The sequence below is a fragment of the Jatrophihabitans sp. sgz311053 genome, assembly GCF_056135305.1.
Window position 1 is genome coordinate 1,868,382 of the sequence record NZ_JBWAXP010000002.1, and the last position, 48,068, is coordinate 1,916,449.

Sequence of the window (48,068 nt, forward strand, 5' to 3'; positions counted from 1 at the left end):
GGACGTTCATGTGAATGCGCTCTCCCCGGTGATCGCCCGTCCGACGATCAGAGTGTTGATCTCGCGCGTGCCCTCGTAGGAGTAGAGGGCCTCGGCGTCGTTGAAGCGCCGGGCGAGGCCGTACTCGAGCAGGATGCCATTGCCACCCATGAGCTCCCTGGCGGCCGCCGCGCTCTCCCTCAGCTTGATCGTGCAGAGCGCCTTGGCCAGCGCGCCCTGCTCGTCGACGAAGCTCCCCTCGTCCTGCAGCTGAGCGCTGCGGACCGCGACCCCCATGGCGGCGGTGAGGTTGCCGAGGATGTCGGCGAGGTGCTTCTGCACCAGCTGGAAGCCGCCGATCGGACGCCCGAACTGGACGCGGTCCTTGGCGTACTGGACCGCCACCTCGTAGATGCCGGTCATGACACCCACTGCACTCCAGGCCACACTGCCGCGGGTGCTGCGCAGCACCGTGTTGGTGTCGTCGAAGGAGTTGGCCCGCTGCAACCGGTTGGCCTCGGGGATGCGGACCTCGGTGAAGGTGAGGTCGGCGTTCTGCGTGCCCCGCAGCGCCAGTTTGTTCTCCATCTTGGTGGCGGCGAAGCCCGGCATCTCCTTCTCGACGACGAAGCCCTTGACCTGGTCGTCGGCGACGTCGCGCGCCCACACCACGATGAGGTCGGCGAAGGTGCCGTTGCCGATCCAGCGCTTGGCGCCGTCGAGGATCCAGTCGTCCCCGTCACGGCGGACGGTCGTCTCCAGGCCGCCGGCCACATCGGAACCCCCGTGCGGCTCGGTGAGGGCGAAGGCGCCGACGAGATCGAGTCGGCGCATCGCGGGCAGCCAGCGCTCCCGCTGCTCGTCGCTGCCGCAGTGGAAGATGCTGCCCATCGCGAGCCCGCTGTGGACGCCGTAGAAGGTCGCGAAGGAGGCGTCGATGCGGGCCAGCTCCAGCGCGATGAACCCGGACAGCAGCCGTCGGCGGGCGGGACGGTCGGGCAGGTCGAGACCCACGCCCATGATGTCGAGCTCGGCCAGCGTGCCGATCAGCTCGTACGGGAACTCCGCGCGTGCCCAGTAGTCGTCGGCGATCGGGTCAACGTTGGTCTCGAGCCAGTCCCGCAGCTCGTGCAGGGTCTTGGTCTCGTCGTCGGTCAGCAGACCGCGGTAGCCGAAGAAGTCCGGGTCGATGTCGGCGCGCGCGCCGGGCACGGGGTCGCTCATGGACCCTCTATACCCGTCCGAATCAGGATCAGACGTTGAAGCCCAGTGCCCGCAGCTGCTCGCGGCCGTCCTCGGTGATCTTGTCCGGACCCCACGGCGGCATCCAGACCCAGTTGATCTTCACCTCGGTGGCGAGCGGCTTGGGACCGCCGGTGAGCGCGGAGTGCGCCTGGTCCTCGATGACGTCGGTGAGCGGGCAGGCCGCGGACGTCAGCGTCATGTCCAGCGTGATCGTGGTGCCGGAATCGGCGGTGGCGACGTCCACGTCGTAGAGCAGGCCCAGGTCGACGACGTTGATGCCGAGCTCGGGGTCGACGACGTCGCGCATGGCCTCGTCGATCTCGTCGCGGGAGGGAACCGCGGTCGCGGTCTCGGTCATGACGTGCTCTCCTCTGTGGTCCAGCCGGCCTCGGCCACGGCGCTCTTCATCGCCATCCAGCCGAGCAGTGCGCACTTCACGCGTGCGGGGTACTTCGAGACACCCTCGAAGGCGACAGCGTCCTCCAGCTCGTCGGCCTCGGCCTCGGTCAGCTCGGCCTGGCCGCGCGACTGCATCAGCTCGAGGAACTTCCGCTCGAGACCGAGGGCGTCGGTGACGGGCTTGCCCGCGACGAGGCCGCTCATGACCGATGTCGAAGCCTGGCTGATGGAGCAGCCCTCGCCGTCCCAGCCGAGGTCGGCGATGGCGCCGTCGACGACCTTGACGCGCAGCGTCACCTCGTCACCGCAGGTCGGGTTGACGTGGTGCACCTCGGCGTCGAAGGACTCCGGCAGGGCTTTGTGCTGCGGGTGCTTGTAGTGGTCCAGGATGATCTCCTGGTACATGCTCTCCAGTTGCGGCGCAGTCACGCGAACATCTCCTTGACCTTCTCGATCCCGGCCACCAGGGCGTCGACCTCGTCGGTGGTGCTGTACACCCCGAAGGACGCTCGCGTGGTCGCCGGTATTCCGTAGCGGACGCAGACGGGGCGGGCGCAGTGGTGTCCGGCACGGACGGCAATGCCCTCCTCGTCCAGCAGCTGTGCCACGTCGTGCGGGTGGACGCCGGTGACGGTGAAGGCGATCGTGGCACCGCGCGATTCGGGGGTGTTCGGCCCGACGACGGTGACGCCGTCGACGGCGTTGAGCTTGTCCAGCGCGTAGGTGACCAGCTCGTGCTCGTGCTGCGCGACGGCCGCCATGCCCAGCTCGCTGATCCAGTCGATGGCGGCGCCCAGCCCGACCGCCTCGGCGATCATCGGGGTCCCGGCCTCGAAGCGGTGCGGCGGTGCGGCATAGGTCGTCCCCGCCATGTCGACGGTCTCGATCATCTCGCCGCCGCCGAGGAAGGGCGGCATAGCGGCGAGCAGGTCGTAGCGTCCCCAGAGCACGCCCACGCCGGTCGGGCCGTAGAGCTTGTGGCCGGTGAAGGCCAGGAAGTCGACGTCCAGCGCCTGCACGTCCACCGGGATGTGCGGCGCGGACTGCGAGGCGTCGAGCACGGTCAGGGCACCGACCTGCTTGGCCCGCGCCACGATCCGCTCGACATCGTTGATGGTGCCGAGGGCGTTGGACTGGTGTACGAACGCGACGATCTTGGCGCGCTCGGTGATCGTCTGCTCGATGTCCTGCAGCCGGCCCTCGTCGTCGATGCGGATCCACGTGAAGGTCGCACCGGTGCGCTGCGCCAGTAGCTGCCACGGCACCAGATTGCTGTGGTGCTCCATCTCGGTCACGACGATCTCGTCGCCGGGGCCGAGGCGGAAGCGCTCGGCACCGGGGAACGTCGTCGCGTTGGACAGCGAGTAGGCGATGAGGTTCAACGCCTCGGACGAGTTCTTGGTGAAGATCACCTCGTCGCGGCGGGGCGCGTTGAGGAACCGCGCGACCTTGTCACGCGCGTCCTCGAAGGCCGTCGTCGCCTCGGAGCCGAGGGTGTGGACCGCGCGGGCGACATTGGCGTTGTGCTGCGCGTAGTGCGTCGTCATCGCGTCGAGCACCTGCTGCGGCTTCTGCGCGGTGTTGGCGCTGTCGAGGTACACCAACGGCTTGCCGTGAACCTCGCGCGACAGGATCGGGAAGTCCTTGCGGACGGCCTCGACGTCGATGCTCATCTGGTGTCCTTCTGCTTTTGGCGGCCTGGCTTGGGATACCAAGTCAGGCCGCCAAAACCGATGTGGTGGGTCAGGCGCTGGCGGTCTCGGGGACGCCGAAGCGCGCGTAGCCCTCGTTCTCGAGCACGTCGGCGAGCTCCTTGCCGCCGGACTCGACGATCTTGCCGTCGAAGAAGACGTGCACGAAGTCGGGCTCGATGTAGCGCAGGATGCGGGTGTAGTGGGTGATCAGCAGCGTGCCGATGCCCTGGTTCTCGCGGACCCGGTTCACGCCCTGGCTGACGACGCGCAGGGCGTCGACGTCCAGGCCGGAGTCGGTCTCGTCCAGGATGGCGATCTTGGGCTTGAGCAGTTCCAGCTGCAGGATCTCGTGGCGCTTCTTCTCGCCGCCGGAGAAGCCCTCGTTGACGCTGCGGTCGGCGAATGCCTTGTCCATCTCGAGCTCGGCCATCGCCCCCGAGACCTCCTTGACCCAAGTGCGCAGCTTCGGCGCCTCACCGCGGGTGGCGGTGGCCGCGGTCCGCAGGAAGTTCGACACCGAGACACCGGGGACCTCGACGGGGTACTGCATCGCGAGGAAGAGCCCGGCGCGGGCGCGCTCGTCGACGGACATCGCCAGGACGTCCTCGCCGTCGAGGGTCACCGAGCCACCGGTGACGGTGTACTTGGGGTGACCGGCGATGGAGTAGGCCAGCGTGGACTTGCCCGACCCGTTCGGCCCCATGATCGCGTGGGTCTGCCCCGAACTCACCGACAGATCGACGCCCTTGAGGATCTGGGTGTCGGTGTCGGTGACCTTGACGTGCAGGTCCTTGATCTCCAGCGTTGCCATCAGTTCTCGTTCTCGCTCTCGTTGTCGTCCGTGCTCGGCGCGAAGCCGAGGCGGGCCTCGATCGCGCTCATCAGCTGCTGCTGCAGGTCCGGGACGCCGATCCGGTCGATGACGTCGGCGAAGAATCCGCGGACGACCAGGCGGCGCGCCTCCTCGTCCGGGATGCCGCGCGACTGCAGATAGAACAGCTGCAGGTCGTCGAAGCGTCCGGTGGCACTCGCGTGGCCGGCACCGACGATGTCGCCGGTCTCGATCTCCAGGTTCGGCACCGAGTCGGCGCGGGCCCCGTCGGAGAGCAGCAGGTTGCGGTTCATCTCGTAGGTGTCTGTGGCCTTCGCCTCCGGCCGGATGCGGACGTCGCCGATCCAGACCGTGCGAGCCGAGTCGCCCAGCAGCGCGTTCTTGTACAGCACATCCGAGCTGCAGTTCGGCTGCGAGTGGTCCACCAGCAGCCGCGTCTCGAAGTGCTGGTCGTCGCCGGCGAAGCTGACGCCGAGGAGCTCGGCCCGGCCACCGGGTGCGGCGAAGCGGACCGTCGGCACGAGCCGGACCACCGACCCGCCGAGGGTGATGTTGTGGTGCCGGAACTTGGCGTCACGCCCCACCGCGGCGGTGTGCGCGCTGAGGTGGATCGTGCCGGGCTCCCAGTCCTGGATCGTCACGACCGTCAGCTGGGCGCCGTCGTCCACGACGAACTCGACGTTGGCGGCGTCGCCCGTCTGGCCGGTGTGCCGGAAGACGACAGTCGACTCGCTGAAGCGTCCGGCGTGGACGATGACGTGCCCGTAGTTGCGGCCGGGCGCGCCCTTGACGTCCACGACGACCGGACGGTCGGGGCGGGCGTCGGCGGCGATGTCGATGAGCAGAACGTCCTGCACATTGGCCATCGCCAGCGCGGCGACCCGGTCCGCGGGCTGGGCGGCCCGACCGAAGAGCTCGTGCGTGCGGTCCACGATCGACTGGGTGACACCGTCCGGGGCGTCCACCGTGACCTGTTCGCTGCCGTCCGGAGCGAACGGGACGAAGAAGTCACGCACGCGGGTGAGCGGGGTGAACCGCCAGTCCTCCTGATGCGTGCTCGGCTCGGAGAAGGCCTCCGGGTCGCGCGAGGTGAAACGCTCGGCCGGCGATCCGGTCGGCTTCAGTACTGCGGTCACTAGCCGACCGCTCCTTCCATCTGCAGTTCGATCAGGCGGTTGAGCTCGAGCGCGTACTCCATCGGCAGCTCGCGGGCGATCGGCTCGACGAAGCCGCGCACCACCATGGCCATGGCCTCGTCCTCGGAGAGACCCCGGCTCATCAGGTAGAAGAGCTGGTCCTCGCTGACCTTGGAGACCGTCGCCTCGTGACCCATCGAGACGTCGTCCTCACGGACGTCGACGTAGGGGTAGGTGTCCGAGCGGCTGATGTCGTCGACCAGCAGCGCGTCGCACTTCACGGTCGAGGCCGAGTGGTGAGCGCCCTTGTTGACCTGCACCAGACCGCGGTAGGACGTCCGGCCGCCGCCACGCGCCACCGACTTGCTGATGATGGTCGAGGAGGTGTGCGGCGCCAGGTGCAGCATCTTCGCGCCGGCGTCCTGGTGCTGGCCCTCGCCCGCGAACGCGATCGAGAGCACCTCGCCCTTGGCGTGCTCGCCGGTCATCCAGACGGCCGGGTACTTCATCGTGACCTTGGAGCCGATGTTGCCGTCGACCCACTCCATGGTGGCGCCGGCCTCGGCCTTGGCCCGCTTGGTGACCAGGTTGTAGACGTTGTTCGACCAGTTCTGGATCGTCGTGTAGCGGCACCGGCCACCCTTCTTCACGATGATCTCGACGACGGCCGAGTGCAGCGAGTCCGACTTGTAGATCGGCGCGGTGCAACCCTCGACGTAGTGCACGTAGGCGTCCTCGTCGACGATGATCAGCGTCCGCTCGAACTGACCCATGTTCTCGGTGTTGATCCGGAAGTAGGCCTGCAGCGGGATCTCGACGTGCACGCCCTTCGGCACGTAGATGAACGAACCGCCGGACCACACCGCCGTGTTCAGCGCGGAGAACTTGTTGTCACCGGACGGGATGACGGTGCCGAAGTACTCCTCGAAGAGCTCGGGGTGCTCCTTCAGCGCGGTGTCGGTGTCCATGAAGATGACGCCCTGGCGCTCGAGTTCCTCGTTGATCTGGTGGTAGACCACCTCGGACTCGTACTGCGCCGCGACACCGGCGACGAGGCGCTGCTTCTCCGCCTCGGGGATGCCGAGCTTGTCGTAGGTGTTCTTGATGTCCTCGGGCAGGTCGTCCCAGCTGGCGGCCTGCTTCTCCGTCGAGCGGACGAAGTACTTGATGTTGTCGAAGTCGATCTCCGACAGGTCCGAGCCCCAGTTGGGCATCGGCTTCTTGTCGAAGATGGCGAGCGCCTTGAGCCGGCGCTGCAGCATCCATTCCGGCTCGCTCTTCTTGGCCGAGATGTCCCGGACGACCGCCTCGGAGAGGCCGCGCTGCGCGCTCGCGCCGGCGATGTCGCTGTCGGCCCAGCCGTAGCCGTAACGGCCGAGCTGGTCGATCTGCTCGTCCTGGGTGAGCGTGCGCTCGGGGGCTGTGGTCATGAAGCGGTCCTCCCGGAATGGGTGGGTGTTTCGGTGAGCGGTACATGGGTCGTGCAGACGCCGTCGCCGTGAGCGATCGTCGCCAAGCGTTGGACGTACGTGCCGAGGACGGCCTCGAAGGCCCGGGTCTCGGCCTCGCACAGCTGCGGGAACTCGGCGGCGACGTGCGCCACCGGACAGTGGTGCTGACAGATCTGAACGCCCGACGCCCCACCGGGTGTTCCCACCGTCTGGGTCGTCGAAGCGTAGCCGTGAGTCGAGAGCGCGCCGGCCAGGGCGTCCGCGCGCTGGGTGACCGGCGCGGCGCCGTCCACGTCGTCGGCCAGCTGCGCGGCCAGGGTCCGGGCGCGGTGCTCGGCGAAGCCGGTGACCGCCTGATCCCCACCGGTCTCGCGCAGATAGCGCAGTGCGGTGTTGGCGAGGTCGTCGTAACCGTGCGGGAAGGCGGCGCGGCCGGCGTCGGTGAGCGCGTAGGTGCGGGCCGGACGGCCCCGTCCCCGGTTGGCGTTGGGGCGCGGCTCGCGCTCGACGAGCAGGCCGTCGGCGACGAGGGCGTCGAGGTGGCGACGGATCGCCGCCGCGGACAGTCCCAGGCGGCAGGCCAGGTCGGCGGCCGACTGCGGCCCGCGCTCCAGGATCGACCGGGCGACGGCGTCGCGGGTGCCGGCGGCACCGTCGAGAACGTCCGTCTTGATTTTCACAACACCAGTATGACGTATTTGCCACGGCGTCGCACCGAAGGCATGCCTGGGTGGTCGCGGTCACGTCGCACCCCGTCGCCGGCGGCCCGGTAGTTTCAGCAGCCGTGCTGTACCGGAGCCTCGAACTCACCCTCGCGCCGGCATTGCGCGGCATCTACCGGCCGCATGTGACCGGTGAGCACCACGTCCCGCGCGAGGGTGGCGTCATCGTGGCGGCCAACCACGTCTCCTTCGCCGACGAGGTCTTCACCCCGCTCGCGGCCCGGCGGCAGATCTTCTACTTCGCCAAGGCCGAGTACTTCACCACGCCGGGTCTGCGCGGTCGCGCCATGGCCGCTTTCTTCAACGGCCTCGGTCAGGTCCCGGTGGAGCGCGGCGACCTCCGCTCGGCCGCCGCCGTCATCGACATCGGCGTCGAGGTGCTCGCCTCGGGCAAGGCCCTCGGCATCTATCCCGAGGGCACCCGCTCCCCGGACGGTCGGCTGCACAAGTTCCGGACCGGGGTGGCGCGCCTCGCCCTGCGCAGCGGCGCCCCGGTGCTGCCGGTCGGCATCGTCGGCACGCCGGACGTCCAACCCGTGGACAGCAACCGCTGGCACCGGGCACCGCGCGGGCACGTCCAGGTCCACTTCGGCGAGCTGCTGCGCTTCGGCCACCTCGCCGAGCAGGAACGCAGTGCCCGGGTGCTGCGTCAGGTCACCGACGAGATCCGGGTCGCCATCCAGGGGCTCTCGGGGCAGGAGTACGTCGACACCTACGGCTCGAACGTCAAGGCTGCGGAGTAGCTGCGTCCTGCAGTCCCCGCCGCAGTTCCCGCCCGATCACCTCCGCCCCGCGCCCCGCCGAGTGGTCGATTTCGACGCCCAGTGGTCGCGGGCGGGCCGACCACTCGCACCCGAATTCGACCACTCGGCAGGCGGGCGGGCGGTGGTCACGGTCGCGTCCCGGGTCACGACCGGACGGGCGCGGCGCGACGGCGCGGGATCCGTTCCTAGACTGACGGGGTGACTGCCGCCGTCGAGATCGTCGATCTCGTCAAGAGCTACGGCGCGACACACGCCGTGGCCGGCCTGTCGCTGACCGTCGAGGCCGGCTCGGTGCTCGCCCTGCTCGGCCCCAACGGCGCCGGCAAGACCACGACCATCGAGATCTGCGAAGGCTTCCGCCAAGCCGACGCGGGCACCGTCCGTGTCCTCGGCCGCGACCCGGTCGCCGACGCCGCCGCACTCAAGCCCCGGGTCGGCGTGATGCTGCAGGAAGGCATCGGCGGCTACACCGGTGCCGGCGCGCTGGAGCTGCTCACCCTCTTCGCCTCCTACGCCCTGCACCCGCACCGTCCCGCCGAGCTCCTTTCGGTCGTCGGTCTCGGCGACGCCGCGCGGACGCCGGTCAAGCGGCTCTCCGGTGGGCAGCAGCAGCGCCTCTCGCTGGCGCTGGCGCTGGTGGGACGTCCCGAGCTGGTCTTCCTCGACGAGCCCACCGCCGGCATGGACCCGCAGTCGCGACGCGGCACCTGGGAGCTGATCGACACGCTGCGCCGCGACGGCGTGAGCGTCGTGCTCACCACCCACTTCCTGGACGAGGCCGAGCAACTGGCCGACGACGTCGTCGTGATGGACGGCGGCCGCGTCGTCGCGCAGGGCTCGCCGGCGGAGCTGACCCGCTCCGGGGCAGAGGGGCAGATCCGGTTCCGCGCCGTCGCCGGCCTGCCGCTGCCCGACCTGCTGGCTCAGCTGCCGGCCGGCAGCAACGCCGTCGAACCCGTACCGGGCCAGTACCTCGTCACCGCCGAGGTGACGCCGCAGCTGCTCGCCACCCTCACCGCCTGGTGCGCCTCGCAGCAGGTCATGGCCGACGACCTGCACGTCGAGAAGCGCACCCTCGAGGACGTCTTCCTCGACCTCACCGGACGGGAGCTGCGGGCATGAACCCGGCCACCACCACGGCGCCGTCCTACGCGCCCGCGCCGGGGGCAGCCTCCCGGCGTCGCATGCTCGCCGCGCAGACGGGCATCGAGTTCAAGCTGCTGCTGCGCAACGGCGAGCAGGTGGGGCTGACGCTGCTCATCCCGCTGCTGCTGCTCTTCTTCTTCAACCTGCCGCTGCTCTACTCCCTCGGCGTGCAGCGGCGCATCGATTACGTCGTGCCGAGCATCATCGCGCTGGCGGTGATGTCCGCCGCCTTCACCGGCCTGGCCATCGGCACCGGTTTCGAGCGCAAGTACGCCGTCCTGAAACGCCTCGGCGCCACCGCACTGCCCCGCTCGGTGCTCATCGGCGGCAAGACCTTGTCGGTGCTACTGCTCGAAGTGGTTCAGATCGTGCTCATCTGCGGGGTGGGCTTCGCCCTGGCCTGGCAGCCACACGGCGATCCCCTCTTCGCGGCGGCGCTGGTCATCATGGGGACGCTGGCCTTCGGCGGGCTCGGCCTGCTGGTGGCGGGGACCCTCAAAGCCGAGGTGACGCTGGCGGCGGCGAACCTGATCTGGCTGGTGCTGCTCTTCGCCGGTGGCATCGCCATCCCGCTCGACCGTTTCGGCTCGGTCGCGCAGAACGTGCTGCAGTACCTGCCGTCGGCCGCGCTCTCCGACGGGCTGCACCAGGTCTTCGAGGGCGGCCACGGCTACCCGCTGCGCGACGTCGTCACCCTCACCGTCTGGGCCGCCGTCGCGCTGCCGGCCGCCGCCCGGTGGTTCCGATGGGAGTGATGACCGAGCCGGTGGCCGAGCCCACGGGACGGCTGCGCCGGCGTCCCACGGCAACACTGCTGCGGCGCCTCGCGGTGGCGTCGGTGGTGTCGAACGTCGTCATCGTCGTCACCGGCGGTGCGGTGCGGCTGTCGGACTCCGGCCTCGGCTGCCCGACCTGGCCGCGCTGCACCGACGATCGGCTCACCGTCACCTCGGCGTCGTCGATCCACGGCTTCGTGGAGTTCGGCAACCGGCTGCTGACCTTCGTCCTCGTCGCGATCGCGCTCGCCACTTGGGTCGTGGCCATGCTGCGACGGACCGAACGGCGCCTGGCCACCGTCGCCGCCCTGGGCATCCCCGCCCAGGCCGTGCTCGGCGGGATCACCGTGCTGACCCACCTCAACCCGTGGCTGGTGGCGTCGCACTTCCTGCTCTCGATGGTGATCATCGCGATCACATTCCTGCTGTGGTGGCGGGTACGCGCCGACCCTCCGGTGGCCGAGCCCACCGGCCGGCTGCTGGCCCGGCTCACCGCCGCGGCAGCCGCGATCACGCTCGTCATCGGCACCGTCGTCACCGGCAGCGGACCACACGCCGGCGATGTCACCGACGGTCGGGTACGCCGCACCGGCCTCAACCCGGCGTCGATGTCGCAGCTGCACGCCGATGCCGTGATGGTCCTGATCGGACTCTCCGTCGGCCTGGTGATCCTCGTCCACGTGGTGACGGCGGGGGCGGCGCTGCGACGGGCGGCCTGGCTGCTGCTGGCCGTCGAGCTCGCGCAGGGCGTCGTCGGCTACACCCAGTACTTCCTGCACCTGCCCGAGCTGCTGGTCGGGGTGCACATGCTGGGGGCCTGCCTGGTGTGGCTCGCTGCCCTCAACGTCCTCTTCGCCAGCGACAACCGTGCGGCACCGGCGAGGCTCAGAACAGCTGGCTGAGCGTGTGGATCGCCAGACCGGCGAGCGCACCCACCACCGTGCCGTTGATGCGGATGAACTGCAGGTCACGACCCACCTGCAACTCCAAACGTCGGCTGGTCTCCTCGGTGTCCCAGCGGGCGACCGTCGTCGAGATGACGTCGGTCAGGTCCTCGGCGTAGTGCGAGGCGACGTGCCCGGCAAGCCGGCTCAGCGCGCTGTTGACGCGCTCGCGGACGTTCTCGTCGTCGCGCAGCACCTCGCCGGCGCGGACCGTGAGCGACACCGCCGAGCGGCGCAGGTCCGAGTCGGGGTCGTTGGTCTCGTTGAGCAGGAGCGCCTTCATCGAGTCCCAGAGCTGGTTGAGGTACTCGTGGATGCGCGGGTGGTCCAGCAGCTGGTCACGCGCCGCCTCCACCTTGGCGATCCGCTCGGGGTCGTGGCGGAGCTGGTCGGCGAGATCGCGCAGCTGGGTGTCGAAGCCCTTGCGCAGCTGGTGCTCGTCCTGGTCGATGACGTCGGCGAGGAAGGACTGCGACCACTTGAAGCCGGTGTTGAAGAGCTGCTCGTCGACGAAGGACGGCAGCCAGGACTCCTGGTCCACCCGGCGCCGGAACTCGTCGCGGTTGGTGTCGAGGAAGCGGCGACTGCCGCGCAGGAAGAGGGTGAGCGCCGCCTGATGCTGACCGGCATCGCAGATGGCCTCGAGGACGCGCCCGAGCAGCGGGGCGATGTCGAGTTCGCGGAGTCGCTTGTCGGCGAAGGCGGCGACGGCGGTCCGGATCTGGTCGTCGCGCAGCACGGTGGCCATGCCGCTGATCGCGTTGCTGAGTTCCTCGCCCAGGCGCTCGGCGTGCTCGGTGTCGGCCAGCCAGTCCCCCACCCGCTCCGGCACCTTCGCGGCGGAGACGCGCTCGGCGACGACCTCGGTGGTGAGGAAGTATTCCTGGACGAAGCCGGCCAGGCCTTCGCCGATCTGATCCTTCTTGCGCGGGATGATCGCGGTGTGCGGGATGGGCAACCGCAGCGGATGCCGGAACAGCGCGGTGACGGCGAACCAGTCGGCCAGCCCGCCCACCATGGAGGCCTCGGCGGTCGCCTCGACATAACCCCAGAAGCCGGTGCCGTCGGTGAGGAGGCGGCAGAGCACGTAGACGACCGCGGCCACGATCAGCAGGCTGACCGCCACCCGCTTCATCTTGCGCAGGGCGTCGATGCGCTCCTGCTTCACCTCGGGCATCGCCACGGCGCCCGGCGTCTGCGTCCCCGCCGGCTCCGGTGGTGCAGCGACCCGGCGCGGCCTGCCGGGGCCCGGCGCCGGTCGCGTCCCGCGGCCGGTCTCGGTGGTGCTCACGCGCGCGCCGCGATCGCGGCGGCGAAGCGGTCGGCAGCCCCGTCGGCGTACCCGAGGAAGAGCGACGGCTCGGTGAGCTCGAGTTCGGTCACCACCGGGCCACCGCCGGTGGGCAGCAGGTCGACGCGCGCATAGAGCGGTTCACGACCGAATCGTTCCCTCACGAACTCCACTGCACGCGCTCCCACGGCGAGTTCGTCGTCACCCGGTTGCCGGGTGGTGATGTTCTCCGGCACGAACAGGGACGCACCGGAGACCGGGTGGGCGGCGTCGGCGGTGAGCATCGGCCCCTTGCGGATCGCATGGCTGAAGCTGCCCGCGGCATACAGCAGCGCGGTCTCCCCGGCGGTGTCGACGCCGTCGAGAAATGGCTGGACGAGGGCGGTGCGACCAGCGGCCTGGAGCGCCGCCGCATGCGCCAGCGCGGCGGCATCGGCGTCGGGGGTGCCGACAGCGAAGCGCCCCGCCCCACGCGAACCGGCACCGACCGACGGCTTGATCACGACTTCGGCGACCTCCGAGGGCAGCGCGACCCGCTCCCCCGGCGCGAAGAACTGCGACGGGACGGTCGGGACGCCCGCGGCCGCGAGATCGCCGAGATAGACCTTGTCGGTGTTCCACGCGACGATTTCGGCGGGATTGCTGAGCCGCGGCACCGTCTGCGTCCAGGCGAGGAACTGCGGCAGTGCCGCGTGGTAGTCCCACGTCGAGCGGAGCACGACCGCGGTCTCGTCCCAGCGTTCGTCCGGGTCGGACCAGACCGCCCAGCGGGCCGTCACGCCCGCGGCGGCGAGGGCGGCCACCAGGTGGGCGTCGTCGGGGTCGCCCTGCGGCAGGTCGGCGCAGGTCGCGAGCAGGACGGACGCGCGGTGGTCGGGCATGACAGCGATCCTAGGGAAGTGCTCCCCGCCGGCCCTGCGCGCGCGACGCCGACCGGCGTGTGACGATCGGGACTCGACCCCTGCATTCCGGAGAGTGACCCGATGGCCGACGCCGGCTGGTATCCCGACGCGCACGACCCCCAGTCGCAGCACTACTTCGACGGCACCCGGTGGACGGGCCACCGCCGTCCCTATCCCGTCTCACCGGCCGAAGAGACGGTGCGGCGCGGCGACCTCGGCCCGGCCGCGAGCGGGAGCCGGGAGGTCCCGCCGCAGGGACATGGAGAGCAGGCCTACGGACAGCCGGGCGTCGGACAGCGGGCCTACGGACAGCCGGGCCCCGGACAGCCGGCCTACTACGGACAGCCGGCACAGCCCGGATACGGGCAGCAGCCGACACAGAGCTGGGGCGTCCCGGCCGGGTACGGAGCGCACCCCGCCGGGACCGCGTCCGCGCCGGTCGGCGGCGGTCCCGCGAGGAGGCGACGCACCCCGCTGCTGGCCGGCGGCGCCGTCCTGGCCCTGCTGGTGGCGGCCGGCGTCACCTACCTGGTGTGGCCCGACGACGACCCGGCCATGACCTACCGGGGCCGGGAGATCGCCGACGCCGCGCAGACGCTGACCAAGGGCGAGGCCGTCGTGGCGAAGGCGGTGGCGGCCCGCCACGGCAACTCCGGCGACGACACCCGGTGTTACTTCGCCCGTCCGAAGCGGGCGCAGGACGGCGCCAAGGGCAGCGACATCGACGACGCGCTGCGCTGCGGCCCGGTCCTCTTCGTCGACGGTGAGCGCTCGGCGGCCTACCTGGAGGTGCCGCTGAGCGACAGCAACGAGGGCTCGAAGGTAACCCTGACGCCCCGCGCCGATCTCGGGACGACCGACCCCGTCGCGTTGGACTCGGACCTGCAGCTCGTCCGGCCGGACGGCAAGACGCCCCCCACCGCCCACGGCGGGGCCGGCAACCTCACCGTGCCGGCGCCGCAGCGGGCCGCGACGAACGTCCTCACCACCGGGCCGCTCTCCGCCGGCGACCGGGCCAAGGCCGTGGACCTCCGCGTCACCGGCAGATCGGTGTCGATGACCCTCACCGAGCTGGCCCGCATCACGCGCTACGGCACCGGGGACGACGCCCGCTCGGCGCCGAGCGGGCAGCAGCTCATCGCCTTCACGCTGCGCTACGGCGCCGGTGATCTCAGCGCGGACGGCCGGAGTGCGGCCACCCTGCGCGTCGGTGGCAGCAGCCGCCCGGTGCCGACGCCGACCGGTGACGACTACGTGATCGCGGCGATCCCGACATCGGGTGCCGAGCTGGTCCTCACCGACGGCGGCGTCAGCCAGACCATCTCGTTGCCGGCGGGGACGGCCGGCGCGAACAATGTCGCCCTCTTCTCCCGCTCGACGCGACGCGTCGAGCTCAACAAGAGCTTCTCGACGCCGGTCCGGCTCAAGCAGGGCAGCCGGACCGGCAAGGCGACGCTGCGCACGACGGCGCGATTCGCGCGGCTGGACTTCTGGACGCTCGGCACCACCCGGCCGTCGAGCACGCGGCAGGCGTTCCTCACCGTCGGGCTGCAGTTCACGGTGAAGGGCGATCGCACCGTGTACGCCTTCAGCCCGGGCCAGCTGAGCCTCAAGGTGGGCGGGACGACCTACCGCGCCCGCGACATCCTGCCCGGCAGCAAGATCCTCGATGCCTTCGTCGTCCCGGCCGACTTCACCCGCGGCACGCTGGTCATCTCGGGGACGACCAAGACCGGACGGCTGACCACGACGGTGACGTCGAGCCGCAGCGTCACGATCTCGATCCCGCGCTGAGCGGGTCCGGCCGCGCGCCGGGGCGCGTCAGCGGACGAAGGTGTCGACGGCGACGGCGACGAAGACGAAGGCCAGGTAGCTGTTCGAGAGATGGAACAGCTGCATGGCCGCCTTCGGGTGGCCAGCGGTGGGGCTGCCGGGACGCGTGCCGGCGAGCAGCCGGTAGGCGGCCCCGAGCAGCGCCACACCGGCGGCGGCGGCGAGGACGCCGTAGACCCAGCCCGTGGCCAGCGGCCAGAGCGCGAGCGACGCGGCGACGGTGAGCCAAGAGTAGGCGACGATCTCGCGGGCGACCCGCTGTGGACCGGCCACGACCGGCAGCATCGGCACCCCGGCGCGGGCGTAATCCTCGCGGTAGCGGATCGCCAGCGCCCAGAAGTGGGGCGGCGTCCAGAAGAAGACGACGGCGAAGAGGACCACTGGCGCCCAGGCCAGCGAGCCGGTGACCGCTGCCCAGCCGATCAGCACCGGCATGCAGCCAGCCGCCCCGCCCCAGACGATGTTCTGGGCCGTACGGCGCTTGAGCAGCATCGTGTAGATGACGACGTAGAAGGCGATGGCTGCGGCGGTGAGCCCGGCGGCGAGCCAGTTGGTGATCGCTCCCATGGTGCCCACCGCGATGACACCGAGAGCCACGCCGAAGACCAGCGCCCCCCGCGGCGAGACCTCGTGGCGCGCCAGCGGCCGGTGGCCGGTACGGCGCATCACCGCGTCGATGTCACGGTCCACGTAGCAGTTGAGGGCATTGGCGCTGCCCGCGGCGAGGGTGCCGCCGACCATCGTCGCCACGACCACCCACCACTCGGGCAGGCCCCCCGCAGCCAGGATCATGGCCGGCAGCGTGGTGACGAGCAGCAGCTCGATGATCCGGGGCTTGGTGAGCGCGACATAGGCCGCGACGGCACCGCGGCGACGGCCCGGACGGCGACCGCGCGCGGCCGTCTCGTCACCGGACGTTGATGTCGCCGACGGCTCCTCGTGGCCCGCGTGTACGGGCGCCACCGGAGTCTGCGTCACGAGGCCCAGGGTAACCGCCGCTCCGGGGTGCGCCGCACGCAGGCTCAGCGTCCCGCCGGTCCCCCGGCGACGACGCGCCTACCCCACCAGGCGTGCCCGCAAGCCTTGGCGCGAACGGTGAGGTGGCTAGGCTGGCAGATGGGTAGGACCGCAACGAGGAACAGGCGCGAACACGGCGCTGTAAACGCATTCCGAGAGGACACTTTCAGTCGTGACCGACACCGACAAGGCCGACATCGTCACCGCACACCCCGACTGGTGGTCCGACCTCGACACGAAGGCGGTCGACGCCGCGCGGCTGCTGGCCGCCGACGCGGTCCAGAAGGCGGGCGACGGTCACCCCGGCACCGCGATGAGCCTGGCACCGCTGGCCTACCTGCTCTACCAGCGCGTGATGCGGCTGGACCCCACCGACCCGAAGTGGGTGGGACGGGACCGCTTCATCCTGAGCAACGGTCACGCCTCGCTCACCCAGTACACGCAGCTCTTCCTCGCCGGCTACGGCCTCGAGCTCGAGGACCTGAAGTCGCTGCGCATGTGGGAGTCCCGCACCCCCGGCCACCCCGAGTACCAGCACACGGCCGGCGTCGAGATCACCACCGGTCCGCTCGGTCAGGGCATCGCCAACGGTGTCGGCATGGCCATGGCGGCCCGGCGCGAGCGGGGCCTCTACGACCCGGACGCCGCGCCCGGCGAGTCGCCCTTCGACCACTACATCTACGTCATCACCGGCGACGGCTGCATGCAGGAGGGCGTCTCGGCCGAGGCGTCGTCGCTGGCCGGCCACCAGCAGCTGGGCAACCTCATCGTCTTCTACGACGACAACCACATCTCCATCGAGGACGACACCGCGGTCGCCTTCAGCGAGGACGTCGCCAAGCGCTACGAGGCCTACGGCTGGCACGTCCAGTACGTCGACTCGGGCGAGGACGTCGCCGCCCTGGAGGCAGCCGTCGAGGCGGCCAAGGCCGAGACCGACCGGCCGTCCTTCATCGTGGTCCGCACCATCATCGGCTGGCCCGCCCCCACGCTGCAGAACACCGGCAAGGCCCACGGCTCGGCGCTCGGCACCGAGGAGATCGGCAAGACCAAGGAGATCCTGGGCTTCCCGAAGGACGAGACCTTCTTCCTCCCCGAGGGCGTCCTCGAGCACGCCCGCGGCGTCATCGACCGCAGCCGCGAGGCCCACGCCGCCTGGCAGGAGAAGTTCGACGCCTGGGCGAAGGAGAACCCGGCCAACGCCGAGCTCTACGAGCGGATGGCGCGGCGCGAGCTCCCCTCCGGCTGGCGCGACGCGCTCGTCGAGTTCCCGGCAGAGAAGGACGGCAAGCCGAACTCCATCTCCACTCGCAAGGCCGCCGGGCAGGTCGTCAGCGGCCTGGCCGACGCGCTGCCGGAGCTGTGGGGCGGCTCGGCCGACCTCGCCGGCAGCAACAACAGCGACATGGACGGCGAGCCCAGCTTCCTGCCCGCGGCCCACCAGACCAAGATGTGGCAGGGCGGCCCCTACGGTCGCAACCTGCACTTCGGCATCCGCGAGCACGCGATGGGCGCGATCGTCAACGGCATCGCCGTCCACGGCAACACCCGCCCCTACGGCGCGACGTTCCTGGTCTTCAGCGACTACATGCGCCCGCCGGTGCGGCTGGCCGCGCTGATGAACCTGCCGTCCATCTTCTGGTGGACCCACGACTCCATCGGCGTCGGCGGCGACGGACCCACGCACCAGCCGGTCGAGCAGATCGCCTCGCTGCGGGCCATCCCGAACTTCGACGTGATCCGGCCGGCCGATGCCAACGAGACCGCGGCCTGCTGGCGCCGGATGCTGGAGACCTGGGACCACCCGGCGGGCATCGTGCTCTCCCGGCAGAACCTGCCGGTGCTGCCGGCCGAGGACGTCGTCCACGCCAATCGTGGCGGTTACATCCTGGCCGAGGCCGGCTCCGGACGGGCCGAGGTCATCCTCATCGCCACCGGCTCGGAGGTCGCGCTCGCGCTGGAGGCGCGCAAGGCCCTGGAGGCCGAGGGCACCCCCACCCGCGTGGTATCGATGCCGTGTGTCGAGTGGTTCGAGGCCGAGCCCGCGTCGTACCGGCAGGAGGTCCTGCCCCCCGAGATCAAGGCCCGCGTGAGCATCGAGGCCGGCGTGAAGCAGGGTTGGCGGGAGTTCGTCGGCGACGCCGGCGAGATCATCTCCGTCGACCGGTTCGGCGCCAGCGCGCCCGGTGACGTCGTCTACGAGCAGTACGGCTTCACCGTCGACCGCGTCGTCGCGGCGGCGCACTCGGCGCAGCAGCACGCGAGCTCCTGACACCCCCACAGCGAAGGAGAACGGCATCATGACTGACGCACTCAAGGACCTCGCCGAGCAGGACGTCTCGGTCTGGCTCGACGACATCAGCCGCGAGCGGCTGCGCTCGGGCAACCTGCAGGACCTGCTGGACACCAAGCACGTCGTCGGTGTCACGAGCAACCCGACGATCTTCCAGAAGGCGTTGGAGAAGGGTGACGCCTACGACGAGCAGTCGCACGACCTGTCGCTGCGCAAGACCGACGTCGACGAGGCGGTGCGGTACCTGATGGCCTACGACATCCGGTGGGCCTGCGACGTGCTCCGCCCGATCTACGACAGCACCGACGGCAAGGACGGCCGCGTCTCGATCGAGGTCGACCCCCGCCTGGCCCACGACACCGAGCGCACCACCGCCGAGGCCAAGGCGCTGTGGTGGCTGGTGGACCGCCCGAACGTCATGATCAAGATCCCGGCCACCCTGGAGGGGCTGCCGTCCATCACGGCCGCGACGGCGGCGGGCATCTCGGTCAACGTCACGCTGATCTTCGGCCTGGACCGCTACGACATGGTCATGGACGCCTACCTCGACGGCCTCGAGCAGGCCAAGGCGGCGGGCATCGACCTGTCGACCATCCGGTCGGTGGCCTCGTTCTTCGTCTCGCGGGTCGACACCGAGATCGACAAGCGGCTGGATAAGCTCGGCTCGGAGGAGGCCAAGGCGCTGCGGGGCAAGGCCGCCGTCGCCAACGCCCGGCTGGCCTACGAGCGGTACGAGAAGGTCATCGCCTCCGACCGCTGGCAGGCGCTGGAGTCGGCCGGCGCGCACCCGCAGCGTCCGCTCTGGGCCTCGACCGGCGTCAAGGACCCGGCGTACGACGACACCCTCTACGTCGTGGACCTGGTGGCGCCGAACACCGTGAACACCATGCCCGAGGCCACCCTGGACGCCGTCGCCGATCACGGCGAGGTCCGTGGCAACACGATCGCCGGCACCTACGACGAGGCCCGCAAGGTCATCGACGACCTCAACGCGCTCGGCATCGAGTACGACGAGGTCATCGAGGTGCTGGAGAACGAGGGCGTGCAGAAGTTCGAGGACTCGTACAAGCAGCTGGCCGAGAGCGTCAAGGGTCAGCTGGAGAACCAGGCGAAGTGACCGAGACGTCGAGCGAGACCGGCGTGACCGACGGGTCGACCGAGCCCGCCGACACGGCCGGCAGCGACACCGACGCGCCGCCGGCCGAGTCGGCGCCGGCGGCGGACTCCGGTCCGCCGCCGCCGGCCGAGCTGCCCACGCCCGAGACCGACGGCAGCGGCGGCGTCGACGTGATGGGTGGCGAGCCCGACACGGGAAACCCACTGCGCGATCCCGCTGATCGCCGGCTTCCCCGCGTGCCGGCACCCTGCGCGCTCGTCGTCTTCGGCATCGGCGGCGACCTGTCGCGCAAGAAGCTCATCCCCGCCGTCTACGACCTCGCCAACCGGGGCCTGCTGCCCACCGACTTCGTCCTCGTCGGGTTCTCCCGGACGGACTGGCCCGGCGGCGGCAGCTTCGAGGCGTTGGCACGCAAGAGCGCCAAGGACGGCGCCCGGACCGCCTGGAACGAGGAGGTCTGGAAGCGGCTGGCGCACAACACCCGGTTCATCGAGGGCTCGTTCGACGACGACGCGGCCTTCGACACGCTGGCGGAGACGGTCTCGTCGCTGACGAAGTCGCACGGCATCCAGGGCAACGCTGCCTTCTACCTGTCGATCCCGCCGAAGCTCTTCCCGGACGTGCTGACGCAGATGGAGCGGACGGGGCTCTCCGACGCCGCGAGCGCCGGCGGCTTCCGCCGGGTCGTGGTGGAGAAGCCCTTCGGCCACGACCTGCCGAGCGCACTGGAGCTCAACCAGCTCGTCGACCGCGTCTTCCCGGCCCGCGACGTCTACCGGATCGACCACTACCTGGGCAAGGAGACGGTCCAGAACCTGCTTGCACTGCGCTTCGCCAATCAGCTCTTCGAGCCGGTGTGGAACGGCAATTTCGTCGACTCGGTGCAGATCACCATGGCCGAGGACGTCGGCATCGGCGGCCGCGCGGCTTTCTATCAGGCCACCGGCGCCGCACGCGACGTGCTGCAGAACCACCTGCTGCAGCTGCTGGCGCTCACCGCGATGGAGGAGCCCGTCGAGTTCTCCGCCGAGGCGGTGCGGATCGAGAAGATCAAGGCGCTGCGCGCGGTCTCCATCCCGGAGAACCTCGCCGACTACGCCATCCGCGGCCAGTACGAGCAGGGTTGGCTGGCCGGGGAGCGAGCCGTCGCCTTCACCGCCGAGGACGGCATCCCCGAAGACTCGACGACCGAGACCTTCGCCGCCGTCCGGCTCGGAGTCGAGACACGACGCTGGGCCGGCGTGCCGTTCTACCTGCGCACCGGCAAGCGGCTGCCCAAGCGGGTCACCGAGATCGCGGTGCTCTTCAAGAAGGCGCCGCACCTGCCCTTCAGCCGCACCGACACGCAGGAGCTCGGCCACAACCAGCTCGTCATCCGGGTGCAGCCCGACGAGGGCGTGACGTTGAAGTTCGGCTCCAAGGTGCCGGGCAGTGCGATGGAGGTCCGGGACGTCGCCATGGACTTCCTCTACGGCGAAGCCTTCACCGAGTCCTCCCCGGAGGCCTACGAACGGCTCATCCTCGACGTCCTGGTCGGCGATGCCACCCTCTTCCCCCGCAGCGAGGAGGTCGAGGCCTCCTGGCGCGTCATTGATCCGCTGGAGAGCTACTGGGCCGGGACGACGCCGCACCCCTACCGCGCCGGCGAGTGGGGACCGAAGGCGGCAGACGAGATGCTGGCCCGTGACGGCCGGCAGTGGCGGAGGCCGTAATGACCACTCTCTGGGACACCACCGGTACCGCGGTGGTCAAGGCGTTGGCGGCCGAGCGGCGCACCGGCGGCGCGGTCACCTCCGGCATGGCCCTGACACTCGTGGTCGTCACCGACCACAAGGACGTGGACGAGGCCGAGGAAGCCGCGGCGCTGGCGTCGTCCATGCACCCGATGCGGATGCTCATGGTGATTCGGCAGCAGATCGACGCACCGGTCCCCCGGCTGGACGCGGAGGTGACGATCGGCGGCCGGCTGGGGCCGGGCGAGGCGGTCGTGCTGCGCATGTACGGCCGCCTCGCGCTGCACGCCGAGTCGGTGACGCTGCCGTTGCTCGCCCCCGACGCCCCGGTGGTGACCTGGTGGTACGGCGACCCGCCGCACAAGATCGCCTACGACCCGCTCGGCGTCTTCGCCGAGCGGCGTATCACCGACGTGCTGCGGGCCAAGGATCCCAACGAGGCGCTGCACCAGCGGGCCGTGGACTTCGCCCCCGGTGACACGGACCTGGCCTGGACTCGGCTGACACCGTGGCGCGCCGCGCTGGCTTCGGCCTTCGACGGCGCCCGGCGTCACAAGCCGGTGGCGGCCCGCGTGCTCGGCGGCAGCAACGAGCCGTCGGCCCGGCTGCTCGCCGGCTGGCTCTCGGCCCGGCTCGGGCTCGAGGCGGTGGTCCAGGGCACCGACGACGAGCCGGTGAGTGGCGTCGAGATCGACTTCGACAACGGCAAGACCACGCGCGCCACCCTCGAGGGCGGCAGTCTCGTGCTGCGCCGCGAGGGGCAGCAGGATTCGTTCCAGCCCTTCGGCGAGCGACCGCTGGGTGAGCTGCTGGCCGAGGAGCTGCGGCGTCTGGATGCCGACCACGTCTACGCCGAGGCGCTCAGCGAGGTCACCGGCGTCGCCGGGCTCGAAGAGCGCTCCTCGGTGCGTCAGCACATCTGGTGGGATCCCGCCACCGGCAAGGAAGGCAAGCAGGAACCGGTGACCCAGTCATGAGCGCACCCGAGGTCGTCGTCCAGCCCAGCGCGGACGAGCTCGCCGCCAGCACCGCCGACCGGGCGAGCGCCACGCTCGCGGCTGCCATCACGGCTCGCGGCGAGGCCCATCTCGTCGTCACCGGCGGCAGCATCCTGGAGAAGGTGCTCGCCGAGCTGGCGCCCCGTGCCGAGGCGCTGGACTGGTCCCGCGTCCATGTCTGGTGGGGCGACGAGCGGTTCGTCGCGGCCGACTCCGACGACCGCAACGACCTGCCCGCCATGGCCAAGCTCTTCGACCTGGTCCCGATCGACCCGGCGAAGCTGCACCGGATGCCCGACTCCGACGAGTACGAGACGGCCGAGGCCGGCGCCGACGCCTACGAGGCGGCGCTCACTGCCGCCGGCGGCGGCTCCGTCCCGGCCTTCGACGTGATCCTGCTGGGCCTCGGCCCGGACGGGCACTGCGCCTCGCTCTTCCCCGGCCATCCCGGCACGACCGTGACCGGGCGGGCGGTGATCGGGGTCCACGACTCCCCCAAGCCGCCGCCGGACCGGCTCTCGCTGACCTTCGAGGGTCTCGACGCCGCCCGCGAGATCTGGCTCATCGCCTCCGGCGACGGCAAGGCCGAGGCAGTGGCCAAGGCCGTCGCCGGTGACGAGTCGTTGCCGTCGGCTCGCGTCCGCGGACGCGAACGCACCGTCTGGCTGCTGGACGAGGACGCCGCCTCGCGTCTCGAGGGCTGACGGGACCGGGGCTGGAGGGGCCCGGACGTCAGCGTCGGTCGACGATGGTCGTCGTCCGCCCGCCGTCGGTGAACTCGGTGGGTTCGGCGATCACCCGTCCCGAGTCGTCGGTCTGAGACCACCGCGTCGGGCGAGGATCACCGTAGGGCTGGCCGTCCACGGTGGCGTCACTGAAGACGACGGGTGTGAACCGCGGTGCGTTGCGCAGCTCGGCCGTGACGGTGGTGCCGTGGGTGACCAGGCCGGGTCCCGTGTAGCGGAGCTGCTGTCCGGTGCGGTGGGACGTGACGCTCACACTGGCCCCGCTGCTGCCGGTGCCCGAGGTGATGCCGATCGTGTCACCGGGTGCGACCGGGAAGCTGCCGGCTCCGCTGTCGCGGTAGTCGACACGGATGCTGGCGGTGTAGGTCGGCGTCGTGCCGGTGCAGGTCACGGTGATGCGGCCGTGGGCGGCGGCCGCCTGGTCGATCTTGCGTCCGCTGATGCCGTACTCGATACGCAGGGCGCTGCCGGAGGCGCCGCTGCAGCGGGCGGTCGGCACCGTGACGGTGGCGGCCGAGGACTTCTGGCTGGTCTCGGCGTACTCACGGAACCACGAGGCGTGGAAACCCCCGGTGTAATCGGCAGCCGTCGCGGGCGGAGCGGTGGCCAGCACGGCGGCGGAGGCGGCCGTCACGGCGATCGGAGCCAGCAGGACAGTGGTGCGTCGTCGTCGCATCATGTCCGAAACATTCCCTTTGCGGCTGGGTGTCGGCTGGGGTGCAGATGGGCGGCACCTCGGACTGCGCCGGTGTCACCGCCGGTCGGCGGCCGCCTCGTCGGCACGGGGAACCGGCCGGGGCGACCGGGCGACGGGGGCGAGGACCGCAGTGACGGCGACGCCGGTGAGGACGATGGCGGCGACCGCGGCGGCACCGTGCAGATGGTCGGAGACCACGCCGGCGCCGAGCGCGGCGAGGGCGGCGCCGAGGCCGAAGGCGGTGACGATCCAGGCGTTGGCCTCGGTGAGCAGGTGCGGCGGGCAGACCCGCTGCACCGTGCTGAAGACCGCGGTGAGGACGACGGGCAGCGACAGCCCGGAGACGACGGCCGCCAGTGCCCACAGCGGAAGCGGCAGCGGGAGGGCGAGCGGCACGAAACCGGCGGCCAGCGCGAGCGCGGCGAGGGTGACGCTGCCGGTGAGCGGCGCGTGACGTGTGGCGCCGTAGAGCCCGCTACCCAGGGCGCCGGCGGCGTTCGCGGCGAGGACCCAGCCGGTGATGGCGGCGTTGCCGCGGTCGTCGGCGTACGCCGTCACCACCACGGCCAGGGCGCCGACCGGGACGCCGCAGCCGAAGGTCGTCACGACGATCCGGGCCAGCACCGCCTCGCGCAGCGGCGTGCCGCGGCCGTGCTCGTCGTGCCGGACCGGCCGCCATGACCGCGGTGCCCGCAGCGCGACGAAGGCGAGCGTGCCGGCGATCCCGAAGACCGCGCAGCCCAGGACTCCCCCGCCGGCACCGAAGACCGCGACGGCCCCGGCGGTGAGCAGTGGTCCGGCGACGTAGACGACCTCCTGGGCGCCGACGTCCAGGCTGAAGGCTGCCTGCAGCCGGGGTCCGTCGCCGACGACCCCCGGCCAGAGTGCCCGCAGGCAGGGCTCCAGCGGAGGCGTCGCCAGCCCCGCCACCAGCGCGGCCACCGCGGACGGCACGGGATGGTCGGCTCCGGTCATCGCCAGGACGACGAAGGCGAGCGTGCTCACCACCGCCGCGGCGAGAAGCACGAGCGGCTGGCCGCGTCGGTCGACGACCCGGGCGAGCAACGGCTGTCCGACCGCCGTCCCCGCGGTCAGCAGCGCGGCCAGCAGGCCGGCGAGGGTGTAGCTGCCACCCTGACCCCGCACCAGCAACAGCACGGCCAGCGCCGCCATCGCGCCGGGGAGCCGGCCGACGAGCGCATAGCCGAGCAGCCGAGGGACTTCGGCGGTGGCGAGGACAGCGCGCAACTGCGCCATGGACGAGCTCCTGACGACGAGGTGACGAGGACGGCTCGTCAGGCGTCAGGGAGCGAGGTCACCGCGCTCGGGGTCACTGCCGTAGAGCGGCAGTTCGATCGACGGTGACAACATCACGAGGGGCGCGGGACTACTCGCCGCGCCGGGCCCGCAGGCGGGCCAGTGCCTCTTCCAGGATCGCGGCGCCGTCCTCGTCGGAGCGACGCTCCTTCACGTACGCCAGGTGCGTCTTGTACGGCTCGTTGCGGGGCGCGTTCGGCGGCGCCTCTGACTGCCGGCCGGCCGGGAAGCCGCAGCGGGGGCAGTCCCACGTGTCGGGCAGCGGGGCGTCCATCGCGAAGGCGGGACGGGTTTCGTGACCGTTGGCGCAGAAGAACGAGACGATCTGACGCGGTGCGGACTCGCCCCGCTCGTTCTCGCCCATCGGCCCCGCGCCGACCCGGCTGCCCCGAATCGCACTGCCACCAGCCACGTACGTGTCCCTTCTGAAACAGGTCTTGCGTCGAGATACGGCCGGCGGCCGGCTATCCCTGGTTCTTGTAGAGCAGGCAGAGGCCGATGATCGAGATGGACCACACGGCACCGGCGACGATGGTGAGGCGATCGAGGTTGCGCTCCACCACCGACGACCCGGAGAGGCTGGAGTTGAAGGAACCGCCGAGCATGGACGACAGGCCGCCGCCCTTGCCGCGGTGCAGCAGCACCAGCACGATGAGCAGCAGGCTCGCCAAGATCATGACGATGGACAGGCCCAGAATCATTTGCTCGATAACCTCACGGGACGACGAACGGCTTGGTAGAGGTTAGCTGACGTTCCGCGCTCACACCGCAGCCGGCTGCCCCGCCGCGATGCAGATCTTGGCGAACTCGTCGGCGTCGAGGCTCGCGCCGCCGACGAGGGCACCGTCGATGTCGGGCTTGGCGAGGATGTCGGCCGCATTGCCGGCCTTCACCGAGCCGCCGTAGAGGATGCGCACCTTCTCGGCGAGCTCGGGGGTGTAGAGCGCGCCCAGTTCCAGGCGCAGCGCCTGGCAAACCTCCTGGGCGTCCTCGGGCGTGGCGACCTTGCCGGTGCCGATGGCCCACACCGGTTCGTAGGCGATCACCACCGATTCGGCGTCCTCGGCCTTGATCCCCGCGAGCCCGGCCTTCAGCTGGTCGCTGGTGTGCGCGATGTGGCCCTCGGCCTCACGGACCTCCAGCGTCTCGCCCACGCAGAGGATCGGGGTGAGCCCGTGGCGATAGGCGGCGACGACCTTGCTGTTGACGACCTCGTCGGTCTCGGCGTGGTATTCGCGCCGCTCGCTGTGCCCCACCACGACGAAGGTGCAGCCGAGCTTGGCCAGCATCGGACCACCGATGTCGCCGGTGTAGGCACCGGAGTCGTACGGCGAGAGGTCCTGCGCCCCGAAGGTGATCGGCACCTGGTCGCCGTCGATCAGCGTCTGCACGCTGCGCAGATCGGTGAACGGCGGGATCACCGCGATCTGGGCATCGGCCATCTGCTTGTCGTTGAGGCTGAAGACCAGTTTCTGGACGAGCGCGATCGCCTCGAGATGGTTGCAGTTCATCTTCCAGTTGCCGGCGATCAGCGGCAGACGCCCCTTGCGGGGTGGCAGCGGGTCGTTCTTGGCCATGCTCAGCGCCCCTCGAGCACGGTGACGCCGGGCAGTTCCTTGCCCTCCAGGAACTCCAGCGACGCGCCACCGCCGGTCGAGATGTGGCCGAAGGACTGCTCGTCGATGCCCAGGGCCCGGACTGCGGCGGCGGAGTCCCCGCCACCGACGACCGACAAACCCGGCGTCGCGGCAACGGCCTCGGCGACACCCTTCGTCCCGGCCGCGAACGGCGCCAGCTCGAAGACCCCCATCGGACCGTTCCAGAACACCGTCTGCGCGCCGTCGAGGCGGGCGGCAAACTCGCGGACCGATTCGGGCCCGATGTCCAGGCCCTTCTGCCCGTCCGGGATGGCGTCGGCGGCGACCACCTGCGTGGCGGCGTCAGCCGAGAACTCGGCCGAGACCACGACATCGGACGGCAGGACAATCTTCTCCCCCGCTTCGGCCAGGAAGCGGCGGCAGTTGTCGACCTGGTCGGCCTCCAGCAGCGAGTCACCCACCGAGTGACCCTGAGCGGCGAGGAAGGTGAAGCACATCCCGCCGCCCACCAGCAGGGTGTCAACCTTGGGCAGCAGCGACTCGATGACGGCGAGCTTGTCACTCACCTTGGAGCCGCCCAGCACGACCGCATAGGGGCGGGCGGCGTCGGTGGTCAGCCGGCGCAGTACGACCAGCTCGTCACGGACGAGGTCCCCGCAGTAGTGCGGCAGCAGGGTGGCGACGTCGTAGACCGAAGCGTGCTTGCGGTGGACGGCGCCGAAGGCGTCGTCGACGTAGGCACCGCCGTCTTCCTCGCCGCCGGTCAGCTGCGCGAGCTGCCGGGCGAAGTCGAGGCGCTCGGCGTCGTCCTTGCTGGTCTCGCCGGCATTGAAGCGGACATTCTCCAGCAGCAGCAGCTGACCGTCCGCGAGACCGTCGGCCAGCAGCCGGGCGCTCTCACCGACGGTGTCGGTGGCGAACTCGACCGGCCGCCCGAGCAGCTGCGCGAGCCGGTCGGCCACCGGCCGCAGCGAGTACTTCTCGTCCGGCGACCCCTTCGGCCGGCCGAGGTGCGCGGTGACGATCACCCTGGCGCCGTGATCCAGCAGCTTGGTCAGGACCGGCAGCGACGCCCGGATACGGCCGTCGTCGGTGACCTCGCCGTCCTTGAGCGGGACGTTCAGGTCAGAGCGGACCAGCACCCGGCGGCCGGCGACACCGACCGAGATCAGGTCGTCGAGCGTGCGCACGTCAGAGCGAGGAGCCGACGAGCGCGGTCAGGTCGACCAGCCGGTTGGAGTAACCCCACTCGTTGTCGTACCAACCCACGACCTTGACCTGATCGCCGATGACCTTGGTCAGCCCGGCGTCGAAGATGCAGGAGGCGGGATCGGTGACGATGTCGCTGCTGACGATCGGGGCCTCGGTGTAGCTCAGGTAGCCCTTGAGCGGCCCCTCCGCGGCGGCCTTGTAGGCGGCCTTGATGTCGTCGACGCCGGCCTCCTTGGCCAGGGTGACGGTGAGGTCGGTGGCCGAGCCGGTCGGGATCGGTACCCGCAGCGCGTAGCCGTCCAGCTTGCCCTTCAGCTCGGGCAGGACCAGGCCGATCGCCTTCGCGGCGCCGGTGCTGGTGGGAACGATGTTCAGTGCCGCGGCGCGCGCACGGCGGAGGTCTTTGTGCGGGCCGTCCTGCAGGTTCTGGTCCTGGGTGTAGGCGTGGATGGTGGTCATGAGACCCCGCTCGATGCCCCAGTTGTCGTGCAGCACCTTGGCCAGCGGGCCGAGGCAGTTCGTGGTGCAGGAGGCGTTGCTGATTACGGTGTGCTTGGCCGGGTCGTAGTCGCCGTGGTTGACGCCCATGACGACGGTGACGTCCTCGTTGGAGGCCGGCGCGGAGATGATGACCTTCTTGGCGCCACCGTCGACGTGCACCTTGGCCTTCGTGGCGTCGGTGAAGATGCCGGTCGACTCGATGACGACGTCGGCGCCGATCTCACCCCAGGGCAGCTGTGCCGGGTCGCGGTGGGCGTAGCTCTTGAACGCCTTGCCGTCGACGGCGATCTCGTCCTCGCTGTGCGTGACCTCGCCGGGGAAGCGGCCGAGGATCGAGTCGTACTTCAGCAGGTGCGCCAGCGTCGCGTTGTCGGTGAGGTCGTTGACGCCCACGATCTCGATGTCCGCGCCGGACGCCGCGACGGCGCGGAAGAAGTTGCGGCCGATACGGCCGAAGCCGTTGATTCCCACACGTACGGTCACTGCGGAACTCCCGAGGAAAGAGACTGTCGCTGCCGAGGGCGACCCTATCGTCTGACTCCGACAGTCCGGCGGGGCGAGGTGAGGCGACCGGTACGGCTACCGGCCGGGGCCGGGTCGCGGCCGGGTGGGCCGCTCGGGTGCCTCCGGCTCGGGGTGGCCGGATCCCGGAGCACCCTGCGCGTCGTCGGTGCCCTTGTAGCCCTCGCCGAAACCCTTCGCCGTCTCCTTGGCGCGGTCGCGCAGCTGGCCGAAGATGCTGCCGGCGCGGGCGGCGGCCTTCTCGACCCGCGGCTCGGCCGTGGCGCGGGCGCGCTCGACAGCGGGACGCGCGGCGGCGACCGCGCGGTCGACCCGTTCGCGTGGACTCGGTCGTTTCGCGTCGGCCATGCCCCCAGGGTAGGACGCCCGGCCCCTTCCCGCCGCCGGAGCCGGAGGTCCGCTGCGGCGTTCACCTGCCGGTCCCCGGCCGCTGGCACAGTGGGCGCATGACGTGGACCAGCGCCGACGCGGCGTCCGGGCGCGGCCGGGAGCTGCGTGACGCCCTCCCCCACCCCGAGCACGCCGCCTTCACCCCGCCGGCCGACCGGTTGTCGGTGATCGACTTCCTCGCCCACCGCAACGAGGGACGCGCTCCTGCGCTGGTCCCGCTGGGGCACGGCCGGATGAGTCGCGACGCCTTCGCCTTCTTCCGGGGCAGCGCCGGGTTGATGGCCCGCGACCTGGCCGGCGCGCCCGTCACCGGCGTCCACGCCCAGCTCTGCGGTGACGCCCACGCCGCGAACTTCGGCCTCTACGGCACCGACGACGGTCGCATCGTCATCGACGTCAACGACTTCGACGAGACCGCGGTGGGGCCCTGGGAGTGGGATCTGAAGCGGCTGGCGACCAGCCTGGTCCTGGCCGGACGGACCGGCACGCGGGTCGGCGACGATGCCGCCCGCAAGGCCGCCCGCCACGCCGCCAAGGCCTACCGCAAGGCGTGCCGGCATCTGGCCGAACTCGGTTTCCTGGAATCCTGGACGGCCCTGGGTGACGAGTCGGCCATCGAGCGGGCCAACGCCGACGAGCTCTTCGACGACTTCGAGCAGGCCGCCGCCAAGGCGGTGCGCAACACCAGCGAGAAGGTCGCCACCAAGGCGACCGCCCGCGACGCCGACGAGTGGCGTTTCGTCCCCGACCCACCGGTTCTCACCACCGTGGACGAGGCGACCGCCGCCGCGGTCGTCGCCGGGCTGCGCGACTACCCGCAGACCCTGCACGAGTCCCGTCGCACCCTCATCGCCCGCTACGAGCCACGCGATGTCGCGCGCCGCGTGGTCGGCACCGGCAGCGTCGGCATGCGCTCCTACGTCGTGCTGCTGCAGGGCAATGACGCCCCCGGCACCGACGAGGCGCTCGTGCTGCAGGTGAAGCAGGCCGGGGCGTCGGTGCTGGCACCCCACACCGGCACCGAGGTCGCTCACGACGGCGAGCGCATCGTCCGGGGCGCGCGCCTGGTGCAGAGTGTCACCGACCTCCTCTTCGGCTGGACCACCATCGACGGAGTGCCCTACATCGTCCGGCAGTTCCGCAACCGCAAGGGCTCCATCGACCCCACCGTGCTGACCGCCGACCACCTCGACGACTACGCCCGACTGGTGGGGTCGCTGCTGGCCCGCGCCCATTGCCGCACCGTGGACCCCCGCGTCCTGGCCGCCTACCTGGAGAAGGGCAAGCCCTTCGACCTGGCGATCGCCGACTTCGCCTTCGCCTACGCCGCGCAGGCCGAGCAGGACTACGCCGAGTTCCTCGCCGGCATCGACGCCGGGGCCATCCCGGTCGAGTACGAGGAGTAGCTCAGCCGGGCAGGTTCTCGGGCAGGTTGTCGCGGGCCCAGAGCGCGGCCGAGGTCCGGTCGCTGACGCCGATGCGACGGAAGACGTTGCCCAGGTGGACCTTCACCGTCCGCTCGGCGATCCCGAGTTCGCGACCGATCTGCTTGTTCGCCAACCCCCTGGCGGCCAGCCGCAGCACCTCGACCTCCCGCTCGCTGAGTCCGGCGGCGACCGGCGCCGTCGCAGCCTGGCCGGTGGGCAGCAGGGCACCGGCCACCCGGGGGTCGAGGGGTGCGTGCCCGGCGGCGGCGGCGCGGACCGCGGCGAGAAGCTCGTCCGGCGTGCAGTCCTTGAGGACGTAGCCGATGGCACCCGCCGCGACGGCCTGCCGCACCCGGGTCGCGTCGGCGAACGACGAGAGCACGACGACCCGGGCGCCGGGGTGCTGGTCGGCGACGAGCCGGGTGGTGGCGACGCCGTCCAGACCCGGCATGGAGAGATCCATGAGCACGACGTCGACCTCGGTATCGCCGAGCAGCTGCAGCGCCTCCTTACCGTCGGCCGCCTCGGCGACGACGGTGACGTCGGGGGCGGGGGCGAGAGCGGCCGCGATGCCGACCCGCACCAGCCGGTGGTCGTCCACCAGCGCCACCCTGATGGTCCCGCTCACGAGACCGACCCCGCAGGGATCCGGACCCGCCAGGCGGTGCCGGCTCCCGGCGCCGTCCGCAACGCCAGCTCGGCGCCGTGCTCGGCGGCGAGATCGGTCAGCAGGGCCAGCCCGAAGTGACCCGCCGGGCGGACGGCGGGGTCGAAGCCGACACCGTCGTCGACGACCTCCAGGACGACGTCGTCAGCCACGCGATCGAGGGTGACGACGAGGCTGCCGGCCCGCGCGTGGGCCGCGGCGTTGCGCAGCATCTCCTGAACCCCGCGAAAGATCATCTCCGTCTGGCCGGGATCGAGCAGCTCGCAGGCCTCGTCGGAGACGACGACCTCCACCGCGGTGGTCCCGTCCTGCCGCAGTCCCGCCACGAGGTCGGCGAGAGCGGCGCGCAGGCCGGCGTCGTGGAGGTTCGGTGGATAGAGGTCGACCAGCAGCGAGCGCATGCCCCCGATGCCCGCACGCACGGCGTCGCGGGCTGCCACCAGCCGTTCGGCCTGCTCGGTGGCGCCGCGGGCCTGCGCGTCCTGCGCCTCGACGCCGACGGCGAAGGAGGCGGCCACCAGCTCTTGCATCACACCGTCGTGCAGCGTGGCGGCGAGCCGGCGCCGCTCGTCGAGCGAGGCGTCGGCGCTGCGGCGCAGCGACTCCTCCCGCAGCCGCTGCGCCCGCCGGGTCCGGAGCACCAGCGCGGCGGCGAGCGGGACGAGCAGCAGCACCAGCAGACCGATGCTGCCCAGCGTGATGCCGACGAAGCCACGCCAGATCGCGTTCGCGCGGTCGGTGACCTGGTCGTAGCGGTAGTAGACCTCGAAGAGCAGTGGGCGCCCGGCGGGCGTGTAGACGGGCCGGTGCACCTCCAGCAGCGTCCCGCGGCCACGCTCGTAGCGGTTCTCCGGCTCGTCCAGGTCGCTGATCTCGGCGCTCACCTGCGGGTCGGTGAGGGCAGAGCGGGCGTCGGCGTCGAGGCCGAAGATGCGCCCGACGAGGCGGGGTTCGTCGGAGTAGAGGATGCGTCCCTGCGGCGTCCAGAGCTTGATCCGCACGACGGAGGCGGCGGGCAGGACGCGCTGCCGGACGACGGGGGCGAGGGTGGCGGCCGCGGCGGTGCTGATTCGGATGTCGCTGGCCGCCATCGTGTCGGTGAGCGCGGGTTGGACGGCGCTGTCGGCGAGCACGTTGGTCAGCTCGGCGGCGTCGCGGACCGCCTCACGCTCGGCGGCGCGGCGGCTGATCAGCGCTCCCGCGACGGCCACGGCGACGATCACCACCAGCGCGGCGGCGCCGACCAGCAGTAGGACGCTGCGCAGCCGGGGCAGTCGCTCCCGTCCGGTCGGTGGGCCGGCGGGACGGACGACGACCCACTGCGGTGCCGGGTCGGTCCCGGCCGCCGTCGGGGTCATCGCGTCGGTCACGATCAGTCGTCGCCGTGGTGGCCCGAGTCGTCGGAGCCCGAGTGATCGGAGTCCGAATGGTCGGAGTCCGAGTGGTCCGAACCCGAGTCGTCCGACCCGTGGCGACCGGAGCCGGAGCCGTCCGAACCGTGGCGACCGGAGCCGGAGCCGTCCGAACCGTGGCGACCGGAGCCGGAGCCGGACTCCTCGGAGCCGGAACGGTCGGAGACGTCGGCACCGTCACCGTGGCGGGAGTCGTCCCCGTCGCGACCGGAGCCCGAGCCACCGTGGTCGTCACCGGGCTCGGCCGACCGCGACCGGCTGCGGTCACCGCCGTGATCGTCACCCGGCTCGGCCGACCGCGACCGGCTGGGGCTCGGCGTGGTCGAGGTCGGCGACGGGCTCGGCGACGGAGCAGGCCGGCTGCCGCCGACGGAGGCGTGACCGTGATCGTCGAAGGAGACGACGTTGGCGTGTGAGGGCAGTCGCACCGGCACCCGCTCGCTGAAGGAGGGGGTCCCGGCGAGGGCCAGGACGGTGGGGACGGCGATGGCGACGGCGCCGAGGCCGACGGCGCCGGAGATCAGGTAACGGTTCATCGGGAGGTCACTCCTGCTCGGGAAGGGGGCGATCGGAATTCGCCTCACCTTTGTCCCGCACCACGGGTTGCAGTCGCCATCGGACGTCGGTACTAGTACCGGCGTCGCACCCGCCCGGCGACGACCTCAGGGGGCCAGCATCTCCGGCGTCACGGCCGACTCGGTGTCCGGGATGCCCTGATCGGCGGCGCGCTTGTCCGCCATCGCCAGCAACCGCCGGATGCGTCCGGCGACGGCGTCCTTGGTCATCACCGGATCCGAGAGCGCACCCAGCTCCTCCAGAGAGGCCTGCGCGTGCTCCAGGCGGAGCCGTCCCGCCTGCAGCAGGTGGTCGGGGGCATCCTCGCCGAGGATCTCCAGCGCACGCTGGACCCGGGCGCCGGCGGCGACGGCGGCCCGAGCCGAGCGGCGCAGGTTGGCGTCGTCGAAGTTGGCCAGCCGGTTGGCGGTGGCCCGGACCTCGCGACGCATCCGCCGCTCCTCCCAGGCCATCACCGACTCGTGCGCACCGATGCGGGTGAGCAGGGCACCGATGGCGTCGCCGTCGCGGACCAGGACGCGATCACCCCCGCGGACCTCGCGGGCCTTGGCCTGCACGCCGAGCTTGCGGCCGACGCCGACGAGGGCGAGGGCGGCCTCCGGCGACGGGCAGGAGATCTCCAGCGAGCAGGCGCGGCCGGGCTCGGTCAGCGAGCCGTGGGCGAGGAAGGCGCCGCGCCACGCGGCCTCGGCGTCGGCGACGCCGCCGGCCACGACGAGATGCGGCAGTCCCTTGACCGGACGGCCGCGCAGGTCGACCAAGCCGGCCTGCCGTGCCAGCCCCTCGCCGTCCTTGGTGACCCGCACCAGGTAGCGACTGGTCTTGCGGATGCCACCGGCGGCCACGATCTGGACCTCCGAGCCGTGACCGAAGATCTCTGCGATCTCCTTACGGAGCCGGCGGGCGACGCTGCCGGTGTCGAGCTCGGCCTCGATGACGATGTGGCCACCGATCAGGTGGAGGGCACCGGCGAAGCGCAGCATGGTGGCGAGCTCGCTCTTGCGCGCTGAGGTGCGTTCCACGGGAACCCTGCTGAGCTCGTCCTTCACCGCGGCGGTCATCGCCATGTGCCTGCACCTCCCGAGGATTCGCCGTCGTTGCGCCCGTCCGACCGGGCGTCGAGCACGGTCTGCAGGGCCTGACTCAGCCGCTCCGGGTCGTGCCGTTCCGCACTGTCGTCGGCAGCGAGTCTAGACACATGCAGACGCGCGCCGATGTCCTGGACGTAACCGGCCAGGTCTTGCCGATTCAGGACGGAGTCCTCGTCGGCGAGGACGGTGTCGATCGGCAGCCCGCCGAAGGGTTCGGCGTGGTCCTGCAGCAGTTCCAGCAGCTCGTGGGGCTCGTAGGTATCCGTCTCGCCGAGCTGCGGCACGAGGTTCAGCACGACCACCAGCCGGGCCCGGGTGGCGGCCAGCGTCCGGCCCAACTCACGCAACAGCAGATGCGGGATCACGCTGGTGAACCACGAGCCGGGACCGAGGAGCACCAGATCCGCCTCGCGGATCGCGTCCACGGCCGCGGCGCAGGCGGGCGCGCCGTTGGGGAGCAGCGAGATCGCGCGGACCCGGCCCGGCGTCGTCGCGATCGACACCTGGCCGCGGATCTTGCGGGTGCGGTCGGGGTCGTCGGGGTCGAAGTTGTCCGCCTCGCCCACGAGGTCCAGCGGGACCGGGCTCATCGGCAGCACCCGGCCGACGGCGCCGACGAGGGTGCCGAGGCGCTGCAGCGCCGCGACGGGGTCGGGATCGCGCTCCAGCATGGCGGTGAGGACGAGGTTGCCCACAGGGTGTCCCGCCAGCGCGCCGTTGCCGCCGATGCGGTGCTGCAGCAGGTCGGCCCACTCGCGATGCGCCGGGGCGTCGCCGGCGAGGGCGGCCAGGGCCATGCGCAGGTCGCCGGGCGGCAGCACCTTCAGCTCGCGACGGATCCGTCCCGACGAGCCACCGTCGTCGGCGACGGTGACGACCGCGGTGACGTCGTCGGTGATCAGCCGCAGCGCCGACAGCGAGGCGTGCAGGCCGTGACCGCCGCCCAGCGCCACCGCCTTCACCGGCCGGGGAGCCGTCCCGTCGGAGAGCGCATCACTCACGGCCGAGGTCCCGATGGACGACGGTCGTCCGGATGCCCATCGCCTCGAGCCGGGTGGCGAGCTCCCGGCTCATCGCGACCGATCGGTGCTTGCCGCCGGTGCAGCCGACGGCGAGGGTGAGGAATCGTTTGCTCTCCCGCCGGTAGCCGGCACCGACGATGCGCAGGATCTCGGTGTACGCGTCGAGGAAGGCAGCCGCCCCCTCCTGGCTGAGGACGTAGTCGCTGACCGCCGTGTCCTGGCCGGTGAGCGGTCGCAGCTCCGGGATCCAATGCGGATTGGGCAGGAACCGGACGTCCACCACCATGTCGGCATCCACCGGCAGGCCGTACTTGAAGCCGAAGGAGAGGACCGTCGCGCGGAGCGCGGTGGCGGCCTCGGAGGCCGGTCCGGTGAAGGATCCCTCGATGACGCGGCGCAAGTCGTGGACCGACCGGGCACTGGTGTCGATGACCAGATCAGCGGCGTCCCGAACCCCGGAGAGGAGCTCGCGCTCGGCGTTGATGCCGTCGACGAGGCGGCCGGTGCCCTGCAGCGGGTGGTTGCGCCGCACGTTCTCGAAACGGCGGACGAGCACCTCGGGTGAGGCCTCGAGGAAGAGCACCCGCGGCCGGAGCCGGTGCGGCAGGCCGCGGATGACTGCCTCGAGGTCCTTGCTGAAGGCGCGGCCGCGGACGTCCATGACCACGGCGAGCCGGGTCACCGCGCCCTGGCTGCGGCTGCCGAGATCGAGCAGCGTCCCGATCAGCTCCGGCGGCAGGTTGTCGACGACGAAGAAGCCGAGATCTTCGAAGCACTTCGCCGCCGCGCTGCGCCCCGCCCCGGAGAGACCGGTGATGATCACCGTCTCCAGGCCCGGCGCCTCCTGGTCGGGGGGCGCCTCGGCGCTCTCCGTCTGCGCTGCGGTGGACTCGGGACTGGTCACAGCACCTCTCCGGTCGTCATGTTCACGGCCGTGCCCTCGGGCCCGTCCTTGGCCAGTGCGGCCACGATGGCCTCGGCGGTCTGCCTGCCGATGCCGGGTACCTGCACGATGTCGGCGACCTCGGCGCCCCGCAGTTTCTTCAGCGAGCCGAACTGCTTCAGCAGTGCCTTGCGGCGGGTCTCGCCGAGTCCGGGGATGCCGTCCAGGGCGGAGGTCGTCATCGCCTTCGACCGCTTCTGCCGGTGGAAGGTGATCGCGAAGCGGTGGGCCTCGTCCCGGACACGCTGCAGCAGGTACAGCGCCTCCGAGGTCCGCGGCAGGATGGCCGGGTACGGCTGGTCGGGCAGCCAGACCTCCTCCAGCCGCTTGGCGAGCCCGACGAGCGCGACGTCGTCGATGCCGAGGTCGTCGAGCACCTTCGCCGCGGCGGCGACCTGGGGTGCGCCGCCGTCGACGACGAGCAGGTTGGGGGCGTAGGCGAACTTCTTGGGACGCCCGGTCGTGGGGTCGATGCCGGGCCGCACCGGTTCGACGGATTCCGCGCCGGGGTCGCTGTCGGCGTCCGCGCCGTGATCGACCTGCTCGTCCAGGTAGCGAGCGAAGCGACGCCGCACGACCTCGGCGATCCACTGGACGTCCCCGGTGCCCTCGCTGGTGTCGCGCAGCGCGAACCGGCGGTATTCGCTCTTGCGGGCCAGACCGTCCTCGAAGACGACCATGCTCGCCACCACATTGGTGCCCTGGACGTGGCTGATGTCGAAGCACTCGATGCGCAGCGGAGCCGTCGGCAGCTCGAGGCTCTCCTGCAGCTCGTCAAGCGCCCGCGAGCGGGCGGTGAGGTCCGAGGCACGCTTCAGCTTGTGCTGGTTCAGCGCCTGCGCGGCGTTGCGTTCCACGGTGCCGGCCAGCGCCCGTTTGTCGCCGCGCTGCGGCACCCGGATCGACACCCGGCGGCCCCGCCGCTCGGTGAGCCACTCCTCGAGCACGTCGTGGTCGTCGGGCAGCACCGGGACCAGCACCTCGCGCGGGATGTCGTTCGCCGCGTCGGCGTCGTCGGTGAAGAGGCCGTAGAACTGGGTGAGGAACTGCTCGACCAGGTCCCCGGTGGACATGTCGTCCAGCCGGTCGACGACCCAACCGCGCTGGCCCCGGACTCGGCCACCACGGACGTGGAAGACCTGGACCGCGGCCTCCAGCTCGTCCTCGGCGAAGGCGACGACGTCGGCGTCGGTGCCGTCGCCGAAGACCACGGCCTGCTTCTCCAGCGCGCGGTTCAGGGCGCCGAGATCGTCGCGGAGCCGTGCCGCCCGCTCGAACTCCAGCTCCTCGCTGGCCTGCGCCATCTCGCGCTCGATGCGCTTGACCATGAGATCGGTCTTGCCGGCCATGAAGTCGCAGAAGTCGTCGACGATCTCGCGGTGTTCCTCGGCCGAGACCCGGCCGACGCAGGGCGCGCTGCACTTGCCGATGTAGCCGAGCAGGCAGGGCCGGCCGACCTGCCCCGCGCGCTTGAAGACGCCGGTGGAGCAGGTACGGGCGGGAAAGACGCGGGTGAGCAGGTCGAGGGTCTCGCGGATCGCCCAGGCGTGGCTGTACGGGCCGAAGTAGCGGACGCCCTTGCGGCGCGGGCCGCGCATCACCTGGAGTCGGGGGTACTCCTCGTTCAGCGTCACGGCCAGCGACGGGTAGCTCTTGTCGTCGCGGTACTTGACGTTGAAGCGCGGATCGAACTCCTTGATCCAGTTGTACTCGAGCTGCAGCGCCTCGACCTCGGTGCGCACCACCGTCCACTCGACGCTGGCGGCCGTCGTCACCATCTGCCGCGTCCGCTGGTGCAGCCCGGCCACGTCGGCGAAGTAGGAGTTCAGCCGCTGCCGCAGGCTCTTGGCCTTACCGACGTAGATGACGCGCCCCTGCGCGTCGCGGAACTTATAGACGCCCGGCTCCAGCGGGATCGTCCCCGGTGCGGGGCGATACGTCTGCGGGTCGGGCACATCGTCGAGATTAGTAGCCCCGACCGACAGTGCTCGTCGTCGCCGGTCCGGCGACGACGAGCACCGACATCAGCTGCGCGGGTTGAGGACCGGCAGACCGAAGGTGCCCACCAGGTTCGGAACGCGATACTCGGGAATCTTGGCCAGGGTCTTCTGCAGCTCGTCGCGGACGCCGTCGAGCGCCGCCTTGGCCTTCGTGTTGATCTCGACGACCCGGGGATCGACCTTGAAACGGTCATTGGCATCCCGGCCCGACCGCTTGAACTCGGCATCCCAGAGCTGGTCGAGAAGCTGCTCCCGACGGTCGACGACCTGCTTCTTCTTGGCCTCCGCGGCGTCCATCAGCTTCTTGGCCTTCGCCTTGGCCTCGGTCGAGCTGATGATCTCGTCGCCGCTGCTGGTAGTGGCGGCCAGGCCGAGGTTGCCCTTCACCGACAGCTTGCCGAAACCGGCCTTGCGGAGCAGCTCCCACACCTGCTTGGTGTAGTTCTGCATCGCCGAGCCCTGCGCGGTGAAGCAGCCATCCAGGTAGATCGTCCCGGCGTAGTCCTTGCGCAACCGGCGGCGGGGCTCAGGGTGCTCGGTGAGCAACGTAACCAGCTGCTGCGGGGTTTTGCCGGCGAAGTCCTTGCCGTAGAGCTGACCCGTGGACGTCTTGTCCTCGTCACCGTGGGCGAGCAGGATGATCGGGGTCGTGCCGGTGATCAGCCCCAGGTCGGCGTCAGCCGCGGTCGACACCTTGCCGCCCTTGCCGTGGGTGGCTGCCATGTCAGCGGCAGCCTTGTCGATGACCTTGTCACCTGGATCGAGGTTGACGACCTCGGCGGCCTGCTTCTTCAGCTTGTCGCGCAGCGGCACGTAATCCTTCACGAGGACGCAGAACTCCTCGTACTTGCCGCCGCTCTTGGCATCGGTCACCAGGAAGACCATGTCCTTGCCGACGATGCCGGCCCGCAGCCAGGGCTGCGCGACCTTGCCGTTGGGAAGATCGCTCTTCACCAGCTTGTCGAAGAGCTTCTTCGCATCGGCGGCCTTGACGACCAGGCCCTGCATGGGCTTGCCGACATGACCGGCGAGGTCATCACCAACGGCTTTGACGAGCTTGCCGGTGTCGAAGTTCGCCAGCTGGTTGACGTTGATTGCCTTGATCTCGTATGCCGGATCCCCGGTGATGGTCTTGGGCACAATGGACTCCTACGGCGGACGGACGATGCCCCGCATCAGATCGCGTGCACTCGCGACCGGCCAGGGGCTTACGTCCCGCTACGCGACATGCGGACCCAACCGGAGACGTAGTCGTCGATCTCGGCGAGCAGCAGTCGCGTGCCGGCATCGTCCAGGAACGACTGCCGCACCGCGGCGCGGGCGAGGTCGGCCACGCCGCGCTCGTCCAGGCCGAGCAGCTCCGCAGCCACCGCGTACTCCCGGTTCAGCGTGGTCGAGAACATCGGCGGATCGTCGGAGTTGATCGAGAACGGGACGCCGGCGGCGGCGATGGTCGGCAGCGGGTGCTCGGCCAGCGAGGCGACGGACTGGGTGCGAAGGTTCGACGTCGGGCTGATCTCGAGGGGGATCTGCCGCTCGGCCAGGACCCGCAGCAGCCGTTCGTCCTGCGCCGACGAGATCCCGTGCCCGATGCGCTCGGCGCCGAGGTGCTCGATCGCGTCCCACACCGTGGCGGGGCCGGTCGACTCCCCCGCATGCGGAACGCTACGCAGCCCGGCGGCGCGCGCCGCCTCGAAATGCGGGGCGAACTGCGGGCGGGGCACCCCCACCTCGGGACCACCGAGGCCGAAGCTGACGAGCCCGTCCGGACGCTGCCGCAGCGCGATGTCCAGGGTGACGTCGGCGGCGGGCAGCCCCGCCTCGCCGGGGATGTCGAAGCACCAGCGCAGCTGGACGCCGAACTCCGTGGCGGCCCGGCGACGCGCGTCCTCGACCGCCTCGCAGAAGGCCTCGGCCGGGATGCCCCGGTGCACCGAGGAGTAGGGCGTCAGGGTCAACTCGGCGTAGCGGACGTTCTGCGCCGCCAGGTCGCGGGCGACGCCATGGGTGAGGGTCCAGACGTCTTCGGCGTCGCGGATCAGGTCGACGACCGACAGGTAGACGGTGATGAAGTGGCCGAAGTCGGTGAAGCGGAAGTAGTCGGCGAGCAGCGCCGGGTCGGCGGGCACCGGGGTGGCCCCCTCGTGCCGCGCCGCCAGCTCGGCGACGATCTGCGGCGACGCCGACCCCACGTGATGCACGTGCAGCTCGGCCTTGGGGAGTCCGGCGATGAACTCAGTCAGATGCGCCATGGGCAAATTCTGACACACGCGTGTCAAGTTCGAGACCAGGCCGGCCCGCGGTGACCGAGGCTGCTACCGACTCCGCTTCGGCGGCCGCCCCGGCGACGAGATCGGCGGGTTCCGTGGGCGCCGCATCGACGGACGGCTCCCCACTCCGCCGCAGCACGCCGAAGGCGGCGATGGCAACGGCGACGCCGACCAGTGCCACCGAGACGAAGCCACCCTGCCAGCCCACGGCGTCGATGGCCACTCCGCCGACGGGGGCTCCGAGCGCGGACCCGGCGGTCATCGCCGAGCCGTGCCAGCCCATGGCCTCGCCCCGGTTCGCCACCGGCACCACCCGCGACAGCGCGTCGACCGACGCGGTGATCGTCGGGGCACAGAACGCGCCGGCCACGAAGAGCAGGACCGCGAGGAGCATCGGCTCGCGCGCGAAGGCAGGCAGGATGGTGGCGAGCGCCAGCAACCCCAACAACACGGGCACGGGTGGCCGGAGGCGCAGCGCGCCGTAGATCAGCCCGCCGATCGCCGAGCCGGCGCCCCAGACCGCGAGCTGCCACCCGATCCACGACTGGTGCCCCATGTCCCGCAGCGCCGCCACGATGCCGACATCGCTCCCGGTGAGCACGACCGTCGTGGCGAGGCTGATCGCCAGCACGGTCAGGGCCGGCAGTCGCAGCCAGTCCCGGGTACGACCGGAGGCAGGCGACGCCTCCCCGTGTGCGCCGTCGGGCGGTGTCAGCCGGGGGTTGGCCACCCAGATGAGCACGCCGCCGGCGACTGAGGCCAGCTCACAGGCGAAGAGCGCCCACGAGGTCGGCACGGTGGTGGCGAGCAGCACCCCGAGCGTGGGACCGATCATGAACGACAACTCGACCACGACGGAGTCGACGGCCAGCGCGGTCGTCCGCTGGTGGGCGGGCACGGCCCCGAGCAACACCTGTCGGACGATGGAGAAGACCGGGATGACGAAGAGTCCCGCCACACCGGCCAGGCCGAGCAGGGGCCAGTAGGAGACGAAGGGCGCGACCGACCAGCACGCGGCCAGCACGATCAGCGACGGCAGGACCGTGGGTCGCAGACCGTGCCGGTCGAGCAGCCTCCCCCGCCAGGGCGCGCTGATGCCGATGGCGACGGTGGCGACCGCGACCACCAACCCGGACGCCGCGTAGGAGTGGTCGAGAGTGCCGACAACGTGCAGCGTCAGGATGACCGAACCGGCGAACATCGGGATGCGGACGACGAGCCCGAGCAGCAGCACGCGGCGCACGTCCCGCAGCGCCAGCACCGACCGATACGTCCCGAAACCCATGCCCAGAGCGTCGCACGGGCCACCGACAACTTTCCGCCGCGTGGACGCTCGCGCCGTTGCGCCGTTGCGCCGTTGCGCCGTTGCGCCGTGCGATCGACGGATCGATCGGCGCCGCACCTCCCCGACGCTGCGGCGAGGTGCGGCGGCGTCGGGGCGATCGGCGGGTGATCGGCGTGTGATCGCTCGGGGGCGTCAGGCGGAGCTGCGGGCAGGCCGCTTCCGGGCGACCGTCTTGCGGCCGGGCGCCTTCGGCCCGGCCGACGGGCGCGCGCTGGCGGTGGAGGCCTTGCGCGGGGCGCGACTCGGGATCGCGGTGTTGTCCAGCATGTCCTTCAGGAAGGTGCCGGTGTGCGACTCCGGGACCGCCGCGACCGCCTCGGGCGTCCCCTCGGCGACGACCATGCCACCGCCGGAGCCGCCCTCGGGACCCATGTCGATGATCCAGTCCGCGGTCTTGATGACGTCGAGGTTGTGCTCGATGACGATCACCGAGTTGCCCTTGTCGACCAGCGTGTGCAGCACGCCCAGGAGCTTGTTGACGTCCTCGAAGTGCAGGCCGGTGGTCGGCTCGTCGAGGACGTAGACCGTCCGTCCGGTGGAACGCTTCTGCAGCTCGGCGGCGAGCTTGACCCGCTGCGCCTCACCCCCGGACAGCGTCGGCGCGGGCTGGCCGAGCCGGACGTATCCCAGCCCCACATCGACCAGCGTGCGCAGGTGCCGGGCGATCCGCTCGATCGGGGCGAAGAACTCGGCGGCCTCCTCGATGGGCATCTCGAGGACCTCGCTGATGGTCTTGCCCTTGTAGTGGACCTCGAGCGTCTCGCGGTTGTACCGCGCACCCTTGCAGACCTCGCACGGCACGTAAACGTCCGGCAGGAAGTTCATCTCGATCTTGATGGTGCCGTCACCGGCGCAGTTCTCGCAGCGCCCGCCCTTGACGTTGAAGGAGAAGCGACCCTGCTGGTAACCCCGGACCTTCGCCTCGGTCGTCTCGCTGAAGAGCTTGCGGACATGATCGAAGACGCCGGTGTAGGTCGCGGGGTTGGAGCGCGGGGTCCGGCCGATGGGCGACTGGTCGACGCCGACGACCTTGTCCAGGTGCTCGATGCCGCGGACCCGCTTGTGCCGGCCCGGCGGCAGCTTGGCGCCGTTGATCTTGTTGGCCAGCGAGGCGTAGAGGATGTCGTTGACCAGCGAGGACTTGCCCGAGCCGCTGACGCCCGTCACTGCGACGAAGCAGCCCAGCGGGAAGGAGACGTCCACATTGCGCAGGTTGTGCTCGCGCGCGCCCTCGACCACGAGTTCGCGGCCCTTCTGCCGCGGGCGTCGCAGCTCCGGCACCTCGATCCGGCGGCGACCCGAGAGGTAGGCGCCGGTGACCGACTCCTCCGACGAGCGGAGGTCGTCGACCGTGCCGCTGACGACGATCTTGCCGCCGTGCTCGCCGGCCAGCGGGCCGATGTCGACGACCCAGTCGGCGGTACGGATGGTGTCCTCGTCGTGCTCGACGACGATGAGGGTGTTGCCGAGGTCGCGCAGCCGGACCAGCGTCTCGATGAGGCGGTGGTTGTCGCGCTGGTGCAGGCCGATGGAGGGCTCGTCCAGGACGTAGAGCACGCCGACGAGGCCGGAGCCGATCTGCGTGGCCAGCCGGATGCGCTGGGCCTCACCGCCGGCGAGCGTCGCGGCGGCCCGGTCCAGCGACAGGTAGTGCAGCCCGACATCGACCAGGAAGCCGAGGCGGGCGTTGATCTCCTTCAGCACCCGCTCGCCGATGATCTTCTCGCGCTGGTCGAGGGAGAGGTCACGAAGCCACTGCGCGGCGTCGCCGATCGACAGTCCGGCGACCTCGGCGATGGAGCGGCCGTGGACCATCACGGACAGGATCTCCGGCTTGAGGCGGGTGCCGCGGCACGCCGGGCACGGCACCTCCCGCATGTAGCCCTCGTACTTCTCCTTCGACCAGTCGCTCTCGGTCTCGGTGTAGCGCCGCTCGATCCACGGGATGACGCCCTCGTACGCCGCGTAGTACGACCGCTGCCGGCCGTAGCGGTTCTTGTAGCTGACGTGCACCTGGTCGTCGGTGCCGTTGAGAACAGCCTTCTGCGCGCGGACGGGCAGCTTCTCCCACGGCGTGCGCAGGTCGAAGCCCATCGCGTCGGCGAGACCCTGCAGCAGCCGCAGGAAGTACTCGCTGGTGGTGCCTCCGGTCCAGGGCGCGATGGCGCCGTCGGCCAGCGAGGCCTCGGGGTCGGGGACGACCAGCTCGGGGTCGACCTCCTGGCGGGTGCCGAGGCCGGCGCACTCGACGCAGGCGCCGAAGGGCGAGTTGAAGGAGAACGAACGCGGCTCGAGCTCGTCGATCGCCAGCGGGTGGTCGTTCGGGCAGGCCAATCGCTCGGAGTAGCGACGCTCCCGGTTCGGGTCGTCCTCGTCGAGGTCGACGAAGTCGAGGATCAGGATGCCGCCGGCGAGGCCGAGGGCCGTCTCGACCGAGTCGGTGATGCGCTGCTTGCTCGACGGCTTCACCGAGAGCCGGTCCACGACCGCCTCGATGGTGTGCTTCTCCTGCTTCTTCAGCTTCGGCGGGTCGGTGAGCGGGTAGACGGTGCCGTCGATGCGGACACGGGCGTAACCCTTGACCTGCAGATCGCCGAGGAGGTCGACGTACTCCCCCTTGCGTTCGCGGATGACGGGCGCCAGCACCTGGAAGCGCGTGCCCTCGGGCATCTCGAGGATGCGATCCACGATCTGTTGCGGGGTCTGCTTGGCGATGGGCTCGCCGCAGACCGGGCAGTGCGGTTTGCCGATGCGGGCCCAGAGCAGGCGCAGGTAGTCATAGACCTCGGTGATGGTCCCGACGGTGGAGCGGGGGTTCTTCGACGTCGACTTCTGGTCGATCGAGACCGCCGGCGAGAGCCCCTCGATGAAGTCCACGTCGGGCTTGTCCATCTGCCCCAGGAACTGCCGGGCGTAGGCCGAGAGCGACTCGACGTAGCGGCGCTGGCCCTCGGCGAAGATGGTGTCGAAGGCCAGGCTGGACTTGCCGGACCCCGACAGGCCCGTGAAGACGATCATCGCGTCGCGAGGGAGGTCCAGACTCACGTCCTTGAGGTTGTGCTCGCGGGCGCCACGGACGATGAGTCGGTCGTTCACGTCATCGAGAGTACGGACGGCCACCGACAACGGCAGCCGCCGGTTCGGCGGCTTTCGTCACGGGGAAGGCTTGCGCTGTGCCCAAGAAGATCGCCACCAACGACCGCGTCGACCGCGACGGGCTGCTGGACTTCGTCCGGCCCCGCCACCGCATGATCCTGGTCACCCGCCGCAAGGACGGCAGCCCGCAGCTCTCCCCCGTCAGCGGGGGCGTGGACAGCGACGGCCGCCTCGTCATCTCGACCTACCCGGAGCGGGCCAAGGTCAGCAATCTGCGGCGGGACAGCAGCTGCTCGGTGATGGTCATCAGCGACGAGTGGAACGACCCGTGGGTGCAGATCGACGGCACCGCCGAAGTGCTGGACCTGCCCGAGGCGCTGGAGCCGCTGGTCGAGTACTTCCGCTCCATCAGCGGCGAACACCCCGACTGGGACGAGTACAAGCAGGCGATGCAGGACCAGGGCAAGTCCCTGATCCGGGTCACGCCCGAGCGCTGGGGTCCGGTCGCGACGGGCGGGTTCCCGGCTCGTCTCGCCGAGTCGTGACAGCATGACCCACGTCACAGATCGTGCACTATTTACTTTTCGGACATTCAGTTCCTAACGGACTCCAAGATCGCCCGGGGACCGTCGTCCCATGTCCTCCCCGCTCGCCGAACGGCGATTGCTCACCGACCTGCGCTACGACCTGCCCGCGTCGCTGGTGGTGTTCCTCGTCGCGCTGCCGCTCTCGCTGGGGATCGCCGCGGCGTCCGGGGCGCCATTGGCCGCCGGCATCATCGCCGCCGTCGTCGGCGGGGTGGTGGCCGGAGTCTTCGGCGGCTCACCGCTGACCGTCTCGGGACCGGCGGCCGGCATGGTCGTGGTCGTCGCCGGGCTGATCGAGCAGTTCGGCTTCGCCGTCACCTGCGCCATCACCGCCGCCGCGGGGCTGGTGCAGATCCTGCTGGGAGTCAGTCGCATCGCCCGCTCGGTGATGGCGATCTCGCCGACGGTGCTGCACGCCATGCTCGCCGGGATCGGCATCACCATCGTCCTCGGCCAGCTCCACGTCCTGCTCGGGGCCAGTGCCGGCAGCAGCGCGTGGGAGAACATCACCTCGCTGCCGGCGGACATCGTCGACGCCGACGTCCCCGCCCTGCTGCTCGGCCTCGCCGCCATCGCGCTGCTGCTGGCCTGGCCGAGGCTCCCCCGCCGCATCCGGGCCGTCCCCGGTCCGCTCGTCGCCGTCGTCCTGCTGACCGTCGTCGCCCAGCTCGCCGTCCCCGACGCCGCGCGCGTGGAGCTCGGCGGCTCGGTCACCGACTCCATCCGCCTCCCTGAGCTGCCCGACGGCATGTGGGGCGCGGTGCTTGTCGGTGTCTTCACCGTCGCCGTCGTCGCCAGCGTGGAGAGCCTGCTGTCGGCGCTGGCCACCGACACGATGGCCAAGGGACGGCAGAAGTCCAACCTGGACCGCGAGCTCGTCGGTCAGGGCATGGCGAACACGACCTCGGGCCTGCTCGGCGGCCTGCCCATCACCGGTGTCATCGTCCGCAGCACCGCGAACGTGACCTCCGGCGCCCGCACCCGCGCCTCGGCCGTGCTGCACGGGGTCTGGATGGCGCTCACCGCACTGCTGTTCGTCGACCTCATCGAGCTCATCCCGCTGGCCGCCCTGGCCGCGCTCCTGGTCACCGTCGGCATCGGCCTCGTCAAGACGAAGGACATCCGGGAGTCCCGCCGCCACGGCCAGCTCGCCGTCTACCTGGTCACCGTCGCGGGCGTCGTCTTCCTCAACCTGCTCGAGGGCGTGCTCATCGGACTCGCCCTCTCGGCCGTGCTGGTGGTCCGCCGCGCGGTGTGGGCCGCCATCGACGTCGACATCCCCGGCCCGGCCGAGCACCTCGCGGGTGAGGCCTGGCGCGTCCGGATGCGGGGCACGCTCAGCTTCCTCGCCGTGCCGCGGCTGGCCGCCGTGCTGGGACGGGTTCCCGCTGGTGCGCCGGTCGAGATGGACATCAACGTCGACTACGTCGACCACACCGCCTTCGACTACGTGGCGCAGTGGCGGTCCCGGCACGAGGCCACCGGCGGCACCGTCGCCGTCCGGCAGGTGGGGCCGCGTCGCATCGACGAGCACGACAAGCGCGCGACGCGCAGCGTGCTGCTGCCGCAGCGCTGGTTCGCCAGCTGGGAGCAGTGGCAGAGCGAGTCGAGCTCGTCGGTCACGCGGCCGTTCCACGCCGGGGTCGCCGACTACCACCGCAATTTCGCCGGCGAGCTGCGTCCGGCAATGGCCGACCTCACCGACGGACAGCACCCCGACGCCATGTTCATCACCTGCGCCGACTCGCGGATCGTCCCCAACCTCATCACCAGCAGCGGGCCGGGCGACCTCTTCACGGTCCGCAACATCGGCAACATCGTCCCGGACGAGTCGCACCCGGACACCTCCGTCCGGGCCGCGGTGGAGTACGCCGTCGAGGTGCTGCAGGTGAGCCGGATCGTGGTCTGCGGCCACTCCGGCTGCGGCGCGATGAAGGCGCTGCTGGACGGCCCGCCCCCCGGAGCGATCAGCTCCTGGCTCGCGGCCGGCCACGAATCGGTGCACCAGGCCGGCAACGGTCACGCCACCGCCCACTCCTGCACCGGCGACGACCTCGACCGGCTGGCCCGGACCAATGTGGCCGTCCAGCTGGAACACCTCGCGGCCATCGAGGTCGTCGCCCGCGCCCAGCGGGACCGCGGCTTGGAGCTGGTCGGGATGTTCTTCGACATCCCGTCGGCCACCTGTACCGTCCTCGACCCTGCCTCGGGAGCGTTCCGTCCCGTCGACGACAAGGTCACGGCCGGGGTGAACTAGGTGTGATGTCCAGGCAGGTTGGTCAGGCGGCTGATCGGTGGTAGGCCTGCGATGGCGCTGTGGGCTCGGTGGTGATTGTAGAAGTGGAGCCAGCCGGGTAGGGCGTCTCGGCGGGTGGTC

The 48,068-nt window shown here is 70.9% G+C and carries 44 protein-coding genes and 1 pseudogene (1 of these 45 only partly in view); 13 read left to right on the top strand and 32 right to left on the bottom strand.

The window, feature by feature from the left end; genetic code table 11:
- From AC0NZQ_RS17735 to AC0NZQ_RS17775, 9 genes are all read right to left on the bottom strand, one after another.
- Nucleotides 1-10: the beginning of a DUF3817 domain-containing protein gene (locus AC0NZQ_RS17735; RefSeq protein ID WP_474531318.1), read on the bottom strand. It extends 299 nt beyond the left edge of the window; the window shows 10 of its 309 coding nt (coding positions 1-10); the start codon lies at nt 8-10; the stop codon falls past the left edge of the window.
- Nucleotides 7-1,203, bottom strand: a complete 1,197-nt coding sequence (locus AC0NZQ_RS17740; RefSeq protein ID WP_474531319.1) for an acyl-CoA dehydrogenase family protein — start codon at nt 1,201-1,203, stop codon at nt 7-9. The genes AC0NZQ_RS17735 and AC0NZQ_RS17740 overlap by 4 nt, the downstream gene beginning before the upstream one ends.
- 28 nt (nt 1,204-1,231) lie before the next feature.
- Entirely contained in the window at nt 1,232-1,582 is a 351-nt protein-coding gene (locus AC0NZQ_RS17745; protein WP_474531320.1) for a metal-sulfur cluster assembly factor, read from the bottom strand.
- Nucleotides 1,579-2,028 carry a Fe-S cluster assembly sulfur transfer protein SufU gene (sufU, locus tag AC0NZQ_RS17750; protein ID WP_474531446.1) on the bottom strand — a complete coding sequence of 150 codons (450 nt, stop codon included), beginning with the start codon at nt 2,026-2,028 and terminating at the stop codon, nt 1,579-1,581. Before sufU ends, AC0NZQ_RS17745 begins: the two co-directional genes overlap by 4 nt.
- Before the next feature lie 20 nt (nt 2,029-2,048).
- Nucleotides 2,049-3,296: a cysteine desulfurase gene (locus tag AC0NZQ_RS17755; protein WP_474531321.1), complete on the bottom strand. Its 1,248-nt coding sequence runs from the start codon at nt 3,294-3,296 to the stop codon at nt 2,049-2,051.
- 70 nt (nt 3,297-3,366) lie between these two features.
- Entirely contained in the window at nt 3,367-4,128 is a 762-nt protein-coding gene (gene sufC / locus AC0NZQ_RS17760; RefSeq protein ID WP_474531322.1) for a Fe-S cluster assembly ATPase SufC, read from the bottom strand.
- The gene (gene sufD, locus AC0NZQ_RS17765; RefSeq protein WP_474531323.1) at nt 4,128-5,285 is read right to left on the bottom strand and encodes a Fe-S cluster assembly protein SufD; all 1,158 of its coding nucleotides are present in this window, start codon (nt 5,283-5,285) and stop codon (nt 4,128-4,130) included. Before sufD ends, sufC begins: the two co-directional genes overlap by 1 nt.
- Complete coding sequence (gene sufB, locus AC0NZQ_RS17770) at nt 5,285-6,715, bottom strand: Fe-S cluster assembly protein SufB (protein WP_474531324.1); 1,431 nt, start codon at nt 6,713-6,715, stop codon at nt 5,285-5,287. The genes sufD and sufB overlap by 1 nt, the downstream gene beginning before the upstream one ends.
- Nucleotides 6,712-7,416 (bottom strand): helix-turn-helix transcriptional regulator, encoded by a 705-nt coding sequence (locus AC0NZQ_RS17775; RefSeq protein ID WP_474531325.1) that lies wholly within the window; start codon nt 7,414-7,416, stop codon nt 6,712-6,714. Before AC0NZQ_RS17775 ends, sufB begins: the two co-directional genes overlap by 4 nt.
- A 104-nt stretch (nt 7,417-7,520) precedes the next feature.
- Between AC0NZQ_RS17775 and AC0NZQ_RS17780 the strand changes: the two genes are divergently transcribed.
- The 4 genes from AC0NZQ_RS17780 (at nt 7,521) to AC0NZQ_RS17795 (ending at nt 11,046) form a co-directional block, all read left to right on the top strand.
- Complete coding sequence (locus tag AC0NZQ_RS17780; protein ID WP_474531326.1) at nt 7,521-8,201, top strand: lysophospholipid acyltransferase family protein; 681 nt, start codon at nt 7,521-7,523, stop codon at nt 8,199-8,201.
- 219 nt (nt 8,202-8,420) lie between these two features.
- A complete protein-coding gene (locus AC0NZQ_RS17785; protein WP_474531327.1) occupies nt 8,421-9,344 on the top strand; it encodes an ABC transporter ATP-binding protein in 924 nt (307 codons plus the stop codon).
- Nucleotides 9,341-10,123 carry an ABC transporter permease gene (locus AC0NZQ_RS17790; protein ID WP_474531328.1) on the top strand — a complete coding sequence of 261 codons (783 nt, stop codon included), beginning with the start codon at nt 9,341-9,343 and terminating at the stop codon, nt 10,121-10,123. The genes AC0NZQ_RS17785 and AC0NZQ_RS17790 overlap by 4 nt, the downstream gene beginning before the upstream one ends.
- Nucleotides 10,123-11,046 (top strand): COX15/CtaA family protein, encoded by a 924-nt coding sequence (locus tag AC0NZQ_RS17795; RefSeq protein WP_474531329.1) that lies wholly within the window; start codon nt 10,123-10,125, stop codon nt 11,044-11,046. The genes AC0NZQ_RS17790 and AC0NZQ_RS17795 overlap by 1 nt, the downstream gene beginning before the upstream one ends.
- Here the strand turns inward: AC0NZQ_RS17795 and AC0NZQ_RS17800 are convergent.
- On the bottom strand, nt 11,030-12,379 hold the full coding sequence (locus tag AC0NZQ_RS17800; protein WP_474531330.1) for a DUF445 domain-containing protein: 1,350 nt from the start codon (nt 12,377-12,379) through the stop codon (nt 11,030-11,032). The genes AC0NZQ_RS17795 and AC0NZQ_RS17800 overlap by 17 nt on opposite strands.
- Nucleotides 12,376-13,260 (bottom strand): ATP-grasp domain-containing protein, encoded by an 885-nt coding sequence (locus AC0NZQ_RS17805; protein WP_474531331.1) that lies wholly within the window; start codon nt 13,258-13,260, stop codon nt 12,376-12,378. The genes AC0NZQ_RS17800 and AC0NZQ_RS17805 overlap by 4 nt, the downstream gene beginning before the upstream one ends.
- A gap of 102 nt (nt 13,261-13,362) precedes the next feature.
- Here AC0NZQ_RS17805 and AC0NZQ_RS17810 point away from each other — a divergent pair, with 102 nt between their 5' ends.
- A complete protein-coding gene (locus AC0NZQ_RS17810) occupies nt 13,363-15,075 on the top strand; it encodes a DUF2510 domain-containing protein (protein ID WP_474531332.1) in 1,713 nt (570 codons plus the stop codon).
- Between the two features lie 27 nt (nt 15,076-15,102).
- Here AC0NZQ_RS17810 and AC0NZQ_RS17815 read toward each other — a convergent pair whose 3' ends face one another.
- Nucleotides 15,103-16,092: a heme o synthase gene (locus tag AC0NZQ_RS17815; RefSeq protein ID WP_474531333.1), complete on the bottom strand. Its 990-nt coding sequence runs from the start codon at nt 16,090-16,092 to the stop codon at nt 15,103-15,105.
- A 211-nt stretch (nt 16,093-16,303) separates the two neighbouring features.
- Between AC0NZQ_RS17815 and tkt the strand changes: the two genes are divergently transcribed.
- From tkt to pgl, 5 genes are all read left to right on the top strand, one after another.
- A complete protein-coding gene (tkt, locus tag AC0NZQ_RS17820) occupies nt 16,304-18,403 on the top strand; it encodes a transketolase (RefSeq protein WP_474531334.1) in 2,100 nt (699 codons plus the stop codon).
- Nucleotides 18,404-18,431: 28 nt separating this feature from the next.
- A complete protein-coding gene (tal, locus tag AC0NZQ_RS17825) occupies nt 18,432-19,541 on the top strand; it encodes a transaldolase (RefSeq protein ID WP_474531335.1) in 1,110 nt (369 codons plus the stop codon).
- 173 nt (nt 19,542-19,714) lie between these two features.
- Nucleotides 19,715-21,253 carry a glucose-6-phosphate dehydrogenase gene (zwf, locus tag AC0NZQ_RS17830; protein ID WP_474531447.1) on the top strand — a complete coding sequence of 513 codons (1,539 nt, stop codon included), beginning with the start codon at nt 19,715-19,717 and terminating at the stop codon, nt 21,251-21,253.
- Nucleotides 21,253-22,251: a glucose-6-phosphate dehydrogenase assembly protein OpcA gene (locus AC0NZQ_RS17835; protein WP_474531336.1), complete on the top strand. Its 999-nt coding sequence runs from the start codon at nt 21,253-21,255 to the stop codon at nt 22,249-22,251. Before zwf ends, AC0NZQ_RS17835 begins: the two co-directional genes overlap by 1 nt.
- Nucleotides 22,248-22,976, top strand: coding sequence for a 6-phosphogluconolactonase (gene pgl / locus AC0NZQ_RS17840; protein ID WP_474531337.1), 729 nt, complete (start codon nt 22,248-22,250; stop codon nt 22,974-22,976). The genes AC0NZQ_RS17835 and pgl overlap by 4 nt, the downstream gene beginning before the upstream one ends.
- Before the next feature lie 28 nt (nt 22,977-23,004).
- Here the strand turns inward: pgl and AC0NZQ_RS17845 are convergent, their stop codons facing one another.
- The 8 genes from AC0NZQ_RS17845 to AC0NZQ_RS17880 form a co-directional block, all read right to left on the bottom strand.
- A complete protein-coding gene (locus AC0NZQ_RS17845) occupies nt 23,005-23,697 on the bottom strand; it encodes a hypothetical protein (protein ID WP_474531338.1) in 693 nt (230 codons plus the stop codon).
- 72 nt (nt 23,698-23,769) lie between these two features.
- A complete protein-coding gene (locus AC0NZQ_RS17850; protein ID WP_474531339.1) occupies nt 23,770-24,972 on the bottom strand; it encodes an MFS transporter in 1,203 nt (400 codons plus the stop codon).
- A 130-nt stretch (nt 24,973-25,102) separates the two neighbouring features.
- Nucleotides 25,103-25,444 carry an RNA polymerase-binding protein RbpA gene (locus tag AC0NZQ_RS17855; protein ID WP_474531340.1) on the bottom strand — a complete coding sequence of 114 codons (342 nt, stop codon included), beginning with the start codon at nt 25,442-25,444 and terminating at the stop codon, nt 25,103-25,105.
- Between the two features lie 52 nt (nt 25,445-25,496).
- Nucleotides 25,497-25,733, bottom strand: coding sequence for a preprotein translocase subunit SecG (gene secG, locus AC0NZQ_RS17860; protein WP_474531341.1), 237 nt, complete (start codon nt 25,731-25,733; stop codon nt 25,497-25,499).
- Nucleotides 25,734-25,793: 60 nt separating this feature from the next.
- The gene (gene tpiA, locus AC0NZQ_RS17865) at nt 25,794-26,609 is read right to left on the bottom strand and encodes a triose-phosphate isomerase (RefSeq protein WP_474531342.1); all 816 of its coding nucleotides are present in this window, start codon (nt 26,607-26,609) and stop codon (nt 25,794-25,796) included.
- A 2-nt stretch (nt 26,610-26,611) separates the two neighbouring features.
- Nucleotides 26,612-27,820 carry a phosphoglycerate kinase gene (locus AC0NZQ_RS17870; RefSeq protein WP_474531343.1) on the bottom strand — a complete coding sequence of 403 codons (1,209 nt, stop codon included), beginning with the start codon at nt 27,818-27,820 and terminating at the stop codon, nt 26,612-26,614.
- 1 nt (nt 27,821) lies between these two features.
- The gene (gap, locus tag AC0NZQ_RS17875; RefSeq protein WP_474531344.1) at nt 27,822-28,826 is read right to left on the bottom strand and encodes a type I glyceraldehyde-3-phosphate dehydrogenase; all 1,005 of its coding nucleotides are present in this window, start codon (nt 28,824-28,826) and stop codon (nt 27,822-27,824) included.
- A gap of 96 nt (nt 28,827-28,922) precedes the next feature.
- Nucleotides 28,923-29,213: a hypothetical protein gene (locus AC0NZQ_RS17880; RefSeq protein WP_474531345.1), complete on the bottom strand. Its 291-nt coding sequence runs from the start codon at nt 29,211-29,213 to the stop codon at nt 28,923-28,925.
- A gap of 98 nt (nt 29,214-29,311) precedes the next feature.
- On the opposite strand from AC0NZQ_RS17880, the gene AC0NZQ_RS17885 reads away from it, so the two are divergent.
- Nucleotides 29,312-30,661, top strand: a complete 1,350-nt coding sequence (locus AC0NZQ_RS17885; RefSeq protein ID WP_474531346.1) for a DUF2252 domain-containing protein — start codon at nt 29,312-29,314, stop codon at nt 30,659-30,661.
- 1 nt (nt 30,662) lies between these two features.
- On the opposite strand, the gene AC0NZQ_RS17890 is transcribed toward AC0NZQ_RS17885, so the two are convergent.
- The 11 genes from AC0NZQ_RS17890 to uvrA all read right to left on the bottom strand — a co-directional run bounded on the left by AC0NZQ_RS17890 (nt 30,663) and on the right by uvrA (nt 45,104).
- A complete protein-coding gene (locus AC0NZQ_RS17890) occupies nt 30,663-31,310 on the bottom strand; it encodes a response regulator (RefSeq protein WP_474531347.1) in 648 nt (215 codons plus the stop codon).
- Entirely contained in the window at nt 31,307-32,719 is a 1,413-nt protein-coding gene (locus tag AC0NZQ_RS17895) for a sensor histidine kinase (protein WP_474531348.1), read from the bottom strand. Before AC0NZQ_RS17895 ends, AC0NZQ_RS17890 begins: the two co-directional genes overlap by 4 nt.
- A gap of 2 nt (nt 32,720-32,721) precedes the next feature.
- Nucleotides 32,722-33,297, bottom strand: a complete 576-nt coding sequence (locus AC0NZQ_RS17900) for a hypothetical protein (RefSeq protein ID WP_474531349.1) — start codon at nt 33,295-33,297, stop codon at nt 32,722-32,724.
- A gap of 126 nt (nt 33,298-33,423) precedes the next feature.
- Nucleotides 33,424-34,404: a DNA-binding protein WhiA gene (whiA, locus tag AC0NZQ_RS17905; protein ID WP_474531350.1), complete on the bottom strand. Its 981-nt coding sequence runs from the start codon at nt 34,402-34,404 to the stop codon at nt 33,424-33,426.
- Nucleotides 34,395-35,429 (bottom strand): gluconeogenesis factor YvcK family protein, encoded by a 1,035-nt coding sequence (locus AC0NZQ_RS17910; RefSeq protein WP_474531351.1) that lies wholly within the window; start codon nt 35,427-35,429, stop codon nt 34,395-34,397. The genes whiA and AC0NZQ_RS17910 overlap by 10 nt, the downstream gene beginning before the upstream one ends.
- Complete coding sequence (gene rapZ, locus AC0NZQ_RS17915) at nt 35,422-36,354, bottom strand: RNase adapter RapZ (protein ID WP_474531352.1); 933 nt, start codon at nt 36,352-36,354, stop codon at nt 35,422-35,424. The genes AC0NZQ_RS17910 and rapZ overlap by 8 nt, the downstream gene beginning before the upstream one ends.
- A complete protein-coding gene (uvrC, locus tag AC0NZQ_RS17920) occupies nt 36,351-38,348 on the bottom strand; it encodes an excinuclease ABC subunit UvrC (RefSeq protein ID WP_474531353.1) in 1,998 nt (665 codons plus the stop codon). The genes rapZ and uvrC overlap by 4 nt, the downstream gene beginning before the upstream one ends.
- Nucleotides 38,349-38,417: 69 nt before the next feature.
- The gene (locus tag AC0NZQ_RS17925; protein ID WP_474531354.1) at nt 38,418-39,533 is read right to left on the bottom strand and encodes a hypothetical protein; all 1,116 of its coding nucleotides are present in this window, start codon (nt 39,531-39,533) and stop codon (nt 38,418-38,420) included.
- A gap of 68 nt (nt 39,534-39,601) precedes the next feature.
- Nucleotides 39,602-40,645: an adenosine deaminase gene (locus AC0NZQ_RS17930; RefSeq protein WP_474531355.1), complete on the bottom strand. Its 1,044-nt coding sequence runs from the start codon at nt 40,643-40,645 to the stop codon at nt 39,602-39,604.
- Nucleotides 40,629-41,948 carry an MFS transporter gene (locus AC0NZQ_RS17935; protein ID WP_474531356.1) on the bottom strand — a complete coding sequence of 440 codons (1,320 nt, stop codon included), beginning with the start codon at nt 41,946-41,948 and terminating at the stop codon, nt 40,629-40,631. The genes AC0NZQ_RS17930 and AC0NZQ_RS17935 overlap by 17 nt, the downstream gene beginning before the upstream one ends.
- 192 nt (nt 41,949-42,140) lie before the next feature.
- The gene (uvrA, locus tag AC0NZQ_RS17940) at nt 42,141-45,104 is read right to left on the bottom strand and encodes an excinuclease ABC subunit UvrA (RefSeq protein WP_474531357.1); all 2,964 of its coding nucleotides are present in this window, start codon (nt 45,102-45,104) and stop codon (nt 42,141-42,143) included.
- Nucleotides 45,105-45,181: 77 nt separating this feature from the next.
- Here uvrA and AC0NZQ_RS17945 point away from each other — a divergent pair, with 77 nt between their 5' ends.
- Nucleotides 45,182-45,649 (top strand): PPOX class F420-dependent oxidoreductase, encoded by a 468-nt coding sequence (locus tag AC0NZQ_RS17945; protein WP_474531358.1) that lies wholly within the window; start codon nt 45,182-45,184, stop codon nt 45,647-45,649.
- A gap of 91 nt (nt 45,650-45,740) precedes the next feature.
- Nucleotides 45,741-47,948, top strand: a complete 2,208-nt coding sequence (locus tag AC0NZQ_RS17950; RefSeq protein ID WP_474531359.1) for a SulP family inorganic anion transporter — start codon at nt 45,741-45,743, stop codon at nt 47,946-47,948.
- On the opposite strand, the pseudogene AC0NZQ_RS17955 reads toward AC0NZQ_RS17950, so the two are convergent.
- Nucleotides 47,945-48,068, bottom strand: a pseudogene (locus tag AC0NZQ_RS17955) (IS481 family transposase); the annotation flags it as partial. The gene AC0NZQ_RS17950 and the pseudogene AC0NZQ_RS17955 sit on opposite strands and share 4 nt — an antisense overlap.

Bases quoted from the DNA above. Each gene is read 5' to 3' on its own strand.
- AC0NZQ_RS17835 (WP_474531336.1), top strand. From the start codon at position 21,253: ATGACCACTCTCTGGGACACCACCGGTACCGCGGTGGTCAAGGCGTTG.
- zwf (WP_474531447.1), top strand. From the start codon at position 19,715: ATGGGTGGCGAGCCCGACACGGGAAACCCACTGCGCGATCCCGCTGAT.
- AC0NZQ_RS17745 (WP_474531320.1), bottom strand. From the start codon at position 1,582: ATGACCGAGACCGCGACCGCGGTTCCCTCCCGCGACGAGATCGACGAG.
- AC0NZQ_RS17805 (WP_474531331.1), bottom strand. From the start codon at position 13,260: ATGCCCGACCACCGCGCGTCCGTCCTGCTCGCGACCTGCGCCGACCTG.
- AC0NZQ_RS17935 (WP_474531356.1), bottom strand. From the start codon at position 41,948: ATGGGTTTCGGGACGTATCGGTCGGTGCTGGCGCTGCGGGACGTGCGC.
- whiA (WP_474531350.1), bottom strand. From the start codon at position 34,404: ATGGCGATGACCGCCGCGGTGAAGGACGAGCTCAGCAGGGTTCCCGTG.
- AC0NZQ_RS17850 (WP_474531339.1), bottom strand. From the start codon at position 24,972: ATGGCGCAGTTGCGCGCTGTCCTCGCCACCGCCGAAGTCCCTCGGCTG.
- AC0NZQ_RS17755 (WP_474531321.1), bottom strand. From the start codon at position 3,296: ATGAGCATCGACGTCGAGGCCGTCCGCAAGGACTTCCCGATCCTGTCG.
- tal (WP_474531335.1), top strand. From the start codon at position 18,432: ATGACTGACGCACTCAAGGACCTCGCCGAGCAGGACGTCTCGGTCTGG.
- AC0NZQ_RS17845 (WP_474531338.1), bottom strand. From the start codon at position 23,697: ATGATGCGACGACGACGCACCACTGTCCTGCTGGCTCCGATCGCCGTG.
- AC0NZQ_RS17950 (WP_474531359.1), top strand. From the start codon at position 45,741: ATGTCCTCCCCGCTCGCCGAACGGCGATTGCTCACCGACCTGCGCTAC.
- AC0NZQ_RS17880 (WP_474531345.1), bottom strand. From the start codon at position 29,213: ATGGCCGACGCGAAACGACCGAGTCCACGCGAACGGGTCGACCGCGCG.
- secG (WP_474531341.1), bottom strand. From the start codon at position 25,733: ATGATTCTGGGCCTGTCCATCGTCATGATCTTGGCGAGCCTGCTGCTC.
- AC0NZQ_RS17930 (WP_474531355.1), bottom strand. From the start codon at position 40,645: ATGGCGCATCTGACTGAGTTCATCGCCGGACTCCCCAAGGCCGAGCTG.
- AC0NZQ_RS17885 (WP_474531346.1), top strand. From the start codon at position 29,312: ATGACGTGGACCAGCGCCGACGCGGCGTCCGGGCGCGGCCGGGAGCTG.
- AC0NZQ_RS17810 (WP_474531332.1), top strand. From the start codon at position 13,363: ATGGCCGACGCCGGCTGGTATCCCGACGCGCACGACCCCCAGTCGCAG.
- pgl (WP_474531337.1), top strand. From the start codon at position 22,248: ATGAGCGCACCCGAGGTCGTCGTCCAGCCCAGCGCGGACGAGCTCGCC.
- sufB (WP_474531324.1), bottom strand. From the start codon at position 6,715: ATGACCACAGCCCCCGAGCGCACGCTCACCCAGGACGAGCAGATCGAC.
- sufC (WP_474531322.1), bottom strand. From the start codon at position 4,128: ATGGCAACGCTGGAGATCAAGGACCTGCACGTCAAGGTCACCGACACC.
- sufU (WP_474531446.1), bottom strand. From the start codon at position 2,028: ATGTACCAGGAGATCATCCTGGACCACTACAAGCACCCGCAGCACAAA.
- AC0NZQ_RS17900 (WP_474531349.1), bottom strand. From the start codon at position 33,297: ATGAACCGTTACCTGATCTCCGGCGCCGTCGGCCTCGGCGCCGTCGCC.
- tpiA (WP_474531342.1), bottom strand. From the start codon at position 26,609: ATGGCCAAGAACGACCCGCTGCCACCCCGCAAGGGGCGTCTGCCGCTG.
- AC0NZQ_RS17795 (WP_474531329.1), top strand. From the start codon at position 10,123: ATGACCGAGCCGGTGGCCGAGCCCACGGGACGGCTGCGCCGGCGTCCC.
- AC0NZQ_RS17740 (WP_474531319.1), bottom strand. From the start codon at position 1,203: ATGAGCGACCCCGTGCCCGGCGCGCGCGCCGACATCGACCCGGACTTC.
- AC0NZQ_RS17790 (WP_474531328.1), top strand. From the start codon at position 9,341: ATGAACCCGGCCACCACCACGGCGCCGTCCTACGCGCCCGCGCCGGGG.